The sequence below is a fragment of the Lacinutrix jangbogonensis genome, assembly GCF_000797445.1.
In the GTDB taxonomy this organism is placed as follows: domain Bacteria; phylum Bacteroidota; class Bacteroidia; order Flavobacteriales; family Flavobacteriaceae; genus Lacinutrix; species Lacinutrix jangbogonensis.
Genome location: NZ_JSWF01000028.1, coordinates 57672 through 115342 on the forward strand (window position 1 = coordinate 57672; position 57671 = coordinate 115342).

Consider the following 57671-nt stretch of genomic DNA (forward strand, 5'->3'; position numbering starts at 1 on the left):
TTTTTTGTAATAATTGGTGCGCAGCTACAGGGTTTGTAAAGCAAAACTCTTTTGCTTTATCAAAGTTTTTAGAACCTTGACCTTGCACACAATAACAAAGTATTGTCCAAGGAGAACCTGCGAAACCAATTAATGGAATAGCGTCGTTTAGTTTTTCCTTAGTCATTTTTATAGCTTCGTAAACGTAACTTAAGCTTTCTTTTACGTCTGGCACAATTACGTTGTCTACATCTTTTTGAGTACGAACAGGATTTGGTAGATAAGGTCCAAAATTTGGTTTCATTTGTACCTCGATATTCATAGCTTGTGGAATCACTAAAATATCGCAGAATAAAATAGCGGCATCCATTCCATATCTGCGGATAGGTTGCACAGTAATTTCACTTGCTAATTCTGGAGTTTGACAACGTGTAAAGAAATCGTATTTAGCCTTTATTTCCATAAATTCTGGAAGATAACGACCTGCTTGACGCATCATCCAAACTGGTGGACGCTCTACAGTTTCTCCTTTTAATGCTCTTAAAAATAAATCGTTTTTAATCATGTTTACTTTCCGTGAAAATGGAGATTTTTTTAATTCAACTTAATTTTGACCTAAACCGTTATTGCTAATCCCATTATTTGAGATGTTGCAATCTGCTTATTAATAGTTAAAATTATGAGATTACCACGTTTCTGTAAATAATAGTGCTCATAAACTATTTAGCAGAGAGTAAGGGATTCGAACCCTTGGTACCTTTGCAAGTACACTACCTTTCCAGGGTAGCACAATCGACCACTCTGTCAACTCTCTATTTGTATTTTAATTGTCATCGCGAATCCTTTTTTGGGATGTTGCAATCAACTTATGATCTGTTATAAATCATGAGATTTTCTAGTAAAGACCTTAAATATTATACATAATGCTCATTTACCAACTCAATAACACTCTCAACAGTTGGTACTTTTGCAATTCTAATATCTTTAAAATGTTTACTCGCTTCTTTTGCAGTGGTTTCACCAATACAAAAAGCAATTATATTGTTTTCTACAGTATTTTCTTGCTTGAAACTTTTTACTGTAGATGGACTATAAAACATAAGACCTTCTATAGAATCATCAACTTTAACGCTGTCTAACTTTGTTTGATAGGCTTCAATTTCTTTAACTTTAATATTGTTTTCTTTTAGAATTGTTGGCAATTCGTCTAATCTTAAATCGCTACAGAAATAAGTTACTTCGCTACCATCCATAAACTCAACCAAATACTCTGCTAATTTTTTAGCATTGTTTTCGCTATGTTTTACTTCGCCAATTCTTTTTTCTACCATACGTTTTGTGCGACGTCCTACACAGTAGATATTTTTAAATTGTAATTCTATCGCCGAAAAGTTTGTAAGTAAAGCTTCAACAGCATTTTTACTTGTAATTATTACGTTTTCGATTTCGTTTTTTAATAGTCTTGGAGCAATTCGGTTTAAACTAATTTTAACAAAATCACTACTTTTAGTATTCACTTTTTCGTGAAACAATAAACGTTGATCTTCTGTAAATGACTTGGTAGAGTAGATGTTAGTTGGTTTGCTAGATTGCTTCATAGCATCCATTAAACGTTTCCCACCTTTATCTATTACGTAGTTTGCACACCATTCTGCCATATCGCGATGCTCGCCAAGTGCTTTTACGCGTTCTACAGTTATTTTTTTAGTTCCATTTGGGCTTAATAAAATACCTTCGAAGTATATTTCTTCATCTTTTATATAACATAGAGCACCAATTGGAGCAGTACAGCCTCCTTCTAATCGGTTTAAAAATTCACGTTCTATTTGTGTACAAATTTCTGTTTCTTCGTCATTAATTTCTGCTAAAATAGCTATTAGTTCTTCATCTTCTTCAAGTGCAGTTGTCATAATAGCACCTTGTCCTGGAGCAGGAACCATCCATTCTAAATTATCTGAAGTTTCAGGACGTATATCTAAACGACCAAGACCAGCTGCAGCGAAAATTGCTCCATTCCAATGTTCTGTCTCGTCTAATTTTTCTAAACGCGTAATCACATTACCTCGAATATCTTCGATAGTATGCGTTGGATAACGGTTTAACCACTGTGCTTTTCTACGTAAACTACTTGTTGCAATTACCGCTTCACGACCACCAAAAAATTCCTCTGTTGTTTTGTAAACCAATGTATCACGTACATTTCCACGTTTCATAACTGCGGCTTGCACAATACCTTTTGGTAAAACTGTTGGTACATCTTTTAAAGAATGCACAGCAATATCAATGTCACCATTTAACATGGCAATATCCAAAGTTCTAGTAAAAATCCCAGTAATACCAAGTTCGTACAATGGTTTGTCTAAAACAATATCACCTGTAGACTTTAGAGGAACTAATACAGTTTTATGACCTAAATGTTCTAACTGTTGTTTTACAGCTTTGGCTTGATAAAGCGCTAACTCACTATCTCGAGTTCCAATTCTTATTATTCTAGACATTTGTTATTGGTTCTAACTGAAACACTTTTTGAATAAGTTCCAGGCTATCGTTGGTAGAAATTGCTTCGTCTTTTAAATGATGCGCGAAGTGATTGGTTATTTTTTGAATGAGCTTATTACTAATTAACTCGGCTTGTTCTTCGTTAAAATCTGTAATTTTTTTACGCTGTGTATCTAATTCAGACTTTTTAAAGTCTTGCAATTTACTTTTTAAAGCCTTGATTGTAGGTGCGAATTTTCTGGTTTCTAACCAGCTGTTAAATTCTGTATTTACTTCTTTAATAATAGTTTCGGCTAACGGAATTTGTAGTTTTCTTTTTTCTAATGTTTCATCGGTCATTTGCGATAAATCATCTAAATGTATTAGCTTAACATTGTTTAATTCTTGAACGTTTTCGTCTACATTCTTCGGGATTGATAAGTCTAGTATTAGTAATTCTTTTTTAGACTGGATAATGTGCTTATCAATTGTTGGATTTTGTGCACCTGTCGCAACAATTAAAATATCTGAAACATTTATTTCTTCCTGAAGATTGGCATAATCTTTTACAATTAAATTAAATTTCCCTGCAATTACTTCTGCTTTATCTTTAGTTCTATTAATTAATGTTATTTGTTCGTTTTTAGTATGTTTAACTAAATTTTCACAGGTGTTTCTTCCTATTTTTCCCGTTCCGAAAAGTAAAATATTTTTATCGGTAACACGCTCTACATGTTTCATTATGTATTGTACAGATGCAAATGATACAGAGGTTGCACCAGAAGAAATATCGGTTTCTGTTTTTATACGTTTACTTGCTTGAATTACTGCATTTACTAACCTTTCTATAAAATGATTAAGTAAATCATGTTTTTTTGAAATTCTTGCAGCTGTTTTTAATTGACTTATAATCTCGAAATCGCCTAAAATCTGACTATCTAAACCAGAACCAACGCGAAATAGATGTGAAATAGCATCTTTATTTTTATAAACGTAAGCCACTTTTTGAAACTCTTCAACAGTGCCTTTTGTATTATCACAAAGTAATTGAATGAGTTGAAAAGGATGTTCTGCAAAACCATAAATCTCGGTTCTGTTGCATGTAGAAGTCACTATTAAGCTTTCAACACCAGTGGTTTTAGCTTGGTTAAGCAAATTTAATTTGGCCTCATCGCTTAAACTGAAATGACCACGAATTTTGGCATCAGCTTTTTTATAGCTTAAGCCAATGGCGTAAAATGTTGAACCTTTTGAAATGTGATATTCTTTCATAATCTAGCGTTAGCAAAAATAATATCTCATTATGCTATAAAACAACGCTAAAAGAACTAATAGTATCGCTTGTGGTTTTTTGGCGTTGTTTTTTATTTTAAATATTCAAAAGGGTTATATTTGCTGTAACTACAAGAGTTATTCATGTTGTAGTTTAGAACAAATCTAAATAGAGTTATGCTGAATTCGGAAAATAATATAGATAAAAGTAACGCTAAAGGTTTTTTTGTAGAAACACGCGCAGACGATGGTGTTTTTATTTTAACGCATCAAAATGATACACAGGGAGTTAAGACTATCGAGCGAGAGATAGACAGTAGCTTTATTCAGTTTCATTTTTGCATAAAAGGCGAAAGTCAGTTTTTATTTAATAGTGGTAATTATACTTTAAATGTCGCTGAAGAAACCTCTCTTTTATTGTATAATCCGCAACGCGATTTACCAATACATTTAGAAGTAAAACCTAATTCTTGGTTAGTTTCGGTGTTAATTTCGATTAAAAAATTTCATGGTTTGTTTTCTCAAGAAGCAGATTATATTACATTTTTAAGTGAAGATAATCGCGATAAAAAATATTATAAAGACGGTAAAATTTCGCCTTCTATGGCAATTGCCTTAAACCAATTGGTGAATTACAACTTAAACGCTTCAATTAAAAACATCTATTTTAAAGCTAAAGCTTATGAGGTTTTGAGTTTGTATTTTAATAGAAATGAAGATGCAGATATAGAGCAATGTCCATTTTTAGTGGATGAATCTAATGTATTAAAGATTAGAAAGGCTAAGGATATTGTTATTTCTAGAATGGCAGAGCCACCAAGTTTACAAGAATTAGCAGACGAAATTGGATTGACGCTTAAGAAACTTAAGGAAGGTTTTAAGCAAATTTATGGAGACTCTGTTTTTAGCTTTTTGTTAGATTATAAATTGGAAGTTGCCAGAAAATTATTAGAATCTGGAACACATAACGTTAATGAAGTGGGTTTGAAAGTGGGTTATAGTACGTCGAGTCATTTTATAGCGGCTTTTAAAAAGAAGTATGGTACAACTCCTAAAAAGTACGTGCAGTCGATTGGTTAGAATTTTTGAGCTATAAACACGATTATAAATATCCAACCCAAATATAATATAGAATATCCTAAGCCGTAAAGTGCAGAAATTCGAATATCTCCTTGTGTAATCGCTGCTTTAGTAAATACTAATTTTAATGCTCTAAAAAACAACCAGTATAGCATCATAATTATTATAAATAGTGTAAACCAAAAAGCGATTTCTAATAGAATAAGTAATAAAAAAATCAATATTGTCATTCCTATCCAAACTAAGACTGACATTATAAACCCACCTATTCCATCTCCACCTTCAAAAATTGGGATAGCTGGTATTTCTCCAGAAGAAGGAATATGATTTCCGACTTCATAACTTTTAAAATTTGGAAAATTATCCTTAAGCCCTATTCCTTTATAGAGGCCATAAGTCATAAATAGAAATAAAACAGTTCCAATTATTGCTAACGAAATATAAAAATTAGATGTAATAGAACGCTCATGATTTTGACCGTTTATATAAACAGTGAGAATCGTGAGTAGAATAACAATTATCGAAATAATGAATACAGATTGCCCTTTTAGATATGTTTTTGCAGCTTTCAAATTATATGTTACCTCAAATTAATGCGCTTTCGCGCCTTATACCTAACAAATTCTAAAATGTCCTCGATAAGCTCATCTTCTTTTTTGTTTTCATCCATACTCTTTCCATTATAACCAGATTGGAAATAAATAGCTGTAACCAATTCGTTTTGTTTTTTTGGTTCTAAAAATGCAGCATAATATAGTTTTTTAGAATCTCCATAATCGTTTTTTGTATCCACTTTAAAAAAGTAGATTGTTCCTTTTTTACCACTGTCTGTTTTAAACTGTTTTTCGGCTAAAAAAGAAATAGAATCTCTACCTGTTTCAATTTTTACAGTGCTAAATAGATGCGATTTAGCATATTTTAGTTGGGTAATTTCCTTTGATAAATATGGATTTTTAATACCTAAAGCGTATAGTTTATCAACTAATAGGGCTTGGTTTTTATATTCGTCTAATGTTTTGTTTTTAAGTTTTATTGGGATTTGTTCTTTTGCTTTTTCTAAAAGCACATAATAGGTTGTTAATGCTTCAGCGTTTTCGCAATCGATAAGCTTATCGAAAAACCCTTCAGCTAGCGATTCTTTTCTAAAAGGAAAAATTAGTTTTACATAACTATACAGTGAGCTGTTTCTAGAGCTGTAACCAGATTTCTGACTTAAACTGCGTTTAATTTCAATTTTTCCATCGTTAATAATAGCTTTTTTGTGCTTTTTATAGTCTTTAGGTTTTATAATACTGCTGTCTTTTAATCGTGCTAATAAATTGTAAATGGGTTCTTTATATTCTTGAACACTAGTATATTCTAAAAGTTCAGGAAACAACTCTTTTTTAAGTTCTAAAGAGTCTTTGTAAGTATAGAAAAGAGACTTTAGAGCATATTGTTCTAGTGGCAAATCTTTTCGCATTAATGCCAAAACATCTTTGTAATATTTCTCTTCTTTTTTATTTAACAATGCTTTTAAAATGCTTGTTTGAATTTTTGGATCAGAATAAGAGTTAGCATATAAATCCTTTAAAAAAGGTAAGGCTTTAGTGGCGTTCAACAACATAAGTTCACTAATTAAATCTGTTTTAATGCTTTCTTTGTTTTCTGGAAAGTCGAAATTTTTAAGCAACTCCATAATGGTATTGGTATGCGATGTATTGAATTTTAATAAATCGTAAGTATCTATAACAATACTGTCGTCTTTTTTTAGTGCTTCAAAAAACTGTTGTGTTTTATCTTTTAAAACAGTTGCTCCCATCATAGTGTCTATAGGTTTAAATGTCTCATAAAAGTTTGTGATAAAAGGTGATGGTTTGGTTATAGAATCGTTTAAAGATTTAATTGTAAAGAGCACTCCTTTTTTAAGAATATGCTTCACTTTTATAGATTTTGCACTAAGCGAATCTGTAAGTGTGTACCTGTACGTGTAAATATTGTCTTTCTTTGTTTTTTTCTTATTACCAATTTTAAATGGTTTAGTAGCATCACTTTTATATTTTGGTAATCTCGAATCGTCTATTTCTTGCCACAAACTATCAATATTACTATACATCTGAAGGTCGTGAAACTTGGTTCGATTAACAAAAACCTGCTCATTTGCTTTAGAATAATAACTTGCGTGCTTGGTTGTTGCTTGGTAGTCTTTTTTCTTTTTTTGTTGTACCTATTATATCTAGAAATTACGGGTTTAGTGTTTGTTAATACAGTAAAATGAAGCGATGTATCGGTTTTAATTTCAAAGCCGTCGTATATTGTTTCATTAAATTTAAAAGAACTAAAGAAAGCGTCAGCTTTGTCTTTTTGATTTCCTGAATAACCCAACAAATAATAACTACCATCTTTTACAATGGTTTTTAAATGTATTTTCCTTTTTGAAACCGAATCGAATATTGCAATAGCCTCGTAGCTTTTATACTTTCCATTGTTAAATTTACCAGACATATTGTCTTTGATTTTTAAATCTTTAAAAAAACTTTCTGCAATGTATTTGGCTTCAAAGGCATCTTCTTCAATATAATAGGTGTCTTGATTTACAGATTCCTTTACAAAGTAATAATCGTTTCCAATAGTGCCTTGAATTAATTTGTTACCAGCGTTTTTAAGATTGTCCTGTGTGTTGAATTTAGGAAAACGCACTTCATATTTGCCATAAGGAGATTTAAACGTTTCTAGCGTTTTTGAAGGCGTTTTAAAACGAATAGATTCGAACACCTCTTTTTGGTAGTCTAAAACATAATTTTTAGGTCCTCCAAATTTTATTATGATTACCTCTAAAGGTGTTTTATAAATATGGTATTTCTGGTAATCCCCTTTTTTTGTTTTATTTAAAATACTTAAACCAGGGAAAGGTGTTGTTATTTTTTCTTTTGAAATAATATCTCCTGGAATATCTTCGAACAGAAAATTATCTAAGCGATCTAAAGTAATATCATCTTCAGATGGCAAATAATCGAAGAGATTAAAACGGCTAATGGTTAAAAAAGCACCATTGGTCATGTCTGGAGAAACAGAGAATTTTTGTCCGTTATAGAAAAATTCTTTTAAGTCGCTAAAACTATTCATAGTTAAAAAACCATCTGCAGTAGTATATTCTTTTAAAGCGGGAGGTGCAATAAAATCTTCTATAGATTGTTTTTTTGTTTGACCGTTTAGTGTTTGGTCACTTAGCAAAGCTTTTACGGTATAACCCTTATTTTTAAGCGATTTTAGCATGCCACGTTCACCAGGTAAATGCGCAGCCCCAACTCCAGCAAATACAGATTGGTTTTGGATAATACTATCTAAAACTTTTACCATATTATCATTACGAATGTAAAGCATATTTTCTCTAAAATAGGCTGTGTTCGATGCTTCGCCAATAGAATCTAAAAGTGCTAAATTACGTTCGCGATATGTGTTTTCTTGTAGCAAATACGGGCTTTTCTTTTCATAAATTTCCGTTAACCAAGGATCTATTTTTTTCTTGTAAGCGTTTGTGCTGGCTTTTGTAGTTAAATATTCTGCTTCTTCTATATCTTCGAGACTTACAATAGGTTTGTTTTTCTTTTTTCCAGCTTGGTAAATAAATAGATCAAGATAGGTTTCTTCTTCAAAATTGTCTGAACGCGAACTTTTTCTATATAAATAACCATTAAGCATACGATTGTCTTGGCGAATAGCGCCTCTAATTAACAATTCGTCTGGGTGTTTTAAGCTAAATTTAGACGAGTAGAATCCATCTTTATAGTTGCCGCTAAAGTTTTGAGGTGATAAAATCACGGTTTCATAACTATGGTCTAACCAGGTTGATGGATCACTTTCTAGTGCAATAACATCACTTTTTGCTAAGGCATCAAAAAAGACATCGTCTAACCTAAAAGCCACCTTTTTACTAACATGCATAGTGCCATAGATGTAAGATGATTTTTGTAAACCATTACCAGAAATCTCCCAAAGTAAACTTTGTTCTTGCTCTTGAGAAACACATGTAAACCCGATAAATAGAAAAAGTATTAGAAGTATTTTTTGCATTTATTTAATATTAAGGGAATAGTAAATATATTTAATTCGTTGAAACTTACAGTAAAATATAGAATTTTAACTTGCTTATAACATAAGCAACGTTTTTATCTTTGGTTTAATATGTTTTAGTATTGTATTTTTGTAAAAAAGAAAAATGAAGATTTTTCGCCTTAGCGGAAATGAAAAAAGAAAGTATTGATGAAAGGAACACTACTCGTAAATTTAGGATCACCAGAAAGCCCAGAACCTAAAGATGTAAAAAAATATTTAGGCGAATTTTTAATGGATGAGCGCGTTATAGACGTGCCACTTTGGGCCAGAACATTACTCGTTAAGGGTATTATTTTAAATACACGACCAAAAACATCTGCTAAAGCATATAAAAAGATTTGGTGGGAAAACGGTTCGCCATTAATAGTCTTGTCTGAACAATTACAAGAAAAAGTACAAGAACAACTAGAATTTCCAGTGGCACTAGCTATGCGTTATGGAAGTATGACCATTAAAAAAGGGTTGCAAGAATTGGTAGATAAAGGTTGTGACGAAGTATTCTTAATTCCATTATATCCACAATTTGCAATGGCTACAACCGAAACTATTTTAGTTTTAGCCGAAGAAATACGTTCAGAGTTCTTTCCGCAGTTAAAAATTGAGTCTTTAAAACCATTTTATAACAACCCAGATTACATTTCTGTTTTAGCAAATAGCATAAAAGAGGACTTAAAAGATAAAGAATACGAACACCTATTATTTTCTTATCATGGTATTCCAGAGCGACATATTCGTAAAAGTGACATCACAAAATCGCATTGTAAAATAGATGGTAGTTGCTGTGAAACAGCAAGTAAAGCTCATGAGTTTTGCTATAGACACCAATGTAAAGAGGTCACGCGTTTAGTTGGTGAGTATTTAAAATTAGAACCAGACACTTATTCTACATCTTTTCAATCGCGTTTAGGTTTCGATCCTTGGTTGCAGCCCTATACGGATAGAACTATCGAACGTTTGGGTAAAAAAGGTGTTAAAACAATGGCTATTGCAACGCCTGCATTCGTTAGCGATTGTTTAGAAACCTTAGAAGAAATTGCTATGGAAGGTGAGGAAATTTTTCATGAAGTAGGCGGAAAAGATTTTACAACAATACCCTGTTTAAATGCCAACGAAGCATGGGTCGCGTTATTAGCAAAATGGATTAAAGAATGGTCCAAAGCTACAGTTGAAGTTTAATTATGGAATACTATAATTACATAAAAGCACTGCATCTTATTTTTGTAATTACATGGTTTGCAGGCTTGTTTTACATTCCAAGACTCTTTGTATATCAAATTGAAGCCTCTTATAAACCATCACCTGAAAAAGAAATATTAGGTAAACAATTAAAATTAATGGCAAAACGTTTATGGTCAATTATCGCTTGGCCTTCTGCTATTTTAGCAGTGTTATTTGGTTTAATATTACTCTATTTAAATCCTTATATTTTACAAAACGATTGGATGCAAGTAAAACTTGGTTTCGTTGTTCTGCTTATTATTTATCATTTGCAAACTCACGTTTACTTTAATCAATTACAAAACAATGTTGTAAAAAAATCTTCTAATTTTATGCGTTTATGGAACGAAGGCGCGACGTTTATTCTTTTTGCCGTTATCTTTTTAGTGCTTTTAAAAAGTGCGTTTAATTGGATTTTTGGAGTTGCTGGCATTTTTGCTTTGGGACTACTTTTAATGTTGGGTTTTAAGGTTTATAAGACTATTAGAAATAAAAACCCAGAAGCTTAAAATGAAAAACCCAAATTTCAACATCTAAATCCCAAAAACTATTATTAGAATTTGGAATTTACGCTGAGTATTTTTGGTTTGATTATTGCTATATTTAAGAAAATTTGATTTATGAGGTTCTTGTTAATTACAGTAGTTATATTCTTCACGTTTAGTAGTGCAATATCCCAGAGTTTAGTTTCGCCAAACAATCTAAAACATGGAAAGTGTTATAGTCGTGCCTTTTATTATGAAAAGCCAATTGAGCTAAAAGAAATTGATTGCAATAATTCCAACGGAAAACAATCAAGCGGAATACAAGTTTACGACGTTAGAAAAACAGATATAGAAAAGGCTAAGTTTATAGCGTATCAAAAAGAATTATTAGACTTAGGTTACAAGTTAAAAGCAAATGGATTTATAGATAATCAGACTATAAAAGCACATCACAAATATTTAAAATTCAAAAAGAAGCAAGAAAGAAAAGCTAAACGTAAAAACAGAAAAGCATTATGAAATTAAAAAAGCTGTCTTTACGAACCAGAATATTCATAGCTATGATTTTGATGGTATTGCTATCGTCAATTTTAATTGCAGCAGTAGCTATTTATCAATATAACGAAGAAACCCAAGATTACCACAAACAGCGTTTAGATAGAAAAGAAACAGCAATTATAAGAAGTTTAGACTTCGTTATTCGTGAAACTACTTTTCCGGTGACCACACAAAATGTTCCATTGATCTTTAAAAAGAAAATTTACGAAGTTTCTGAAGTGCACAACATTCAAATTAACCTATACGACCTTGAAGGTGCGTTGCTCATTTCTTCGAAAGCAGATATAAAGCAAGAGGTTACCGAAAAGTGTTTGGAACCGGATGTTTTAAACACCTTATCTAATACTGCAGAACATCGCTACGAGGAAAGAAGAGAAGAAGGAGAAGAAACCTTTAGGTCTTCATACCGTTACATTACAGATCTAAAATATAAAGATTTAGCAATCATTAATTTGCCATATTTAGAGAATGACGATTTTCTTGCAAAGGAACTTAATGAGTTTTTAGCGCGCTTAACTTATACTTCTTTAGTTGTTATGCTAATGGCAGTTGCACTGGCCTTTTTCTTGTCGCGATACATTACAAAACCAATTAAAGCTATTAGTGAGAAGATGAGTGCCACACGTTTAGAAAAACGTAACGAAAAAATTGTAATTTCTGGAACTAGCGAAGAAATTGCTACGCTTGTAGATTCTTATAATGGAATGATAGATGATCTAGAGGAAAGTGCTGTCCAATTAGCAACAAGTGAGCGCGAGCAGGCTTGGCGAGAAATGGCAAAACAAGTCGCTCATGAAATTAAAAACCCGTTGACTCCAATGCGATTAACGGTTCAAAGTTTTCAACGAAAATTTAACCCTGAAGATGAGAATATTCATCAAAAAGTTGATGAATATTCTAAGACTTTAATTCAGCAAATAGATACGATGAGTTCTATTGCAGGCGCTTTTTCAAACTTTGCAAAAATGCCAGCTCAAAAAAACGAATTGCTTAATGTTGTTGAAGTTGTCGATTTAACACTTGACATTTTTAGCGAAGATTACATCACATTTCAATCTGATAAAAAAGAAATTATCGCAAAATTTGATAGAACACAACTTATTAGAGTAGTTACTAATTTGATTAAAAACGGTATTCAAGCCATTCCTGAAGGAAAACAGCCTAAGATAATTGTAAATGTATCCGAAGAAAATGAAATCATAAAAATTACTGTTTCAGATAATGGAATTGGTGTTTCCGAAGAAAATAAACCTAAAATTTTTGAACCTAAATTCACAACAAAATCTAGCGGAATGGGACTAGGCCTTCCAATGGTTAAAAATATTGTGGAAACTTACGATGGAACAATTACCTTTGTATCAGAAAAGGATAAGGGCACAATTTTTACAGTAGCTTTTCCAATACACTAAAATTATGAATTACGAAAACATACTCTCAGCAAGCCAGAATGGTATAACTACCATAACAATAAATAGACCTTCAAAATTGAACGCTTTAAATAAAGCGACTATAGAAGAGCTTCACGAAGCTTTTAAAGCTGCAAATAATGATAAAAAAGTTAAAGTAATAATCATTACAGGAAGTGGCGAAAAAGCATTTGTTGCTGGAGCAGATATTAGCGAATTTGCTAATTTCAACGTTAAAAACGGTGGAAAACTATCCGCAAAAGGACAAGAGTTATTATTCGATTTTGTAGAAAATTTAAGTACTCCAGTTATTGCAGCTGTAAATGGTTTTGCACTTGGCGGAGGATTAGAATTAGCAATGGCAGCACATTTTAGAATAGCTAGCGATAACGCTAAAATGGGATTACCAGAAGTGTCTTTAGGTGTTATTCCTGGTTATGGTGGAACACAACGTTTACCACAATTAGTTGGCAAAGGGCGCGCTATGGAATTAATAATGACCGCTGGAATGATAGATGCAAATACAGCTAAAGATTACGGCCTAGTAAACCACGTAGTTTCTCAAGACGAGTTAATACCATTAGCAATAAAAATAGCAAGTAAAATAATGCGAAATTCTTCTGTTGCTATTAGTAAAGCAATACAAGCAGTAAATGCAAATTATAAAGATGGCATTAATGGTTATGAAACAGAAATAGAACAGTTTGGAAATTGTTTTGGAACCGAAGATTTTACGGAAGGTACGACCGCTTTTTTAGAAAAACGTAAAGCTCAGTTTCCTGGGAAATAAGTCTCTAATTCTTTTCAACCAATTTAGATTCAATTAAAAACGTTTCAATTTTTTTATGTAAATCTTTAGATTTATTAATAGTATCTTTTAGTTTAATGTCAAATTTATAACTCATGTATGGTTCTGTTGGTTTATAACTGCAGATACTATCATTTTTATTCTTACTCCATTCAAGAGATTTCAATAAGAAAAGAGCTTCGCTACTTTTAGAAAATAGCACGTTTTTTTTACCTAAAGGATAAATATTAACTTTTGATGAAGATTTGCTGACTCTGCTCCATGTTACCTGTAAATCACCATTTTCAAAGTAATTGACTTCTGTATTAGGAAAAAACAAAGCATAACTTAATAAAATTAACGGAACAAAATTCCATAAAGCATGAAAAATCATAGATTTTATTATATTAAAATTAATACAGATCCAAACTAGAAATAAGCCCATTGCAAACCTTATAAAAAGAGGAGCAAATATAAATTCGATATTATTTAAATAATCGTTGTTTAAATGTACTAATGAAAAGACTAATGCATTTAATATTATTAAAATATTAAGACTAAATTTATTCTTTTTTGAATTGTTATATATTAAAAATATAATGTAAACTATTAGTAATATTTTTAAAGCTATGTTATTGCTTATTACAGACAAAGTCGTTATTACAATTATTGAGAACCATTTTATAATTTTATTTTTTATAAAATATCCACGAAACGTAATTTCTTCTAATATTGGAGCAACAATAACAGCAACTAATATGAGAATTGCGAAAGGAATGCTATAAAGTTGGCTAGTTGGTTTAACACTTTCTGAGATAGGAAAAGTTTGAGAAATGTATAAGGCTATTATGCCTAAGATTAAAGAAATTAATCCTAGACTTAATAGCCATTTTTTTTGTATGACTTATAAGTCATTAATTTGGAATACAATCTAAACTACAACTATCTCCACCAAGCCAACTTGATGATGCCTGCATGTTTGTTGGAGTACCACCAGATTGATAACAAGCAGTAATTTGCCCTAAGCAAATTTGAGTCATATCCATTCCACCTGATGTAATACCATCAATAACAACATCTACAAATATACCAACAACAATTTCAAGACAAGCCCAACAATACTGTTTAGAATTTATATCCTCTTCAGTTAAAATAGTTTCAGATTCATATGTTAAATTATGTAATTCATCACCATTGCTTGCTAACACACTAAAAACCATTGTATAATCATCAATTACTTGAATGTTAAAAAATGTTAATGTCTCTGTATTATCTAAATTATTATATAAGACAATTGTTCCATCTTCATTTTTATTTTGGTGTTTCAATTCTGATTTTATATTACTAATGATATCGTAATTAAATTTTTCATTGCTAAACTTCCTGCTTTTTTTATCTTTAAAGACTAAGTAAGTATTGTCTTCAATTGATAGTATTCCTTCTCTGTCTATTTTTAAGCTTTCTTCAAAAGATAAGTCTTTACGTGGGTTTTCGGTATCTGTTTCCTCATTTGAACAACCAGTAGTCAAAAAAGATATGCTAAACACAAGTAAAAAAACTTGTAAAAGATTTATTTTTTTCATTTTGTAAAATTTAATTATTCAGGTCTTGTTTTTTATAAAATCATCGCGCGATTTAGATTGAAAAATAATGCAGACTTTTTAACATTAATTTTTAAATCTAGACAATGCTAAAAAAAAAACGACTTAACAAAATTATTTTGCTGATTTTGTGCATTTCATCGAAAAGCGACTTTTTGCCCATTTTTCATTACGGTAAAAACCGTAATTCATTAAAATTTATGGAAAACCATTTTGAAAAAACTCACTTTTTACCATTAACTTCAGAAAAAAATTGCTCTAAAAAATCCTCCATATACAAATGCCTATCTGTAGCTATTCGCTTCCCAGACTTGGTGTTCAAGGTATCTTTTAAAATCAATAGTTTTTCGTAAAAGTGATTAATTGTTGGAGCAGTAGATTCTTTATATTCCGCTTTGGTCATATTTAGATTTGGCTTAATATCTGGATTGTAAATGGCTCTGTTTTTAAATCCTCCATAATTAAAAGCTCGCGCAATACCAATAGCCCCAATGGCATCTAGCCTATCTGCATCTTGGACAACTTGTAATTCTAAAGAGTTAAAAGCGTTTGTTTTTCCAATATTAGAACTAAAAGATATGTTTTTAATAATGGCTATTACATGGGCAATTACAGAAGAATCAACATCTTCGTTTTCAAGAAACGCTCTGGCCTTTCTTGGTCCAACAGTATCATCTCCATCGTGAAATTTACTATCTGCAATATCATGGAGCAAAGCACCTAAGGCAACTATTTCTGTATTTACAGCTTCACCTTTAGATAGAAGTAGGCAGTTATTGTAAACACGTTCAATATGAAACCAATCGTGTCCACCTTCAGCATCAGCAAGTTCTTTTTTTACAAATATTTTGGTAGCTTCTATTAAAGTATGGTTTAACATACTATAATTTTGCAGGTTCAACCCATTTAAATTGATAAGAATTTTCTGGAATCTTCATTCTGTCTGCTATACGTAACATTCTTGATGGTAATTTCATTAAGTAATCACGAGCTTTTTCAGCTTCATCTGTTAGGCCTGTGATTTTATCTATTTCCCAACGTTTAGTTAGTTTCTCAAGAATATCTATATAATCTAAAGAAGTATATACACCAATACGTTGTGCAGTATTAGAAAACTCTTCGAAAACAGAACCAATTTGACCTCCAGATTCTCTTAAAAAATGAGCCGGCATTGTAATTTTTTGTTTCATCATATAATGAAACGCTAACATCATCTGGCTTGGATCTACAGCAAAAATACGCTCTACAAATTCGCTATATGCATGATGGTGTCTCATTTCGTCCCCAGCAATAATTTTACACATTTTAGACAATTGTTTATTGCCTTTTTGTTTTGCAAGCTTAGCAACACGATTGTGAGAAACATAAGTTGCTAATTCTTGAAAACTAGTGTAAACAAAGTTTTTATAAGGATCATGAGCTGTTCCAATATCAAAACCATCAGAAATAAGATGTTGTGTGGTTTGCTCAATTTCATTCATATTTACACGACCAGAAAGGTATAAATATTTGTTTAGCACATCTCCATGTCTGTTTTCTTCGGCAGTCCAATGTCTAATCCATTTTGACCAACCGTTTCTATCACCTTGATCGACACCTTCAACATTCATTAACCAAGACTCGTAGTTTGGTAGGGCTTCTTCGGTAATCATATCTCCTACTAAAACCACCCATAAGTCGTATGACAACTCTTTTGAAAGTTCTCTTATTTCTTTTACCTCTTCTAAAAAGTTTGGTCCTTCAGAATTTGGTAAAAAATCCGACGGTTGCCAAATTTTTTCAACAGGAATTAAATATTTTTCTATTAACGATTCTACGTCTTTTTCTAAAAACGACATCACTTCTAATCTTATATTTTTTAATGACATATTTTTATAGTTTAATACTGTTTTTTATTGTTGATTCTAAATACGACATTAGTGCTTCAGTAGAACTAAAATCATTTGCTATAATTGGTTTGTGAGCATTAAAAGTGAGGTGGTTTCCTATTCCCATTGGAAATTTACCATAGCGTAAAGTTTTCCACGAATTATTAATGGTTAATGGCACAATTACAGCGCTAGGAATATATTTTATAAGGGTTTCTAAGCCTTTAGTTTGAAATGGTTTTGGTTTACCATCTCGACTTCTAGTGCCTTCTGGAAAAATAACAGCAGCGCGATTTGTAGATTCTATGTAATCTCCAAACTTTCTAATAGCGACCATGGCTTGTCTTGGATTTTTTCGTTCTATTAAAGCTGAACCTCCATGACGTAAACTATAAGAGACACTTGGAATACCTTTTCCTAATTCTTTCTTACTTACAAACTTTACATGATGCTTTCTAAAATACCACATAATTGGTGGTATATCTGCCATGCTTTGGTGGTTAGAAACAATTATTACAGGTTGAGAAGTGTCTAATTTATAAGGATTTATAAAGGTATGCCGATTACCTAAAAAATTTAGGCAACGCATTAAAAAAAATTGTAGGAGATCAACACTTTTTTTATGCGCTTTATAGCCCAAGACATTAAAACAAAACCATTGGATTGGATGAAAAACAAGTAGAGATAACCCAAAAAATAGGAAGTAAATACATGTTAAAGGGTATGCTACAAGTTTTCTCATTTTAAATATACGATCTTCCAAAAATATAAAAATCACGTTTAAAAAACGTGATTTTATACAATAATTAGCTTTGAAACTATTATTTTAATACTCTTGGAGTATAATTCTTACTAGCAATGTGCGTTATAAGCATCAACAAGGTTTTCTGCAATTAATTCTGCTGGACGACCTTCAATGTGATGGCGTTCTAGCATGTGTACTAATTCGCCATTTTTAAACAAAGCCATACATGGTGAACTTGGAGGAAAAGGTACCATATGACCTCTTGCTTGGTCAACAGCTTCTTTATCTACACCTGCAAAAACAGTTACAATATTTGTAGGTTTTTTATCATTTTTTAAACTCATTTTTGCACCTGGACGAGCATTTGCTGCTGCACAACCACAAACCGAATTTACAACTACCAATGTTGTTCCTTCTTTGTTAATAGCCTCGTCTACAGACGCTGCTGTATGTAATGCTTCAAAACCTGCGTTTGTTAAATCTTCGCTCATAGGTTTTACTAATTCTGCTGGATACATATCTTTTTAAAATTTTATATTAATATTTCTTTTGTGCAAAGTTAATCAAAAACTGTGCAAATATTATTATGGTGTTCCCTTATAACATTTATGATGTCATAAGGTCAGGCTATCATGATTCGTTTTTTGATAAAAAGAAAAGGAGTGAAACACAGAGCTTGAATTGGCCTATTTGAAATATTCTATTCTTAACGTGTTTGGTAGCTAATAGTCGTAACAAAATAAAGTTTTCGAGAACTAACAAAGTATTATATTTACATTTCTTAAAATTAAAGCGTAATACATGAGCGGATTAAAATGGATTGGTGCCACATTAGGTTGGTCTTTTGGAGGGCCAATAGGTGCAATAATAGGACTAGCATTAGGAAGTTTAGGAGATGCTTTTTCTTCTGGAAAAAGTGGTTCTCTTTTAGGTGGAGGCGCGTCGCAACAAACAAGAGGAGGACAGCAACGCAGGCCATCTAATCATAGAACACAACGGCAACGTAGAAGCGAAACGACATCGGGAGATTTTGAGGTGAGTTTACTGGTGTTAGCAACAGTAGTTATAAAAGCAGATGGTATACAAGACCAGCGCGAACTTGATTTTGTACGCAAACAATTTGTTAGTATGTATGGCAAAGACAGAGCCAACAAAGCTTTCGATTTGTTTAAAAGAGTGAGCCAACAAACCGTACCATTGCGTCAAGTTTGTATGCAAATACGTCAAATGATGGATCACTCCTCTCGGTTACAATTAATGCACTTTTTGTTTGGTATAGCTAAAGCAGATGGTATGGTAACCGAAGACGAAGAACGTCAAATATTTACCATTGCAGGTTACCTTGGTGTAAGTTCAAGCGATTATAGTAGTATAAAAGCGATGTTTTACAATAGTAGCGAAAATGCTTATAAAATTTTAGAAATCACTAAATCGGCAACTAACAGCGAGGTAAAGAAAGCCTATAGAAAAATGGCTAAAAAATACCATCCAGATAAAGTTGAACACTTAGGAGAAGAACATAAAAAAGGAGCAGAAGAAAAGTTTAAAGAAGTACAAAAAGCCTACGAGCAGTTGCAAAAGGAACGTAAATTCTAAACTACTTCCTTGCATTGACGAATTATTACTACATTTTTTAGGAGACCTTTCTGTAAAATGACCATTAATAAGTAAACTACTTTTATGAGCGATCAAAAAATAATGGTTTTGTTTAAAAATGGTCATAGGAGTAAAGCATTCAAAGAGTTATACAAACTCTATCCAAGAATAGAAAAACTCATTCTATCTAAAGGTGGAACAAAAGCAGATGCTAACGATGTATTTCAAGAAGCGTTAATTATCCTGAATAGAAACCTTGAGAAATCAGATTTTAAGTTAACGTCTTCCTTTTATACTTACCTCTATTCAGTATCTCGATTTGTTTGGAAAGACATGCAAAATCAGTTTTCAAAACAAGAATTACACAATTTAAATACAGAAGAGGTTTCCATATTTCATAATGTTTTAGAAGAACATAAATACCAGTTTGCCGAAAAAGCCTTTCGCGAATTAGGAGAACGATGTCAACAATTATTACAACGGTTTTACCTTAAAAAAATGTCTTTTAAAGACATTGCTGAGGCCATGCAATTTAAAAGCGAAAAAATTGCAAAAAACCAGAAGTACAAATGCTTGCAAAAAGCAAAAGACATCTACAGAACTACTATTAAAACCGTTCAATCTTAATTCGAAACACTCATGAAAAATTATATAGAAAATACGAACTTAATAAACGCTTATTTAAACAATACACTTTCAGGAAGTGAAAGACAAGCCTTTGAAAACAGACTAGAAACAGACACAGAATTTAAAACACTTTATAATGAACAATTAGCCATTTTAGAAGGCATTAATCGGATAGCTTTGAAAGCTGAAATTAATGCAGCTAAACAAAACTATGTTCGCTTAAAATGGATGAAATACATTGGTGTTTCGGTTATAGCTATTTTAGTTTCTGCTTTGATTTATAGTTTCATTTTTAAAAAGGAAACACCTCAAACTATTGAGCCTGCAAATAATAATGAAATTGAAGTTGTTTCAGATTCAGTGATTGTTGAAAAGCCTTCAGAAGAGAAAATAGAAGAAGAAATTGTTGCTGCTGAGCAATCTAAAAAAGAAATCAAAGAAAAAAAGGAAGCCATTGCTCCGTGGGAAAAAACGACTAGCGATGACACTACAATTGAAGAGATTGTTATAGAAAGACCCATTGTAAAAGAACTAGATCCAACAAGCCCAGAATTAATTTCATTTTATAAATCTGTAAAAAAAGCACCACAAATTATAGAAGTCAATACAGAAAAAGAGTTTATAATTACTTGTAAAGAAGGAACGGTTTTAACTATTCCAGCAAAGTCTTTTGTAGATGTTAAAACAGGGAAATTAGCAAGAGGCAAAATTAATTTAGAAGTCACAGAGTATTATCAACTATCTGATATGTTATTAGGAAACCTAACCACAAAATCTGATGACAAACAATTGGAAACTGGAGGTATGCTGTATCTCGATGCGAATAAAAAAGGTAAAAAACTAAAGCTAAAATCTGGTAAGAGAATAAAAATGGCTTTTAACAATAAAGGTAAGAAAAATATGCTATTGTTTAATGGAGAAGAGCGCAATGAAGGTGTGAATTGGAAGCTGGAAAGCCAAGAAGTTGATAAACCAATTAGTGTAAAAAAAATCTTTGATAATGAAATAATAGAAAAAGATGTTAAGGTCTCTTTTTCAGAAATTGATGAAGTTCCTCTTTTTCAAAAATGTAAAGAAAATAAAGATAACAGTACTAGAAGATACTGTATGGAAAATGAAATATTAAAATTTGTAGAAAGCAAGTTTAATGTCTCAATTGCAAAGGATTTAGGATTAACAGGAGCCCATGATATTACTACTTATTTTGTAATTGAAACCGATGGAACGATTGGTGAAATAAAAATTAGAGCTTCTAGAAAAGAGCTAGGATATGAAATGATTAGAGTAATAGAATCCTTGCCAAAACTTGTGCCTGGAAAGCAAAATGGAATAGCCGTAAAAACTGTTTATTATTTACCTTTTGAAGTTCTGTTTAAGGGAGAAACCGTTAAACAACTACCAATTACAGTAAGAAGTGATAAATCGTTTGACAAAGTTAGTACACGGCTAGATTCTGTTAGATTGGTAGAAGAACTTAATCGATCTAATAATAGAGATATTGAACGTTACGTATTTGAGTCAATGAGATTAGGCTGGATAAACTGTGACCGATTCGCTAAAACAACTAATAAGAAAGTAAAATATAAGCTTAAAATTAAAGATTCTGAAGGTACTAATGTAAAAATGATTTTTAAATCTATGAGTTCAATTTTGCCAAGTACAAAGAGAAATGGTAACTATGAATTTGGTTGGGTTCCAAAAGGTGAAGAAGTTATACTAATTGCTATAAAATATAAAGACAACAAAATTTATTTAGGAAAACAAGAGACTAATACTACAACAGTTTCAGATTTAGAATTTAAAGAAGTAACTATTCAAGAGTTGAAAGGAGAATTACAAAAACTAAATAATTCATTTAAATAAAACAAGAATATGAAAAACATACTCATACTATTTTCGGTTATTATTTCAATAACATTAAGTTGTTCATTATTTAAAAGTCACAACTCAATAATTGGTTTAGAATTTAAAAATCATAAAGAGGTTGAATCCTTGTCAATGTATTTAAAAGTAAGCGATACATCTTTAGTTGATGACGTTGATTTTGAACCAATATATAGTGTACTTCATTTGCGAGATGCTTCAAAAAGTTTGATTCTTTTTAGTGACATTACTAGTGATATTGATGAAAAAAGAACATATAAAATAATTGATACTTTAGTTATTCCTAAAGTTAAAAAACACGAATTTATTACAATTGGTTATTGTGAAATAGCTTCCAAAAAGGATGTAAATTTAATAGGTATAGTTCGCAAAACAGATAGCATGAAAATAAAAGATATTATAAAAGTATGGAAAGTAAATACAACATCAAATAAAATTGAAAAGCTTGAAAATTTAAGTAAAATCGAATGCTGGAATGAGTTTTATAAAGAATAAGTATATGTTGTAATTTCAAGAGATTGCCACGTCCTTCGTCCTCGCAATGACGTATTAACCTCTAAATAAAAAGAAATCATCTTTCATGTCTTCAATTTGTGCATCTTCATTGGTAATAATATAATCAATAGCTTTAGAAGTAAAAGTATCACCTTTTTCGGTTAGTGAAACGATATTATTATCAACCATAATCATATTGTTTTTAAGCGCTAATTCTAAAACTGTTTTAGCTCTTACTTTTTGCCAATTAATATGCTCGCGTAAATGATTAACATGTCTTTCTTCTAACTCATTATGGTTTTTTAAATGCAGTAGAAAAGTTAATAATGACACTTCTATACGTTGTTGTTTTTCGCGATACATTACAGCAATAACACCTTTGCTTGGCGCAAATAAATACACGATTAAAAACAATAAGCCCAACATGGTTGTAATAGAACCAGCGATAGAAGCATCTAGCCAATGGGCAAACCAGTAACCAGAAATAGCACTCAACACACCAAAAGTAATGGCAAGCGCTAACATTTTCTTTAAATCTGTCGTTAATAAATAGGCTGTTGCCGCAGGAGTAATCATTAAGGCCACCACTAAAATGGCACCGACAGCATCAAAAGCACCAACGGTTGTAACTGAAGCTACACTCATTAATCCATAGTGAATAATTGCAGGTGAAAAACCTAACGAAGCAGCTAAACCAGCATCAAACGTGCTTATTTTTAATTCCTTGAAAAAAGCAAATAGTAAGGAAATGGTAATTAATAAAATAACACCAATAATCCATAATGCTTTTGGTCCAACATCTATACCTGAAATTAGTAATCTATCGAAAGGCGCAAATGCTAATTCACCTAATAAAACGGCATCCACATCTAAATGGACATCATTGGCGTTTTTAGCAATTAAAATCACACCAATACTAAAGAGTGCAGGAAACACTAATCCGATAGCTGTATCTTCTTTAACGAGACCTGTTTTTTGAATATACTCTACTAAAACTACTGTAATAATACCTGTAAAAGCAGCAAATAGAATTAATATTGGCGAATTAAGGTCTTGCGTAATAAAGAAACCTATTACAATGCCAGGTAAAATAGAATGACTAATTGCATCGCTAATCATTGCCATTTTTCTAAGCACTAAAAAGGTGCCTGGAATGGCGCAAGCAATGGCGACTAAACTCGCAATAAGCTGTATTTCAATTTGAGCGCTATTCATCTTCTGTAGATTGTTTAGTGTATAAATTTGCAGCAGTTTCGAATCCTATTTCGGTTAAACTCCACATATTGCCTTGAAGCTCTACATAATCTTTTTTTACTAATTTTTGAAGTGTTTTACGTGTAAAACCTTGAAAATTGTTCAATAATTTAATTGCATGTGGATGCGAAATATCATCGTGTGTTTCGGCTATATGATGCATAAATGTTAACGTTTTATGTAACTCTAAATCACGTCTATTTTTAATAAATCTGATTTGTTTAAATAGTAAACCACGACTTGGAGAAAATACAAATGAAAAGAATACAAAAACAGAAGCCACCAATACAATAACTGGTCCTGTGGAAAGGTTGGTTTGGCTTGCGCTTATTGCAGTACCAAAAACACCAGAAAAAGCTCCAAATATTGCGGCCAAAAACACCATAGTAGATAAGCTATTTGTCCATTGTCTTGCTGCAGCTGCAGGAGCCAAAAGCATAGCGCTCATTAAAACAACGCCAACAGTTTGTAGGCCTAAAACTATTGCTAAGACAATAAAACTGGTGATTAATATGTCAATAAATTTTGTATTGAAACCTAAGGTCTTGGTATAATCTGCATCGAATAACAAGATTTTAAATTCTTTCCAAAACAATAATAAAACGAATAAACATAAACCGGTTACAATGGCCATTAACCAAACATCACTTTCTACTAAAGTTGCTGCCTGACCAAATAGATATTTATCTAATCCTGCTTGATTAGCGTTGGGTTGTTTTTGAATAAAGGTTAGTAATAACATTCCGAATCCAAAAAACAACGACAAGATTAAACCTAAAGCGGTATCACTTTTTAGATGTGTTTTCTTAACGATACTACGAATCCAAAACGTACCAATTAAGCCACTAACCAAAGCACCTAAAAGTAACGTATTAGAGTCTTTTGCTCCTGTAATTAAAAACGCAATTGCAATTCCTGGTAAAGCTGCATGAGAAATCGCATCACCAAGTAAACTTTGTTTTCTAAGTACAGCAAAGCTACCTAACATTCCTGTAACTGCTCCTAAAATGGCTGTTCCAAGTGTGATGGTTCTTAGCGTGTAGTCGCTAAATACTAATGAAAAATATTCTGATATATCGATAATGCTCTTTTGTTTGTTTTTGCGAGACTTTTTTAAGTCGTGGCAATCTGTTTGTTTTTAATTTGTGAAATTCTTTAAACTGTGTTTATGTATTTTCAATCAAAATTTATTTTGATCTTAATAATGCTTTGAATGACACTTTTATTCTCATCTGAGCAAGTACTGAAAACAATGACTGCCAACTGCTCAATGTCTCTTTTTTTATTTCTGAATACTTACTTTATAATTAATACCATAGGTCTTCGTTAAATTATCATCGTTAAAAATATCTTTAACTGGGCCGGTAGCAATTTTCTTTACATTTAAAAAGGTTACCCAATCAAAATATTCTGGAACGGTTTGTAAATCGTGATGTACAACAATAACCGTTTTACCTGCTTTTCTTAACTCTTTTAAAATATTAATGATTGCAATTTCGGTTGTAGCATCAACACCTTGAAAAGGTTCGTCCATAAAATAAATCGATGCATTTTGAACCAATGCGCGGGCTAGAAAAATGCGTTGTTGTTGTCCACCAGATAACTGGCTAATTTGTCGGTTTTTAAAAGCCAACATTCCTACTTTTTCTAAAGCCTCCAAAGCTGCTTTTTTTTCCTTTTGTCTTGGTCTTTTTATCCAACCTAAACTGCCATAAGTACCCATCATCACAACATCTAAAGCTGTCGTTGGGAAATCCCAATCTACACTTCCTTTTTGTGGTACGTAGGCAACAAGTTGACGTTGTTTTTCGTAAGGTTTTCCATAAATAGAAACACTTCCAGCAATAGGTTTTAAAATACCAAGAATGGATTTAATAAGTGTCGATTTCCCTGCACCATTTGGTCCAACAATAGCCATTAATACACCTTCTGGAATTTCTAAATCGATATCCCAAAGTACTGGTTTGTAGTTGTAGGCTACGGTTAGATCGTCTACTTTTACGGCTATTTTTGTCATTATTTGTATTTTTCGTCTGTTTGTGATTCTGGTTTTTTGTCAGAATAGTATAGAGAATTTTTTTAATAACTTCTCGATACAATTTTTTCGGGCCTCAAAAATTACTCGAAGTGACGTTTTTTTTGTTTACATTCGAGTAAACACTGCCTCCTGAAGGCTGTGTTCTTATTTTAAAGCATTCACAATCGTATTTACATTATACTCAAACATTCCTATGTAAGTTCCTTCAAGCGTACCTGCATTTCCAAGTGCATCAGAATACAGAGTTCCACCAATAATAACTTCATGACCTTTAGATAGCACTGCCGCCTGCAAGGCTTCAATAGTACGTTTTGGTACTGAGCTTTCTACAAAAACGGCTTTTACTTTATACTCTATTATAAAAGCAGCTAATTTTTGAACGTCTTTTACTCCAGCTTCAGTTGCTGTACTTAACCCTTGTAAACCCACGACATTAAAACCATAGTTTTTACCAAAGTAATTAAAGGCGTCATGTGCTGTGACGAGTATTCTTTTTTCCTTCGGAAGCGTTTCAATAGTAGCTAAAACTTTTTGCTCTAGAGCTTCTAATTTCTGAAGAAATAGTTTTTCGTTTTCAATAAAATTAACTGCATTTTTAGGATCCTTTTCAGATAGTACAGTAGTTACTTTTTTAGCGAATTGCTTAAAGAAAGCAATATTAAACCAAACATGAGGATCGTAATTTGAAGCGAAATATTCTGATCCTATTAATTGTGTTTTATCTAAAGCAGCACCAAGTTCTATGGTGTTTTTGGTTTTGCTTCCCATTTTTTCAAAAACCTCAACCAACTTTCCTTCTAGATGTAAACCGTTATAAAAAATAACATCTGCGTTTACTAATTTAGACACATCGCCTTCGCTAGCTTTAAATAAATGAGGATCGACACCACTTCCCATTAAACCTTGAATATTAACTAAATCACCACCAATATTTTTTGCTAAATCGGTAATCATAGTTGTCGTGGTCACTACGTTTAGTTTACCATCGTCTTGTTTTTTTTCATTTTTACAAGCAAAAAAAGTAACAATAAAGGTGAGTAAAAGCACTGTTTTTTTCATAAGTCTAAATATTTATTACGAAAGTACTAAAAATTGAAGGATAACTAATAATACAGTCTTCAAAATACCGTGCTAAGGTTTAATTTGATGATAGTTTAGTTATGCTTTAAATTAAAAGTATTTCAGTTTTAATATAATTTCTAATCGCTCCATTTATGATATAACTATCTGTAGAAAATAGAAAGTGTTTTGATGTAGCAAAATTAGTTTTGTTTTGGTGTTTGAGTTCTACATGTAAAACGTCGCTGTTTAGCAGTTTACTTTTATAGTATCTATTCAGCTTTGGATTCCGTTAAGGTGTTTTTCAGATTTAAATTAATCTTCTAAAAGCGAGTAGTCGCTAATGTTTCCTTTAAGATAGTTATGAAGTGTGTTATATTTTTCTGGTTGATTGCTTTGTTCAGAAAAGCTTTTATACAAAAGCATTTGTTTCATTAATTGCTTCGAGTAAATGAGTTTTACGCTCAAATCTGTAGGTTGACTCATCAGGTATTCGATATAGTAAATACTCCGTTTTAGAAATGTATCTGCTTTGTTCCAATTTTTTAAATGGCAATACGCTTCGGCTAAATTATTACAAGAAATAATAAAAATAGGACGCACTGGTATTTTAAGTTTCAAACACTTTATATGGTGTTCCATTAAGGCTTCAGCCTTTTGCAAGGCTGTTTCATAATCATGAACTGCGTTTATGGTTTCACTTTCCATAAGCGTGTTGCCTCTTTTGGTAATTTGTTTCCAAATGGTTTCAGTATGTAATAAATCGACTGTGCTCATGCTACTATGATTTTCAAAAATTTAATTCAAATGCAACCTAAATGTTACTTTAACAGTATCGCCTCCAATTGTTCAGTATTTAAAATAACGTGCTTTGGTTTTAAGATTTTTATCTGTAAAAACGGTCTTCTGCATTTTTATTCACGGTGCACACCAATTAGTATAAAAAGCTATAAATACTTTTTTAGGTTTTACCTCTATAGACGCGTTTAGTTGCTCGAAGCTTAGCCAATGAATTGTTTTGTCTGGTTGTGAGAAAACAACATTGACTAATACTACGAACAGAAAACTAACACTAATTTTAACTTTTTTTTCATATTTATAACGAACCAATTTTAAGCCAATATACGCTGTTCTTGGCGTTGAAGGATTATAAATGTAGTTGCTCTCACGGTTTTTTTTCCATTACTCAAAGCTGTTTGATAGCTGTTTGTAATATTTTTAACGCTCGTAAAATACTTACTTTGGGCATATCGAAAGTATAACCAATATGGAAACCTAATTCTGTTAACGATAGCACTATTTTCTCATAAGTCTAAATATTTATTATGAAACTATTATAACGGTAGCAATTACATTAATGTATAGCGTAAACCAAAGAATATACGTCGTCCTTGATTAGGTCCAAAAACATACGAAGGATCAAAAGTTAGTGCATAAGGATTGTCCGCTGTTACTTGTGCGTTGCCTTGAGTATCGAATAGAACATTCTCATCGAAAGGATCGTTTGCTCTTGCAATAATGAATGGGTTTCCTCTATTAGGAGTCCAATTTAATAAGTTTTTTACACCGCCATAAATTTCAAAATTATCCAAACCATCAAAAGTGACTTGAATGTTTTGAATACTCCAAGTTGGAGAAAATTCTTGTCTAGGATCTAATGGGCCTAATAATGGTAAGCGCATTGGACCATATAGATTTCCGGTATAATCGAAGTTTAAATTGGTTTTATGGTTTTTATAAGATAATGACCAAGTACCAGTAAATTGTTCGGTTAAAATTTGTCTTGTTTTTATATCGTTTTCTGTTTGGTTAACATCTTGAACTGTAGCGCCAATGCTTCCTTTTATGCCATTTGAAAAAACCGCATCTAAGTTTAAACTTAGACCTTTTGAAGTAGAAAAGCCATCTAAATTATCGTATATTATTTGATTAGGGTTTGTATCATAATCAGGAATAATAGCATTCGAAAAATAAGTGTACCAAGCCGAAGCATCTATTGTAAATTGCATGGCGCTTGTGGTGTATATTTTTTTGAGATAGTTTAGGTTTACATTAAATGATTTTTCTGGTTTTAACTCTTCTTCAATAACGACATCTCGAGCGCCAGTTAAGGCAGCATGCTCTTCTGTAAATAAGTTTACTACTCTAAATCCTGTTCCCGCGTTTATTCTAAAAATATCATCGTCTGTAGGTTTAAAACGGTATGCTAATCTTGGTGTTATTATTGAGCCATGTCTTTCATCAAAATCATATCTTAAGCCAAGTAGTAATTTTTGTTTTTGTGTAATTGTAATTTCGTCTTGAACAAACACTGAAGGAATAAAAATTTTATCTGCTTCAAGAGTTGCGGTCGTATTATCATTATAATAATTATATCGACCAGCAGCACCAAATAATAAATCGTGATTTTTTAATGGTTTATCCCATATAAATTGTCCAAACCCTATACGCTGTTGTGCTAAGTAAGGTATGTTTCCGTAGACAGAATTCTGGTCGTGATCTGAATAAGAAAACTGAAAATTTATATTTTCCTTTACAGGGAGTTGGTATTCACCAAGTAACTCGTAACGTGTTGTGTAAATGCTTTCGCCATAAATTTCATCTCCTCCTCTAAAACTTTTGTTCCATTGCAGCTCGCCTCCCCAGCGGTCTTCATAGAAAAAACGAGCAGCTATAGAGAATTTCTTTTTACTATCTCTTTTAAAACTCCATTTTTGAAATATCGAAATACGGTCTTGTAACGTTAAGTCTGTAAAATTATCGTTATTATTATCAATGATATTATCATATTTAAAGTAGTTAGCACCCAATAAAAGTGTCGCTTTTTTTCCAACTTTAGTTTTAAAACCAATATCGGTATTTACTTCTCCCCAACCACTAACAAAACTATCTGCAAAGAAAATAGGCGCATTTTCTGGAAGTTTAGTTATAATATTTATTAAACCTCCAACAGCCTCACTACCGTATAGAGAAGATGCAGGACCTTTAACGATTTCTATTTGTTCTATTAATGAATTAGGAATACCAGACAATCCATAAACAGTGGATAATCCACTTACAATGGGCATACCGTCAATTAGCACTAACGTATAAGGGCCTTCTAAACCGTTAATATGAATATCTCCTGTATTACAAACACTGCAATTAAGTTGTGGTCTAACACCATTTACATTTTGTAGTGCTTCAAAGATATTTGGCGTTGGATTTTTTTTGAAAAATGCAGGTGTGTAAACCTCTACTGGAACAGGACTTTCTAAACGACTTACTGGTTTTAAAGTTCCTGTTATTACCACTTCACTTAATGCTTGACTTTCAATTAAATCGAAGCTTAAAATCAAGTTTTTATTGGTAATTGTTACGTCTTGTTTTTTAGTTTTAAACCCAGTAAAAGATATCACTATGGTATATGTTCCAGGAGTGATGCCATTTATTTGAAAGGTACCATCTTCTTTAGTTGTTGTTCCAATTTTGGTGTTTTTTAAATAAACATTTGCAAAAGGTAATGTTTCATTTTTAGTGGTTATTACTCCTGAAATGGAATACGTGTTTTGGGCTTGGGCAGTAAGTGCAAAGCAAAATAACAATGTAAATATTAGTCTCATATAATTTTAATTTTAAGCAAATATAAATATAAATTTAGATTAATCTAAATTTATTGTTTAAATATATTCATATATTTGTTTTAATAGTTAATAAAAATTATGATTACACTTACAGAAGAGAACTATATAAAGGCTATCTATCACCTTGGAAAACAAGGCGAAGAAACCGTTAATACTAATGCTATTGCAGATTCTTTAAAGACTAAGGCGTCTTCTGTAACAGATATGCTAAAAAAATTATCCGAAAAGAAATATGCTCACTATATTAAATATCAAGGTGTAATTTTAACGGAAAATGGTAAGAAAATAGCAATTAGTATTATTAGAAAGCACAGGTTATGGGAAGTTTTCTTGGTTGAAAAATTAAATTTTACTTGGGATGAGGTCCATGAAGTTGCAGAAGACTTGGAGCATATTCAATCTGAAAAACTAATAAACGAACTGGATGCTTTTTTAGAACACCCAACTCATGACCCTCATGGAGATCCAATACCAGATAAAGACGGTAATTTTAAGCAAATTGAAAAAATTCTATTGTCTCAGGCAGTCGTTAATAATAAATACCAATGTGTTGGTGTTAAAGATACTTCTTCCAGTTTTTTAAAGTATTTAGATGCAAATAAAATAGCTTTAGGTACCGAAGTTACAATTTTGCATAAAGAACCGTTCGATCAATCTATTAAAATTGAACTAAATAATAATACTATTACGGTGTCTCAAAATGTTGCAAAAAACTTGTTTTTAAAAACTGTTTAATTATGAAATATATTCTGTCCATTTTAACTTTATTTGTTGTTATACATGTTCCTGCTCAAGATTCTACGAAAGTTAAAGCTGAAACACCAAAAATTGTTTCTAAATTAATGTACGGAAAAACGATTACAGTTGAAGATTTAGAATTCAAATTTGTCTCTGTAGAAAGCGATTCGCGTTGCCCAAAAGGAGTGCAATGTGTTTGGGCTGGAGAAGCTATTGTTTTAATAGATGTTTTTAAAGATGGAAAGAAGGTAGAGCGAAAGCGAATTTCATTTTCTCCAACAGCACAACTACAAAACTCACTTGGTAATTTATATGCTTCAGAAGCACTTAATATTTCAGGATTTAATATTGCTCCTTATCCAGAGTATAAAAACAAAATTAAGGCTGAAGATTATTATATTTTGTTAGATGTTAGAAATTAGTTTAAATTTATTTGGTTATTTGGTTATTTCTTTATTCTTGAATTTAAATTTTAATAATTATGAAAAAAGTAATTTTATTTTTAGCGGTTGTATAATTTACAACTAGTAGTTTCTCTACAAATGAAACAAGTAAAGAGTTAAATATTAGCGACGTTCAAAGATTTAATTGTGTATTAACATTGAATGTTACACACACTAATACAATGACTGGAGAAGCTTATACAACAACCCAAACAGTGCAGTTAGGCAAAGTAAACTCTTACAGTGAATGTCAAGGTCTAGCTAGTAATTATGTGAATTTTTTAAATCAAGTAATGGATATTTTTAACCCATAATTTATTTATGATTAAAAGAAGTTTGTTTTTTTTATTTTTTATTAATTTTTGTTTTGCACAAAGCCAGAGTAAAGAAAAAGTTAGTGTAACCTATTTGTTTCAAAACAACTCTGTTGCCAACAAAGTATTTGAGTTTGATGCTAGTTTTATAGCAGATAATACATCCTCAATTTATATAGTACTTTCTAATACTAAAAGCAAAATTGATGAAAACGCTAAAATATCTGAAGATGATGATGCAATTGTTGAAAAAACAATAGATATTTCTGATGGAACTAATGTTTTTGTGTATACTAATTTATTGACAAAAGACATTAAGCATAGATCTAGTATTGGTAATAAGAGTTATAAAATTTCTGAAAAAATCTCAAACTTTGATTGGGAACTAATTGAGGAGGAAAAAACGATTGGTAATATTGTTTGCTATAAAGCAAAAACTACTTATAGAGGTAGAGACTATATTGCTTGGTATGCACCATCCATACAATTAATGTTTGGGCCTTGGAAATTTTCTGGATTACCAGGATTGATTTTAGAAATTTATGATACACAAAAAACATTTTTATGGACAGCAAAGAGTATAAAGTATCCATACAAAGGTTCTCAAGAATTAAAAGAACCAGAAAGTAGTAATTTAATGAATATTACGTTAAAGGAGTTCATATCTAAAAGTAATAAGTCTAGAGAGAAGTTTTTTAAAATTAAAAAATCTAAAATGCCAAGAGGACATAAAATTTTAAAATCTGAGACCACTAGATCTGGTATTGAACTGAAATATGAATGGGAAACAGATAAATAAATATTTAAATAGTAAACTTAATAAAAAATATTGCCTGCTGCTTTTTATAGTAGCAGGCAATTTTTTATATGGACAAAACACAATTTTTGGAAAAGTCCAAGACAGTTTAAATAATCCCATCCTATTTGCAAATGTTATTGTTAAAACGTCTAATACTAAAAAAATTATTAATTATACAGCAACAGATGAAAAAGGTCATTATAAATTAAATAATCTAAAATCAGGAAATTATTTAGTAAGCTACAGTAGTCTATCTTATGAAACAAAAAACATTACAGTAATTATTGCTAAAGAAAGTTTAGAAAGAAATGTTGTACTTAATAATACAACTATGAAATTAGATGAAATTAATATTAAAACAGAGCGGGCAATTGTTAAAAAAGAGGACACTACAATTTTTAATGTGGGATCGTTTATCAAAGGAAACGAAACTGTTGTAGAAGATGTTTTAAATAATTTACCCGGAATAAATGTCGATGAAAATGGAACCATTAAAATCGGGAATAAAGAAATCGAAAAAGTTATGGTAGAAGGCGACGATTTTTTTAAAAAAGGATATAAAACTTTAACTAAAAATTTAGATGCTATGGTAATAGATAAAGTTGAAGTTTACGATAATTACTCTAATAACAAACTCTTAAAAGGTATAGAGAACAGCGAAAAAGTTGCAATAAATTTAATCTTAAAAAAAGACAGAAAATTAGATTGGTTTGGAAATGTAGATGTAAATTATGGGTTATTTAGTGCTAATCGCTATAAGTTTAAATCTAATATTATGCGCTTTGGAAATAATGTTAAACATTATTTTTTAACAAGTTTAAATAATATTGGAGAAGCTAATGGAGATAACTCAACTTATTATATTGGAGCAAATTTAAATAATGAAATTGGTGCTTTAGGAGACAATATTGAAGCAGCCTCTATAATAGACTTAAATAATTTTAACTTATTTATTAATGAAGAAAGATATAAGTTCAATAATGAAGAGCTGGTTTCACTTAATTCCATATTAAACATAGGAGAAAAAGAAAAATTACGTATAAATAGTAAACTAAATTTAGATAAAAATATTTATTCGCAAAACTCTAATGAAACCTTTTTTTTAGAAGATGGCTTTTTCAAAAATTCAGAATCAAACATTTTAGATAAAAAAATTAATAATTTAGATATATCATTTAATTATAAATATGATATTTCTAAAACAAAATTGTTTGAAATAGACTCAAAAATAGTAAGTAATACTTACAATATAGATAACCATTTGATTTTTAATAATAAATCGATTGATGAACAACTAAAAAATAATACAAAACGAATTGACAATAAATTTGTTTATACCAATAAGTCAAGTAACAATAGTGTTATTGCTTTAACATTAAGACAAATAAGTGAAAAAAAACCACAAAGATATTTTGTTAATAATTACCAGTATGAAGACTTATTTAATAATGAAGATATAATTTCTGTAAATCAAAATAGTGAAAACAAGTTGCATTATTATGGGTTTGAAGCTCATTATTTAAATAAAAAAAGGAAAAATTTATTGCAAATCACAAGTGGTGTTACTTATAAAAAAAGCAACTTGAATTCTAATTTTATATTAAATAGTTTGGAAAACAATTTAATTGATAATTTTCCAAATTATACCAATAATGGAATTTTTAAAGAGGTTGATTATTATATTAAATTAAAATATCTATTAAATTTTAATAATATAACCATAAGTTCTAGTTTAAATTCTCATTATTTGTTTAACAAATATGTTGAAGATTCAGCTGTTTCAAAGAATAATATTGTGATTATTAACCCAAAATTTAGTTTAATTTATAAGATAAATAAACAAAACATTTTATTTTTATCCTATGGGAAAAATATCTCAAACTTAAAACACGAAAATATATTTAACAATTATATTTTATCAGATTTTAGAACTTTTAATAGAGGTGTAGGTGAAATAAACCAAATTAAATCGAGCAATCTTTCTATAAGATACCAGTTAGGTAGTTGGTCCGATAGTTTTACGACTTCTGTAAATTTTAGTTATTTAAAAAGTCATGACTTTTTATCATCAAAAAGCTTAATTACACCTAATTACTCTCAAATAGATAGATTTATTGCCAAAAACGGAGATTTTTATAATGCAGATTTAAAAATTGATAAATTCTTTGAATTTATATCAAGTAATATTAAAATAAAATTTAAGTATTCTAAAATGAACTACAATAATATTCTGAATAATGGAGAATTAAGAAATATTGAAAATAATATTTACCAATATGGTTTTGAATTCAAATCGATTTTTGATGGTGTTTTTAATTATCATATAGGTACAAAATGGCAAAGCAGTAATATTAAAATTTCAAATTCTTTTTTCTTTAATTCAAATAATTTATTATTCTTGGATTTAAATTTAAATTTTAATAAAAACCTTAATGTAAGTATAGTAGGAGAAAGATATACTTTTGGTAATTTAGAAAAGGACGGTGTTTATAATTTTTTAGATTTAGATTTTAAGTATAGTTTACCCAAAAAGAATATTACTTTTACACTTTCCGGTAAAAATTTATTCGATAATAAAACTTTTAATCAGTATTTCATATCGGATAATAGTGAGTCGATAGATAGCTACAAATTATTACCAAGGTTTGTTTTATTAGGTGCTAATTTTAGATTTTAATGACAACCACAATCATCTTCACCACACGCCTTTTTCAATTTTTTTTTCAAAAAAAACTTCTTCATCAAAAACACAATAGCTAAGCCTAAAATTACAAAAACGATTATATTTTGAAGTATTGTATTCATTTATTTCAAAAATTGATAAGCTATTAAAGCTACAATATACGCAATTGCTGTCATAATTGTAAATTGATACACTGGCCATTTCCAGCTATTGGTTTCTTTTTTCACAATCGCTAAAGTACTCATGCATTGCATAGCAAAGGCATAGAATAGTAATAATGAAATTCCAGAAGCAAAATTAAATAATGGACCACCTAGAATTGGGTTTACTTCGCTTGCCATTCGGTTTTTTATGGTTTCTTCGTCATCACTTTCAACACTGTAAATTGTTGCTAATGTGCCTACAAAAACTTCTCGAGCTGCAAAAGAACTTATTAATGCTATACCTATTTTCCAATCGTAACCTAATGGTCTTATAGCAGGTTCTATAGCTCTTCCTGTAATACCAATAAAAGAATGTTCTAGTTTGTGCGAATCTATTTTACGTTGTAGTTCGTCGGCGCTTAAATTATCTTGTGCGTACTGTTCCGTCATTATACTTTCGGCATTATTAAATTGTTCTCCTGGACCATAAGACGCCAATACCCAAAGTACAATTGAAATAGCTAATATTATTTTACCAGCACCAAAAATAAAGGCCTTTGTTTTCTCTAAAACAGTAAGCGCAACATTTTTTAAAAGTGGTACTTTGTAATTTGGCATTTCGACAACAAAAAAGGATTTACTTTTAATTTTTAGAATCTTATTTAAGATCCATGCAGAACCAACTGCTGCGCCAAAGCCAATAAGATAAAGTAGCATTAACGTTAATGCTTGATAGCTTAAACCTAATATTCTACCTTCTGGAATAACTAATGAAATAATAATTAGATATACAGGTAAGCGCGCAGAACAGGTTGTAAAAGGTGTGACCAAAATGGTAATTAAACGCTCTTTCCAACTTTCTATATTTCGGGTTGCCATAATAGCTGGAATAGCACAAGCAGTTCCAGAAATTAAAGGCACAATACTCTTACCACTTAAACCAAAACGACGCATAACTCTGTCCATTAAAAACACCACACGACTCATGTAGCCACTTTCTTCAAGGATTGCAATAAACAAGAATAAGAAAGCAATTTGTGGTATAAAAATGACGATGCCTCCTAATCCTGAAATAATACCTTCTGCAACTAAATCTGTTACTTTTCCACCACCAGGAAACGTCGCTTTTACCCAATTGCTTAAAGAGGCAAATGAAGAATCTATCCAATCCATTGGCACACTAGACCAATCGTAAATGGCTTGAAAAATGGTTAGAAGAATGAGGAAGAAAATAACATAACCCCAAACTTTATGTGTAAGAACACGATCTAGTTTAGCACGAACATCGCTCGCTTGAGAGGCGTCTATGGTTTGCCCTTTTTTAAGAACATTGTTTATAAACTGATACCGTTTTATGGTTTCTTTTTGCTGAAGTCTTTTTAGATCGCCTTTAGATTTTGTTTTAAAACTTGCAATAGCATCAATTTCTTTTCTGTTTGTTTTACCAAAGTTTACGTCTTGAGTAATAACCAACCATAATTTATACAATAACTGATTTGGAAAGGCTTTTTGTAACCGGTCAAAGTATTCAATATCAATTTCTGATGCGCTTAAACACGGCTTTACAGATAATTCTTTATAATTGGTAATCTGTTGTTTTAAGTTATCTATTCCTTCATTTTTACGGGTACTAATAACAGCTATTTTAGTTTCTAATTGCTGCTCTAAATATTCAATATCCAGCGTAATCCCTTTTCTGCGCATTCTATCTGCCATGTTTACAACCAGTAAACAAGGGATTTCAAGATCTTTAATTTGCGTAAAAAGTAAGAGGTTTCGTTTTAGGTTTTCAACATCACTAACGACAACAGCAACATCTGGGAAATCTTTATCGTTTCGGTTTAAAAGTAATTCTATAACGACACTTTCATCTAGAGAGGATGCATTTAGACTATATGTTCCGGGTAAATCTATAATATGCGCTTTAACACCTCGAGGCAATTTGCAGATGCCTTCTTTTTTCTCGACCGTAATACCGGGATAATTACCAACTTGTTGGTTTAAACCTGTTAAAGCATTAAAAACAGAAGTTTTTCCAGTATTAGGATTTCCAATTAGGGCAACATTTATTTGCTTACTCATCTATTTTTTCGATTAAAATATGAATAGCTGTTTCTTTTCTAATCGCTAAATGGCTACCATTAATATTTAGATATAATGGATCTGAAAACGGAGCAACTTGCACCAGTTCTACAAAATTACCAGGAAGGCAACCCATTTCAAGGAGTTTTAAAGGGATCAATTCTGAAGAAACATCAGTAATTATTCCTTTTTCGCCACGTTTTAAATGTGCTATTGTGTGCTTCAAGCTTATTTAGATTGATTTTAAAGAAGCAAAAGTAAGAGAAAAAACTTAAGCTAAAAAATTGTAATTGAATAAAGGTCTATTTCTCCATACGTTTTAATTTTTTGATGTCTTTTAATAATTGAGAAATAGCTTCAGGATCTGTACCATCGTAAGTACCACGAATTCTTTGCTTTTTATCTATTAGGATGAAGTTCTCTGTATGAATCATGTCGAATTGGTCTCCATTTCCATCTGTCAAAACTGCAAAATAACTTTTCCTAGTCAATTCGTAAATATGCTTTTTATCTCCAGTTACTAAATTCCATTTCGTATCGTTTACACCCTTAAGTTTAGCATATTTTTTAAGTTGGGGCACACTATCAATAACTGGAGTTACAGAATGTGAGAGCAACATGACATCTTTATCGTTTATAAATTCTTTTTGTATGTCGTACATATGATCTGTCATTATTGGACAAATTGTTTGGCAAGTCGTAAAAAAGAAATCGGCTACATAGATTTTATCTTTGTAATCGTCTTGTGTGATGGTTTTTCCATTTTGATTAATAAGACTAAAATCGGCTATTCTATGGTATTTTTTCACATGCTGAATAGTGCTGTCTACTAATTTAGGTTCGAAGTTGGCAGGTTGGTAGATAGGTAAGGGTTTTTCAACATTTAAAACGTTATAAATTATTGAAATAATAAGTGCTGAAAGGATAAAAAAGCCAATAGCAAATTTTTTGTAGTCTTTAAAAAAAGAAAGCATAAACTAAATTTGAATTTTTCTTTTACAAAAATACGATGCAAACACTTGTTAAACCATTTTTGCAGCTCATAAATTGCTGTTAAATAGCAAAGCATTACAATAATAGCTTTTTAAACTAAGTCTAAATACTTACTTTTGGGCGTTATAAAAATGAATAGATAAATTACATGGGAATCATTATACAAATCTCTCAGTTTCTGCTGGGTCTTTCACTATTAATAATACTTCACGAGCTTGGACATTTTATACCAGCAAAACTATTTGGAGCTAGAGTAGAAAAATTCTACTTATTTTTTGATGTTAAATTTTCACTTTTTAAGAAAAAAATTGGTGATACCGTCTACGGAATAGGTTGGTTGCCTCTTGGAGGTTATGTAAAAATTTCTGGAATGATCGACGAAAGTATGGATACCGAGGCGATGGCCGAGGAGCCAAAACCTTGGGAATTTAGATCTAAACCAGCGTGGCAACGTTTAATTATTATGCTCGGTGGTGTGTTTGTAAACTTTCTATTGGCTTATGTAATCTATTTTTCTCTGTCTTTTGTTTACGGTGATAGATTTATTGACGCTTCCAGTATTCAAGACGGTTATTTAATAGAACATCCATTATTGAACAAAATAGGGTTTAAAACGGGTGATAATATTACTAAAGTAGGTGATTTTGATGTTGTTAACGTTGAAGATATTAGAGGTAATATAATTGGAGCGGAATCTGTTTCTTTCGAAAGAGATGGCTTAGAGCAAACTATTACTTTACCAGAAGACTTTTTAGGACAATTATCAAGTAGCAAAAGTAGAGGCGGCTTTTTTGAAATGCGTTTTCCTTTTGTTGTTGTAGCTATTCAAGACTCTTCTTTAAACAAAGGAGTTAATCTTAAAGAAGGTGATATTATAAAAACTGTTGGAGGTAAAAGCACTAAGTACAGGGATCAGTTAGCTCCAATATTAAATGATCTTAAAGGTCAAGAAGTTGAGGTTGTATTTTTAAGAGGTGATGAACAAATTACTGAAAGGTTAAAGGTTGACAATAATGCAAAGCTTGGTATTGTAAATGGAGTAAGCTCTAAAAAAATGCAGGATTTAGGCTTTTATACTATGCAGACTAAAGAATACTCTTTTGGAGAAAGTTTTGGAGTGGGTTATCACAAGTTTACGACACAAATGGGTAAATACTTTGGACAACTTAAAGTAATAGGAGATGTTAAAACAGGAGCCTATAAAGGAGTAGGAGGGTTTTATGCCATTTTAAATGTCTTTCCAGATTTTTGGAACTGGCAAAACTTCTGGACTATTACAGCATTCCTTTCTATTATGTTGGGTGTGCTTAACTTATTGCCAATCCCTGCTTTAGATGGTGGACATGTTATGTTTTTATTATATGAAATGATTTCAGGTCGTAAACCAAGTGATAAATTTATGGAGTATGCGCAAACGGTTGGGTTCTTTATTTTAATAGCTTTAGTGCTGTTTGCCAACGGAAACGATATTTTTAAAGCGATTTTTAATTAAAAAATTAAAAATAGTTTTGCGGTATCTAAAAAACAGATTATATTTGCGCTCGCAACAGCGAAAAACACTCCTCTTTAGCTCAGTTGGTTAGAGCATCTGACTGTTAATCAGAGGGTCCTAAGTTCGAGTCTTAGAAGAGGAGCAAGTTTACAGAAGCCACTAGAAATAGTGGCTTTTTTTATGGTAAAAATTTATGTTTTGTTGAGTTTAACTAGTGTTTTAGACGGTTTACACTCACTTCGAAATTTAGTAATATCACCAAAAAAGAGGAATAGTTCGATGCCCCAAAATAGTCTAGGGTTCCGAAATCAGAGATCAGAATATTGTGAATCAGTATTTAGTTGAAGAATTATTGATTTTTTTCTTTTAACTGAGTAAGCATTTCTTTAGTAATGGCATCTAAATCGAAACTATGTTTCCAATTCCAGTGCTCGCATGCTTCGCTATCATTTATACTCTTAGGCCAAGAATCTGCAATTTGTTGTCTAAAATCAGGTTTGTAAGTGATTTTAAAATCAGGAATGTGTTTTTGTATCGATGCAGCAATTTCTTTTGGCGTAAAGCTAATACCAGATAAGTTATAAGAAGACCTTATTGCAATAGCTTCTGGATTAGCGGTCATAATATCTACAGTTGCTTTAATAGCATCGTCCATAAATAACATTGGTAACGCAGTGTTTTCAGATAAAAAACACTCATACTTCTTTTCTTTTAGTGCTTTATGATAAATTTCTACAGCATAATCTGTTGTTCCACCTCCTGGTAACGTTTTCCAGCTAATAATTCCTGGATAACGAATACTTCTAACATCTACACCGTATTTATTATGGTAATATTCGCACCAACGCTCACCAACTTGTTTAGTAATTCCATACACTGTTGTTGGTTCCATTATAGTATATTGTGGAGTGTTTTCTTTTGGAGTTGTAGGTCCAAAAACAGCAATACTAGAAGGCCAAAATACATGATCAATCACTTTTTCTTTCGCAAGGTTTAACACATGAAATAGAGAATTCATATTTAAGTCCCAAGCTTCCATGGGATATTTTTCTCCTGTAGCGCTTAATAAAGCAGCCATTAAATATACGGTTTTAACATTATTGTTTTTACAACAATCTTTAATAGCATTAAAGTTTTTGGCATCAAGAATAGTAAAAGGGCCAGAATTTACGAGTTCTAGTTTTCTTGTATTAATATCGCTTGCAATTACATTATCAGTACCATAGATTTCTCTAAGTTTAGAAGTAAGTTCAGATCCTATTTGACCACAAGCGCCAATAATTAAAATTTTTGATGACATAATATAAGTATAAATTATAATTCAAAAATAATCAGATTTTATTCAATTTTCAGTTAAAAACAAAATATTAATAACTCGAGTCTATTTTTGTGATATTAGTAAGAACATAAATGCTTGAATATAATATATTTGTATTATACCAAGTGAATTTTAAAACGATTGCTAATAAATTTGAAGTTTATCTGGTCTTAACCAAGACACTTTAATTAATGAAACATTTAATAACACTAATATTACTAGTTGTACTTTCTGCATGTAAAAAAGATGTAAATACAACAACAGAAACTATTATAGCTACAAACGATTCGACAAAGGTTACAAAAGAAGACATTTCTAAAATTAATTATATAGATTTTGGGATAGATAATAAAGCCAAAATAACATTAGACTCTTGGGTAGCTTATAATATTATTTCAAGAGCAATTGTGGCCTCAAAACAAGGCGATTTTATTTTTTTTAAGTCAGACGATGAGGTTTTTAATACCACGCTTAAAGATATAGAGACCACAACACCAAAAACTATAGATAGCGAACCCATTAAAGCAAGGGTTTTAATTTTAAGGACTAAATTGTTAAAATTTCGAGAAATAGTAAATTTAAATACATCTAATAAAAATGAAAAGCTTTTTGCTTTAAAAGAGCTTTTCCAATCGTTTTCGTATGTTACACTTCAAATAAATAAGAAGTTTGAAAAAGAAGCGCAAAACATTATAAAACCAGATTCGTTATGAGATTAATTACACTACTTTTTTTGAGCATACTGTTTGTGTCTTGTAAAACAGAAATTAAAATAGATACCGAAGAGACTAAACGTGTTTCAACAGAAGAGATTAAAGAAAACATCAATGTAAATTTAAATCTTTGGCACAAGGCAGCTGCTGAAGCAAATTTCGATGACTACTTTAATTTAATGACAAAAGATGGCGTGTTTATAGGGACAGATGCATCAGAAAATTGGCAAATTGAAGCTTTTAAATCCTTTTCAAAACCTTATTTCGATAAAGGGAAAGCGTGGAGTTTTTCAGCTTTAGAACGAAATATTTATATTTACGAAGACCAAAAACTTGCTTGGTTTGATGAGTTGCTAGACACACAAATGAAGCTTTGTAGAGGATCTGGAATACTTAAACTAGAAGATAACCAATGGAAGGTTGCTCATTATGTATTATCTATAGCTATACCAAACGATGATGTTACAGAAGTGGTAAAACTGAAGGCAGGATTTGATAACTTATACACTAAAAAACTAATGCTTAAATAGGTTTAAAAATAGATGTTTAGAAAGCGCATTCATTAAGTTGAATGCGCTTTTTTTTGTTAAAACGTGTTTTTAGATTGAAATATCTCTGTAACTTAGAGCACTGAATAATCATAAAACCAATTAATAATGAAAACAAATTTAACTAAATAGTCTTTTTTAGGCGCTTTTGCAATACTTAGTATCGTTGCATGTAAAGAAGAGGAAAAGAAAGATATGGTGCAATTAGAAGAGGTACCAGGTATTAATTTAGACTTCATGGATAAAAAAGTGAAGCCTAACGATGATTTTTTCAAATACGTAAACGGAAAATGGCTTGAAACTAACGAAATCCCAGACGATAGAACGACTTGGGGAAGTTTCCAGGAGCTTAGAAAAAAAACAGATGAAGATGCATTAGCTATTTTAAAAGCGACAATGAATACTAATAAGGATCTAGAAACCATTACGGTTGTGCCAGGTTCAGACCAAGAAAAGGCAGTAAATTATTACCAAACCATAATGGATACCGTTGGTAGAGATTCACAAGGCTTAAAACCTTTAGAGCCCTACTTAGCTAAAATTGCAGCAATAAAAAACAGTGGAGATTTACAGGCTTACATGATCGAAATGGAGCCAAAAGGTGGTGGCGGATTATATGGTTTTGGTGTAGGTGCAGACCCAAAAGATAGTAACCGTAATGTTGCATATGTTGGTGGAGGAAGCACTGGATTACCAGATAGAGATTATTATGTAAAAGATGATGCAGACTCAAAAGAAAAGAGAGCGAAATATGTAACTCACATTACTAGAATGTTACAATATTTAGGAGATAGTGAAGAGGAAGCTGCTACAGATGCGAATATCATTCTGGCATTCGAAACACGTTTGGCTGAAGCTAAAATGGATAAAGTAGAACGTCGTAATCCAGACAATCGTTACAATCCTAGATCTATTAGCGATCTACAACTAATGGTGCCAGAAGTAAAATGGTCAAACTTTTTTAAGGGCATTGGGGTTAAAGAAATTGACACTGTTATTGTAGGTGATTTGGGCTATTTTAAAAGGTTAAATGAGGTTCTAGCAGAAAATAATGTAGACGATTGGAAAGCTTATTTACGTTGGAAAGCATTAAATAACGCTTCAGGAAGGTTAACTATGGAGTTAGATAAAGCAGATTGGGATTTTTATAGCAAAGAATTAAACGGAGCTAAAAAACAACGTGCAAGAGAAGAGCGAGCTTTGGGAAGTTTAAACAACACAGTAGGTGAAGCATTAGGTAAGTTGTATGTTGAGCGTAAGTTTCCACCTGAGGCAAAAGCGAAAGCAGAAAAAATGATTAAAAATGTGATTTTAGCTTTTGAAAATAGAATAAATAAGCTAGACTGGATGAGTGAAGAAACTAAGAAAAAAGCGATTGAGAAATTAAGAGCAACTAAAGTGAAAATAGCATATCCAGATCAATGGAAAGATTATTCAAGCCTAGAAATTAGTAGTGTTGAAGATGGAGGTTCTTACCTTCAAAACTCATTAAACGCACGTGCATGGAACTTTAAAAAAGATATTGATAAGTTAGGGAAGCCGGTAGATAAATCAGAATGGTTTATGGCGCCACAAGTAGTTAATCCAGCTTTTAACGAAATTGTATTTCCTGCAGCTATTTTACAACCACCTTTTTATAATTATACTGCAGACGATGCCGTAAATTATGGAGGAATAGGAGCTGTAATTGGTCATGAGATTTCGCATAGTTTTGACGATTCTGGCGCTAAGTACGATAAGGATGGAAACCTTAACAATTGGTGGACAGACGAAGACAAGAAACAATTTGAAAATTTAGGAGATGCATTAGCAAGTCAATATTCTGCAATAGAAGTATTGCCAGACGTTAACATTAATGGTAAATTTACTTTAGGTGAAAACATTGGTGATTTAGGTGGTGTTTTAGCAGCTTACGATGCTTTACAATTAAGTTATGGAGATGATGGTAAGCCAGAAGATATTGATGGTTTTACTGCAGAACAACGTTTCTTTATGAGTTGGGCAACGGTATGGAGAACCAAAATGCGTGACGATGCTTTAAAAACAAGAATTAAAACAGATTCGCATTCTCCAGGAATGAATAGAGCAGTACAACCACTTTTAAATATTGATGCTTTTTACGAAGCCTTTGGTATTAAAGAAGGAGATAAAATGTACATAGCACCAGAAGATCGTGTGAGAATTTGGTAATATAATACCTCTAACAAATAATTTAAGAGCCTCGTTTTTTCGAGGCTTTTTTTATTCAATAACTATTGTCTTTTTTACTACTATGGCATCATTTAAAACAAAAGGTTTTGGTATCATATTTAAGTCTCTTTCTGGAACCGTAAATTGATCATTTGTTAACAAATCGAATGAAGATTCATACAATTCGAAAGTTGTGTTTTTTTGATTAAATGGTATGGTAATTTGCATTTCTAAAGGTTCGTTATCTACTATAAAATAACTAAAAAGTCTGTTGTTTTTCCTTTCAGTAAAAACAAGCGAAGAGTCTTTAGTTTTTTCAACCAAAACACCATTTATGCTAAAGGTGTTAAAACTGTTTTTAGGGCTAGAAAATACATCTATACGTTGCACATTCCTTTGAGGCGTAATGGTGATTTTAAGTTGTCTTTCATCTCCTATTAAAGTATCGTTAGTAATTTCAATAATTGGTTGAGATATAAATTTTAAAGGGGCTTTTTTACTATACGTTAAGGCAGTACCATATTTGCTGCTAAAAACAGGGTTGTTAATAGTCGTTTTTTCTGGTGTTTTGCCTAAAAAGTTCTCTGTCCAAGAATCTAAGACATTATCGTAAGTTGCCCAATATGCTTGATTAGTATCTGCATTTAAACTATAAATTAAACTGTTTGGTTTTGCTGTGTCTATTGTGAAACCTGAATTTAAATGTGCTTTGCAGAACATCATTATTCCGAAGAACAAAAACAGATAACTCCATCTTTTTTTATGTTTAAAACAACCCAATACTGGTAATAGAAACCCAAAAATTAAAACCACGAGAAGAGCACTTACAAATAACATTTTTAACCCCAAACCAACCGGGAACATTTTTATAAAGGGCGTCATAATAAAAAGTACAGGCATGCATAAAACCGCTAGAGGTATAATATTTGGTTTTTGCTGTCTAATTAGAACAAATAAAGCAACTAAGGCAAAGTAAACAGGAATGATAAAGAAACTAGCACCTTGAAGTTTGAATGCAACAATACCACAAAATAGTATCCAAATAGTAAGTGGTGCAATAAGCAGGCTTGCTACATTGTGTTTTAAGTTTATTTTACTGTATAAATAAAAACAAATAGATAATGTAATACATACAAAAAACCAGATATAAGTATATCCATTATAGGTAAATCCGTGAAGTATTTCATTGTATTCTGGATAAAGTAATATTATAGATTTCCAAACTAAAAAGGTTATTAGACCGCTAGATAATAATGCTAAAATAAAAACAATAAAACCATATGCAATTGCTTCAGTTTTTAGAACTTTCTGTTTACTACCGTAAAACAAAAGACCAATAAACATAAGTAATGCTATAAGCAGCATAGGTAGAATCCATGAAAAAGGGTAAATAACTGTTTTTACAAAAGGCGCATTAAAATAAATGTAATCGTCTTGTGCTTTAATAGTATCTAAATTTGCATTACTAAAATGGTTTAATAATGGCATTAAGTAACTCCCTTGATGCTCCAAAGTGTTTCTGTCTAACCTCTCGAAATTGTCTTTTACGGTGTGGTAGTCGAAATGATCACCTATAAATGCAAAATTAAAACCGTCAATATTACCATCACGTCTAAATACAGTTAAATCGGTATCGTTTGGAAGCATTTTATAAATACTATAGGCAAGAGAATTCGCAACAGGATATTGCGGATTTGCAGCTACAAATGCCTTCATTAAATTAGCGTTACCGCCATTTGTTTCAATAAGCATATAACTAGGTCCACCGCTTCCTCGTGCTTCAAAATTTAGGACTAAACCAATATCTTTTGCCCATTTATGTTGTTTTACAAATAGATCTGCACCATTTAAGCCTAATTCTTCAGCATCAGAAATAAGAATAATAATATCATTTTTAGGTTGATTACCACTAGCTAAAAAAGCTCTTATGCCTTCTAAAATAGTTACAACACCAGAACCAGCATCACTTGCTCCAATGGCAGAATGCGGATTACTATCGTAATGCGTTAGCAGCATTAGTGCTTTCCCGCGCTCACTTCCTTTAATACGTGCTAAAATGTTTTTAGACTTGGTAAGGTTATTCCAATTGGTCATGGAGTAGCCTTCTTGAATTTCGGTTTTTAAACCTAAGTTATTTAATTCTGAAACAATGTAATCTCGAACTCTTCTATGTTCGTTAGTTCCTACATAATGTGGTTTTTTTGAAATTTCATCCAAATGAATGAGTGCGCGTTCTGTAGAGAATTCTCTCTTTTCCGTGGATAAATCTGATACTTTCGAAGGTAATAATACTTTAAAGCTAATATAAATTGAAGCTATAATTATTAGTAAAGCGATGCCTTTTTTTAACATTTCCATAGAGGTTAACAAGTTGTTATAAATGTAATAAATTATTAAGTAGGAAAACCATTTAGGTTAATTGTCTTAAAATGAGTAACTTTAGTTTATCTCAAAACGCAAAAACAAACAATATGGGTATTAAAAGTTTTCAAGGTGCACGAAAAGTGACAAAAAAAACAACAATAGCATTCAAGCAGATTTTAAAGTTAGTGATTTTATGACACGAGATTTAATTACATTTAAACCAACACAGTCGGTTGAAGATGTCGTAAATATACTAATCAAACATAGAATTTCTGGAGGCCCAGTTGTAAATGAAAAGAATGAGTTGATTGGTATTATCTCTGAAGGTGATTGTATTAAACAAATTAGCGATAGCCGTTACTATAATATGCCATTGGAAAACAACTCTATCGAGAAACACATGGCAATAAATGTTGAAACTATTGATGGGAACCTTAATGTGTTTGATGCTGCTAAGCAGTTTCTAGATTCTAAAAGACGTCGTTTCCCTATAGTTGAAGACGGAAAGCTGGTTGGGCAAATAAGCCAAAAAGACATTTTAAAAGCAGCTATGAAATTGAAACAACAGAATTGGAAACCTTAATGTTGCGTTCTAGTTCTTAAAGCGTCTAGATTGTCTTTTATCTTTAAGAAATAAAGCTATTATGCGATAGTAATTTTAATCTGAAAGTGGGTTTTCTAAAGTCGTCCATCTTATATATTCTTCAACGGTTATGCCTTTTTCTTCTTCTAATACAGGTTTATTATGACCAAAGGCCTTTTATAGCCAAAAAGCCTTTAGTTTTAATATTGTACTTATTAAAAAGTAAATTATCACCTCGTGTTATTCTTGATTATGTATTGATTTTTTATGTTTTTAACGTTTTTATTTATAATTAAATAAAAAAACTGTTAAAAATTAGTGGTTTTTTTAATAACTTATGACTCACTAACTTAAAATCAAAATTATAATGAGTAAAAGAACTAGTTATCTTCTAGGTATTTTGCTAACGATTATTTTCGGTACTATTTTGTATTACTTTTTTTGTTGCAAGCCATGTTTGGAAGCCGCTAATAAAGAGGCAGAAGGTGAAAATATAGTTGCAGAACCAGAAGCAAAAGCCGTTACAAAAAATGCTTTTTCGGCAATAGATTCAAAAAGCAGTTTGAAATTTGATGCTAGCGATAACTTTAATTTTAAAGGCTCTGCTTTTTCTGTTTTAGAGCCTGTATCTAAAGGATTAAAATCCGAAATAGAAAGTCTTTCAACATATATAAAAGACAACCCAGGTAAAAATATTGATATTACTGGATACTATAAGAGTGAAGAAAATAACACATCTGCATTTCCTAATCTTGGATTAGCAAGAGCAAATGCAGTAAAAAACTATTTTGTGTCTCATGGAATGTCTTCAAAAGTAATTAATACCTATGGAAAATTGGATAATGGTTTAGTTCCAGATACTTCGAATAGATATTATGGACCTTTATCTTATAATATAAAAACTATAGATGCGAATAATACTAGTGAATCTGATAGATTAAAAGCCCTTCACGATGCTATTATAACGAATCCACTAGTATTATATTTTGATACCGCTTCCGCATCCATTAACCTCAATGCCGAACAACGTGATAAAGTAGCTAGAATATTAAGGTTTATAGATAAAGCGGATAAGGCTTCAATAAAAACGATCGGGCATTCGGATAATTCTGGAAATAAAGACACAAATATTAGATTAGCTTTAGATAGGGCAGAATTTGCTAAAAATTACCTCGTTAGAAACGGCATATTATCTAGTAAAATTAATTCTTTCTCCAAAGGATCAAGTGAGCCAATTGCAGATAATAATACCGAAGAGGGTAAAGCAAAAAACAGAAGAGTAGTAGTAACATTAAATTAACAATTAAATATATATATAATTATGACTTTATTAATATCAAACATATCATGTTGGTTAATACCATTACTAGTAGGAGTAATTTGTGGAATTTTAGGCTACTTATTAGGACGCCTTTTAGGTGGTGAAAGCAATGATAACGCTAACGAAGTAGATGTTTATAAAAACAGAATTTCTAAGTTAGAAGCAGATTTAGAGGCTTGTAAGGCAAGTAAAAAATCTACATTTTCTGGAGGGAATTCTTCTGGAGGAGAAATAGCTACTAAGGCAACAAAATCAATAGCAGGAGAGGATTCAGTTAGTTCTAGTGTGTCAATTCCTGTCACTTTTGATGGAGCAGCAGCAAAAGTAGCATTCGGGAAAAAGATAAAAGAAGACGATTTAACGGTTGTTGAAGGTATTGGACCAAAAATTAAAGAGTTATTTCATAACCATGAGGTAACCACTTGGGCAGGTTTAGCAGATTGCTCTGTAGATAGGTGTAAAGAAGTTTTAAAAAGTGGTGGAAAGCGTTTCGAAATCCATAAGCCCGGAACGTGGCCAGATCAAGCTAAAATAGCAGCTTCTGGAGAATGGCAAAAATTAAAAGAATGGCAAAACTCCTTAGATGGAGGAAAATAATTTTTTTTCCAAAAAAATTTAAAAATCGTTTCTTCCATAATTTTTTGGAGAAACGGTTTTTTTATAGAACCTATTTTAGCCTAAAATGGTGATACTCCAAACTCTTCATGTAATAAAACCAATAGAATAATAGGTCTGTTAAGCCTTCATAAAAGCGTATTTACTTTTTATTGAGTTAGAGGTAGTCTAGTAAATTGAACATGGTTTTCTAAACAGAATTCAAGTCGCCTAAAAATATGTAATCCAAGCTGTTTTAGCTATACTAAATGGTTAAAAATAGAGTAACTTTGGCCTGTAACAAGTATCACTCACAAGTACGACCAAAACTCCAAAAACTGATGTCTTAAAAAAAGAGTAAAAAACAAATAGAATCATTTTTTGATCTACTTCTAGATTTTCAATTTAAAGCACTCAGTACCTAATAAAAAGGTTATAGACTAAGTAACATAATTGCTTTTTTTTTAACTTTACACTTAAAATATTTAATATGAAAATAACATATCCATTATACATTATAGCACTTAGTTCTTCGCTAATTACTTGTAAAGCACAAACGGCTGAAGCGCCTAAAAATGTTGAAAATACAACTGCAATTACCAATTATTCCTATTCAACGGAAGCCTTACTAAAAAACATTAAAACCTTATCCTCTGACGCTTTTGAAGGTAGAAGAACAGGAACAGAAGGAGCAAAAAAAGCAAAAGAATATATTATAGAACGTTTTGTAGAATTAGACGTAAAGCCTTTAGGATCTAATTATGGACAGCCTTTTACCTTTGGAAATTATCAAGCTGAAAATATTTTAGGATTAGTTAAAGGGACAGAAAACACTCGAAAATATATTGTCCTGTCGGCTCATTACGATCATGAAGGAATAAAAGGAGGTAAAATATATAATGGAGCAGATGATGATGCTTCTGGTATTAGTGCATTGTTTGCTTTTGCTGAATACTTTAAAACCAATCCACCAAAATACAATGTGATTTTAGCGGCTTTCGATGCCGAAGAATTAGGACTTAAAGGCGCTTATCATTTTGTAAAAGACAATACTATCCAGCAAAGAAATATTGTTTTAAACTTAAATATGGACATGATAAGCCGAAGCGAAAAAAACGAACTCTTTGCAGTTGGAACGCGATATTACCCGCAGTTAAAACCAACTATAGAAGGTTTTAAAGATGTAGGAAAGGTAGACTTACTAATGGGTCATGAAGGGTTAGGAGATGGAGATAACTGGACTAATTCTAGCGATCACGCTGCTTTTCATAAAGCAGAGATTCCTTTTATTTATTTTGGTGTTGCAGATCATGAAGATTACCATAAACCAACAGACGATTTCGAACGTATAGACAACCAATTTTATCAAGATGCAGTAGAAACTATTATTCAGGTTTTTACAAAATTTGATGCTTTAGAATTATAAAATTAATGCAAGATTCAATTTCATATTATCAAGAACAATTAGCAACTTATAAGGCTGAGGTTTCTAAAATTTATAAACAACTTACAGCTTTAAGTACGGCAAGATTAATTCTCTTTATTGGGACAGTTATTGGTGTGTATTTTACTTTTAACAATTGGCACATAGCACTTGGTTTTGGTTTAGTTGGTGTTATCGCATTTCTGTATTTATTATCAAAACATACAGCATTAAAATCTGAACACAGTTTAAAAAAGGCCTTAGTGTCTATTAACGAAGAAGAACTAAAAATTGGTTCCGGAGACTTTTTTCATAGAAAAGAAGGACAAGAATTCCAAGATCCACAGCACAATTATGCTTTGGATATCGATTTGTTTGGTCGTGGTTCTTTCTTTCAGTTTGTAGATAGAACTGCAACAAAAATTGGTGCTTTAGCATTGTCTAATGTCTTAAAAGCAAATGATATTTCAAATATAGAAAAGAGACAAGAAGCGATACAAGAACTCTCTTCAAAATCAGAATGGAGACAATATTTTCAAGCTACTGCAGACTTAATTAAAGTGGAAACCAAGCCAGATCAAATTGTGAAATGGTTACACAAACACCAATCGTTTTTACCTAAAGCATTAAAGCGATTACCATTAGTGTTTGCTATTGGCTCTTTATTACTTCTCGTTTTAGGGATAACCAAAGTGATATCTATAGAATTTTTTGGCTATTGGTTATTAGTAGGACTAGCATTAACAGGTAAATATTTAAAAAAGATAAATGATTTAGCGGCTAATACAGATAAAATTCGTGATACGTTTAGGCAGTATGCACATTTGTTACATGCCATAGAAACCGAAAGTTTCACTTCCGAATTACTTCAGGAAAAGCAAAAAAAATTCAGTTAAAAGATAAAAAAGCATCTACTATTTTAACCGATTTGTCCAAGGCGATGGATGCTTTAGATAATAGAAATAATCTTATTTCTGCCATTTTTGGGAATGGTTATTTCTTAACAGATATAAAAAACAGTTTGGTCATTGAACAATGGATTGAATCCTATCATGATAAAGTAGAAGATTGGTTTGAAGTTGTAACATTTTTCGATGCTTACAATAGTTTAGGAAACTATGCTTTTAATCACAAACAATATGTGTATCCTAAAATTTTGGAGATAGGCAAACAAACCACAGTAAGTGAATTAGGACATCCATTATTAAAAACCGAAAAGCGTATTGATAATGACTTCAAGATTGAAAACGAACAGTTTTTTATTATTACAGGTGCAAATATGGCTGGAAAAAGCACGTTTTTAAGAACGGTTTCCTTGCATATTGTTATGGCAAACGTTGGTTTGCCAGTGTGTGCAAAGTCTAGCGAATATGTTCCTGTAAAACTGATTACTAGCATGAGAACAAGCGACTCTTTAACCGATGACAGTTCCTACTTCTTTAGTGAGTTAACGCGCTTAAAGCACATTGTTGATGCTATTAAAACGGATAGCTATTTTATTATTCTAGACGAAATTCTAAAAGGCACTAACAGCACAGATAAAGCTATTGGTTCAAGAAAATTTGTGGAGAAATTGGTAGCTAGCAATGCCACAGGTATTATTGCAACGCACGATTTAAGTCTTTGCGAAATTGAAAAAGAACTTGAGGAAGTGAAAAACTACTATTTTGATGCCCAGATTATTGATGATGAGCTGTATTTCGATTACACTTTCAAGCAAGGCATTTGCCAGAATATGAATGCGAGTTTCTTATTGAAGAAGATGGAAATAGTTTAAAAAGCGGTTATTTTTTAATTATTTTTTTTATCACTTGATGATCTTCATTGTTAATTAGTTTCAAAAAATCATTTTGATTTTTATGTCAAACTCTCAGAATTTATTTCATCCATCTACCTCTCTTTAGTTAAAAAAGAGAGGAATGCATTCAGCAATGTTTAGATGTTAATTTATAATTTATTTTCCAATTTAATCTTTTCTAACATCTCCAAAGCATTCTTATCGTCTGGTTTTAAAACTAATACTTTATGGTAGTTTTTTAGTGCTTCTTTATAATTTTCTGTAACAAAATATGCTTCGGCTAAACTATCAAAAACATTTGCATCAAGTGGAAATAGTTTAGCGTTTAAATCTAAAACATACATGGCTTTTTCTGTTTGATCACTTCTTAAATAGACATAACCAAAAGAATTTAATTCACGACTTCCTTTAGTATATTGTGCCATTTTAGGTATAAAACTTGCTTCAACAGATTTAAGCGAATCTATAGAACTCCTTTCAATAACATTATAAAGATAACTTGTAATATAGTAGTTTGATCTATATTTATCAGTTGTAATAATTTTTAAAATATCGCGCTCAAAAGTTTCCTTTGGATGTTCTACAATTCTATTTACTTCTTTACCATCTTTATAAAAAATAAAGGTTGGGACTTTGTGAATATTTAATCCTTTTTCTTCTCCATTTGGACTTTGTTTGTAAGCCTCATCACTTCTATCTAAAGCTATAACTTCCAGTTGATTCATAGGGAAATTTGCAGTTTCCAAAACATTATAGAACCTAGGAACTTCTTGTTTACTATCTCCACACCAAGTGCCTAAAAATGCTTTAATAGTATAGTTTTTTACGTCTTTTTTAAGCGTTTTAACGAGGTCTTTGTTTACAATATAATCGTCGTAGTTTTTGTTAAACCATGCTTTAAAAGGTAAAGACTGTAGACCGCTTTTATTAATTTCTCCAAGAAGCATGTCTTTATTGTCTCCATATTTTACTAGCTTGTTTATGGTTTGCCCATTGCTAAAAGAAAGGCAAAGGCAAGTAATGATTGTAAAAATAACTGTTCGTGTCATGATGATTGATTTTAAATGTTTTTTAAAGGTCACATGTTGCATCCATTTTGCATTTTTTACTCAATTTCATAGTTGAGTTATGGATGGTTCATGATGCTTGATTTATTAGTTAAACCAAAAGTAAATCTAGAATCATTTATTTTCTAAAAATCTGTACCAACAGCAAACTTAAAGTAGCAAACGAAAACTATTGATGTCGTTTGCATTACCAAACACGGTTTTTATACTTCGTTTTTTGATGGTTAACTTAATTCTAAGTACTTTTCACTTGTGAAACAATCTTTTATAAAAAAACACGGCTCTCAAACATTAGTACATATCCTATTTTGGATGCTTTTTGTGTTTGTATCGCTTTCTGTATTTTCCCGGTATTACTGGAAGGAAAATCCATTTTTACAGTATTTGTCTATACTTGTCGTTATTGTTTATATCAACAATTTATTGTTGCTACCATTTTTCGTTAAGAAAAAGTGGTACATACCTTATGTGTTTGTATTTGCTATTATTTCCTTTTTAGCTACACAATTGTATTGTAATGTGTTTGCAGAATGTGGTTGTTCTATAATGAAATGCCTAAGTGATTACCTCTGGCAAACTTTAGTACCACTTATTTTCTTTTCGTTTGTTTGGGTTCTATACCGCTTTATTGAAAAGGAAGCTGAGGTGGAGCAAGTAAAAAAAGAACATGCAGAAATGGAACTAAAATTCTTGAAATCGCAAATAAATCCGCATGTGTTGTTTAATAATTTAAACACCATTTATTCTTATGCTATTGAAAAACCTTCGGAAACTCCAGAGCTTATTTTAATGCTTTCCGATAATTTAAAACATGTGTTATATGAAAGTAATGCTAAAACAATTTCACTAGAAAAAGAACTTCAATTTTTAGACAATTATATCAAGTTTCAGCGCATAAGAACCGAAGGTGTAAAACAGATTTTCTATAAAACCGAAGTCCATTCTAAAAACCAGAAAATAGCACCTTTGTTGTTAATTACAATAATAGAAAATGCTTTTAAACACAGCACTTTAAATAGTGATATTTCAATTTCTATTATAGAGAATGAAGGTGTATTAGAATGCATTTGTAGTAACGATTATAATAAAGAGAAAGTGAGTTCAACCGACTTTAAAATTGGTTTACAGAACTTAGAAAAACGATTGAAATTAATTTATAAAGACAATTATACTTTTAATATTACAAAAGCCGAACAGTTTGTTTTGACTTTAAAATTAGATTTAAAATAAATTACGATTCTGTCAGTTCGAGTGAAATTGTTTTTTACAATTTTTTATCGAGAACATTTAAAAGACTTCTAGATACAATTTCGTTAAAAATCGAAACCACTCGAAGTGATACAAATATTAAACAATGACCTGCATAATAATAGAAGACGAAATTCCAGCTCAAAACATCCTAAAAAATTTCTTAGGTAAGCTCCCAAACATGGAATTAAAAGGTGTATTTCAAGCAGCTATTGAAGCACATTCGTTTTTAAAAAACGAAACAGTAGATCTTGTTTTTTTAGACATTAATCTGCCAGACATTTCAGGAATAGATTTTATTAAAACGATTAAAAATCCACCAGCTATAATAATGACTACGGCTTATCCAGATTATGCAGCAGAGAGTTTTGCGCTTGAAACTATCGTAGATTATTTAGTAAAACCTTTTTCGTTTGATAGGTTCATAAAAGCAATCAATAAAGCTGAAAATTTTATACAAAAACCAGAAATCACTTCCGAAGAAAACACTACTGAAATTCTGTTTTTAAACGTCGATAAAACACATCACAAAATAATTATTAACGACATCTTATATATTGAAAGCGATAGGAATTATATTACTGTGGTTACAAAAACACAAAAACTATCGTATATCGATTCTCTTAAAAATTGGGTTGAGAAGTTGCCAGAAAGTAGCTTTATTCAAATTCATAAATCCTATGTTATTAATCGACGTTTTGTCGATAAAATCGCCGGGAATGAAATTTATGTTTCAGGAAATAGATTGCCTGTCGGTAGAACTTATAAGCAGGAATTGTTGAGTAAGTTGAAGATTGGGTAAATAAAAAAGATCTGTTAGGTGTTTAAAACCTTACAGATCTAATATTCTATAATTTGCGACTGCAAACTGAAGAATGCCTTATGCTTATTTCTTCTTAGGATGCACCAACGTCATCTCTTCAATCAATCGCGTTGCACCAGCAAACTTATCTACAATAAATAACACATAACGCGCATCTACCATAATGTTTCTACAAATTTCTGGGTCATAGTTCATGTCGCTCATTGTACCTTCCCAAACACGATCAAAATTCAATCCAACTAAATTTCCATGTGCATCGATCGCTGGGCTTCCAGAATTTCCACCAGTAGTGTGGTTTGTTCCTAAAAAGCAAACAGGTACTTTTCCATTTTTGTCTGCATATTGTCCATAATCTTTAGATTCATAAAGTTCAAGTAATTTTTTAGGCACATCAAACTCATAATCACCCGGGATAAATTTTTCTATAACACCGTCAAGGTAACTCACCGGTTGATAATACACAGCATCTCTTGGTGCATAACCACGAACTTGACCATAAGTAACACGAAGTGTACTGTTAGCATCTGGAAAATAGCGCGCGTCTGGTAAAGCCTCCATTAAAGCGGTCATGTACTTAGTTTGAAGCGCAGTGATTGCTTGATTTATTTGTTGAAATTCGGGATCAATGGTTTTTATGAAGTTTTCAATAATGGGTTTTGCATAATTATAAGCAGCATCTTTATTGAGTTTTTTCAATACGTCTTCAGGTTTTCCTTCTAAAAGAGCAAGTGCAGATTCTAAATTTGTAAAGGCAGATTTTTCGTAAATTGATGGATCAACACTAGCAGTGTACTTGTATAGCGGCATTACAGCTTTAAAGACACCTTTATCAACATCCACGTTGTAGTTCTTATGAATCCCTTTTAGTGTTCCTATTAAACGTTCTTTTGCTTTTTCAAAAGCTTCAGGGTTTGTGTTCACAGCAGCTTCCATTTGGTAGGCTCTAAATGTCATTTGCATGAGCTCGTTGGTTACAATAAATACTTCAATAAAGTTTCTACGTCTAATGTTTACTTCACTAAAATCATTATATAAAGTATCGAATTCAGGAAGAATACTACCATATTTTTCTTCTAGACCTTTAGCCTTTAATGCAGTTGTAAATTCATTTTCAAATTTGCGACGATTCGCAACAGCATTACTTTTTTCAATGCCTAAATTTTCACCTATCCATTTTTTCCATGCATTAGCAATACGTGCTTGTTTAGAGGCGTATTTAATACGTATATCGTCACTAGTTTTCATAGCAGCATCAATTACTTTTAGAGCCGCTTCACGAATAGCAATATTACTTGGATTAAATTCCTTTGTAATATGCTCGATTGCAGTAGCTGGTAAATATTCGTTTGTACGACCTGGAAAACCAAAAACCAATGTAAAATCACCTTCTTCAATACCATCTAAAGAAATTGGTAAAAAGTGTTTTGGCTTATAAGGCTTATTGTCTTTACTGTATTTTGCAGGCTTGTTATTTTCATCGGCATAAATACGAAACATAGAAAAATCGCCTGTATGTCTTGGGAAAACCCAATTGTCTGTATCACTGCCAAACTTACCAATACTTGTTGGCGGCGCACCAACCAAACGAATATCTTCAAAACGTTCGGTAACGAATAAAAAGTATTGATTCCCATTGTAAAAGGCCTTTACCTTAGTGTCTTGCCAGGCCTCTTTTGTAGTTGCTCCTTCGGCAACATTACTATTTTTACTAATTTGAGATTGTTTCTCTTTCGCTGTCATAGTATCTGTAACGCCAGATAATACTTGAGTCGTTATATCTTCAATACTTACAATAAATTCTATATAGAGCCCTTCATTAGGTAATTCATCTTCCAAATTCATAGCC

Annotated in this window: 51 protein-coding genes, 2 tRNA genes and 1 pseudogene (2 of these 54 cut by a window edge); 28 read left to right on the forward strand and 26 right to left on the reverse strand. The window is 31.4% G+C overall.

Annotated features, from left to right (window positions below):
- The 4 genes from hemE to hemA all read right to left on the reverse strand — a co-directional run.
- Positions 1-544 carry the 5' portion of a uroporphyrinogen decarboxylase gene (gene hemE, locus RH82_RS09270; protein WP_034060134.1) on the reverse strand. It extends 488 nt beyond the left edge of the window, so only the first 544 of its 1032 coding nucleotides appear in the window; it begins with the start codon at positions 542-544; its stop codon lies beyond the left edge, outside the window.
- A gap of 162 nt (positions 545-706) precedes the next feature.
- Positions 707-793, reverse strand: a tRNA-Ser gene (locus RH82_RS18390).
- Between the two features lie 100 nt (positions 794-893).
- Positions 894-2477 (reverse strand): hydroxymethylbilane synthase, encoded by a 1584-nt coding sequence (gene hemC / locus RH82_RS09275; RefSeq protein WP_034060137.1) that lies wholly within the window; start codon positions 2475-2477, stop codon positions 894-896.
- The gene (gene hemA / locus RH82_RS09280) at positions 2470-3729 is read right to left on the reverse strand and encodes a glutamyl-tRNA reductase (RefSeq protein ID WP_034060139.1); all 1260 of its coding nucleotides are present in this window, start codon (positions 3727-3729) and stop codon (positions 2470-2472) included. Before hemA ends, hemC begins: the two co-directional genes overlap by 8 nt.
- Positions 3730-3906: 177 nt before the next feature.
- Here hemA and RH82_RS09285 point away from each other — a divergent pair, with 177 nt between their 5' ends.
- A complete protein-coding gene (locus RH82_RS09285; RefSeq protein WP_052158285.1) occupies positions 3907-4809 on the forward strand; it encodes a helix-turn-helix transcriptional regulator in 903 nt (300 codons plus the stop codon).
- Here RH82_RS09285 and RH82_RS09290 read toward each other — a convergent pair.
- From RH82_RS09290 to RH82_RS18820, 3 genes are read right to left on the reverse strand one after another with little or no spacing between them, the layout of a single operon-like run.
- On the reverse strand, positions 4806-5381 hold the full coding sequence (locus RH82_RS09290; protein WP_034060142.1) for a hypothetical protein: 576 nt from the start codon (positions 5379-5381) through the stop codon (positions 4806-4808). The two genes, RH82_RS09285 and RH82_RS09290, sit on opposite strands and share 4 nt — an antisense overlap.
- An 8-nt stretch (positions 5382-5389) precedes the next feature.
- Positions 5390-6904, reverse strand: a complete 1515-nt coding sequence (locus tag RH82_RS18815; RefSeq protein WP_241148031.1) for a hypothetical protein — start codon at positions 6902-6904, stop codon at positions 5390-5392.
- Entirely contained in the window at positions 6868-8862 is a 1995-nt protein-coding gene (locus tag RH82_RS18820; RefSeq protein ID WP_241148032.1) for a TraB/GumN family protein, read from the reverse strand. The genes RH82_RS18815 and RH82_RS18820 overlap by 37 nt, the downstream gene beginning before the upstream one ends.
- Positions 8863-9048: 186 nt before the next feature.
- Between RH82_RS18820 and hemH the strand changes: the two genes are divergently transcribed.
- From hemH to RH82_RS09320, 5 genes are all read left to right on the forward strand, one after another.
- A complete protein-coding gene (gene hemH, locus RH82_RS09300; protein ID WP_034060144.1) occupies positions 9049-10080 on the forward strand; it encodes a ferrochelatase in 1032 nt (343 codons plus the stop codon).
- A gap of 2 nt (positions 10081-10082) precedes the next feature.
- The gene (locus tag RH82_RS09305) at positions 10083-10631 is read left to right on the forward strand and encodes a CopD family protein (protein WP_034060147.1); all 549 of its coding nucleotides are present in this window, start codon (positions 10083-10085) and stop codon (positions 10629-10631) included.
- Between the two features lie 111 nt (positions 10632-10742).
- Complete coding sequence (locus RH82_RS09310) at positions 10743-11126, forward strand: hypothetical protein (protein WP_034060149.1); 384 nt, start codon at positions 10743-10745, stop codon at positions 11124-11126.
- Entirely contained in the window at positions 11123-12574 is a 1452-nt protein-coding gene (locus RH82_RS09315; protein WP_034060150.1) for a sensor histidine kinase, read from the forward strand. Before RH82_RS09310 ends, RH82_RS09315 begins: the two co-directional genes overlap by 4 nt.
- A gap of 4 nt (positions 12575-12578) precedes the next feature.
- A complete protein-coding gene (locus tag RH82_RS09320) occupies positions 12579-13361 on the forward strand; it encodes an enoyl-CoA hydratase/isomerase family protein (RefSeq protein WP_034060153.1) in 783 nt (260 codons plus the stop codon).
- 4 nt (positions 13362-13365) lie between these two features.
- Here RH82_RS09320 and RH82_RS18180 read toward each other — a convergent pair whose 3' ends face one another.
- The 6 genes from RH82_RS18180 to RH82_RS09350 form a co-directional block, all read right to left on the reverse strand.
- On the reverse strand, positions 13366-14259 hold the full coding sequence (locus RH82_RS18180) for a CPBP family intramembrane glutamic endopeptidase (RefSeq protein ID WP_081979231.1): 894 nt from the start codon (positions 14257-14259) through the stop codon (positions 13366-13368).
- A gap of 13 nt (positions 14260-14272) precedes the next feature.
- Positions 14273-14941: a hypothetical protein gene (locus tag RH82_RS09330; RefSeq protein WP_034060159.1), complete on the reverse strand. Its 669-nt coding sequence runs from the start codon at positions 14939-14941 to the stop codon at positions 14273-14275.
- Between the two features lie 241 nt (positions 14942-15182).
- Positions 15183-15839 (reverse strand): HD domain-containing protein, encoded by a 657-nt coding sequence (locus RH82_RS09335; RefSeq protein WP_034060162.1) that lies wholly within the window; start codon positions 15837-15839, stop codon positions 15183-15185.
- 1 nt (position 15840) lies between these two features.
- Complete coding sequence (locus RH82_RS09340; protein WP_034060164.1) at positions 15841-16827, reverse strand: acyl-ACP desaturase; 987 nt, start codon at positions 16825-16827, stop codon at positions 15841-15843.
- 4 nt (positions 16828-16831) lie between these two features.
- Entirely contained in the window at positions 16832-17569 is a 738-nt protein-coding gene (locus RH82_RS09345; RefSeq protein WP_034060167.1) for a lysophospholipid acyltransferase family protein, read from the reverse strand.
- 110 nt (positions 17570-17679) lie between these two features.
- Positions 17680-18090 carry a BrxA/BrxB family bacilliredoxin gene (locus RH82_RS09350; protein ID WP_034060170.1) on the reverse strand — a complete coding sequence of 137 codons (411 nt, stop codon included), beginning with the start codon at positions 18088-18090 and terminating at the stop codon, positions 17680-17682.
- A 283-nt stretch (positions 18091-18373) separates the two neighbouring features.
- On the opposite strand from RH82_RS09350, the gene RH82_RS09355 reads away from it, so the two are divergent.
- The 4 genes from RH82_RS09355 (at position 18374) to RH82_RS09370 (ending at position 22174) form a co-directional block, all read left to right on the forward strand.
- On the forward strand, positions 18374-19168 hold the full coding sequence (locus tag RH82_RS09355; RefSeq protein WP_034060173.1) for a TerB family tellurite resistance protein: 795 nt from the start codon (positions 18374-18376) through the stop codon (positions 19166-19168).
- 84 nt (positions 19169-19252) lie between these two features.
- Positions 19253-19795 carry an RNA polymerase sigma factor gene (locus tag RH82_RS09360; RefSeq protein ID WP_034060176.1) on the forward strand — a complete coding sequence of 181 codons (543 nt, stop codon included), beginning with the start codon at positions 19253-19255 and terminating at the stop codon, positions 19793-19795.
- Positions 19796-19807: 12 nt separating this feature from the next.
- A complete protein-coding gene (locus tag RH82_RS17830; RefSeq protein ID WP_052158286.1) occupies positions 19808-21658 on the forward strand; it encodes an energy transducer TonB in 1851 nt (616 codons plus the stop codon).
- A gap of 9 nt (positions 21659-21667) precedes the next feature.
- Positions 21668-22174 (forward strand): hypothetical protein, encoded by a 507-nt coding sequence (locus RH82_RS09370; protein WP_156112446.1) that lies wholly within the window; start codon positions 21668-21670, stop codon positions 22172-22174.
- A gap of 54 nt (positions 22175-22228) precedes the next feature.
- On the opposite strand, the gene RH82_RS09375 is transcribed toward RH82_RS09370, so the two are convergent.
- From RH82_RS09375 to RH82_RS09400, 6 genes are all read right to left on the reverse strand, one after another.
- Positions 22229-23389: a metal ABC transporter permease gene (locus RH82_RS09375; RefSeq protein WP_034060181.1), complete on the reverse strand. Its 1161-nt coding sequence runs from the start codon at positions 23387-23389 to the stop codon at positions 22229-22231.
- Positions 23382-24509 (reverse strand): metal ABC transporter permease, encoded by a 1128-nt coding sequence (locus RH82_RS09380; RefSeq protein WP_034060183.1) that lies wholly within the window; start codon positions 24507-24509, stop codon positions 23382-23384. Before RH82_RS09380 ends, RH82_RS09375 begins: the two co-directional genes overlap by 8 nt.
- Positions 24510-24710: 201 nt before the next feature.
- Positions 24711-25445: a metal ABC transporter ATP-binding protein gene (locus RH82_RS09385; protein WP_034060184.1), complete on the reverse strand. Its 735-nt coding sequence runs from the start codon at positions 25443-25445 to the stop codon at positions 24711-24713.
- A 165-nt stretch (positions 25446-25610) separates the two neighbouring features.
- Positions 25611-26525, reverse strand: coding sequence for a metal ABC transporter solute-binding protein, Zn/Mn family (locus RH82_RS09390; protein ID WP_034060186.1), 915 nt, complete (start codon positions 26523-26525; stop codon positions 25611-25613).
- Between the two features lie 315 nt (positions 26526-26840).
- Positions 26841-27302 carry a hypothetical protein gene (locus RH82_RS09395; RefSeq protein WP_034060187.1) on the reverse strand — a complete coding sequence of 154 codons (462 nt, stop codon included), beginning with the start codon at positions 27300-27302 and terminating at the stop codon, positions 26841-26843.
- Between the two features lie 572 nt (positions 27303-27874).
- Positions 27875-30127 (reverse strand): TonB-dependent receptor, encoded by a 2253-nt coding sequence (locus RH82_RS09400; protein ID WP_034060189.1) that lies wholly within the window; start codon positions 30125-30127, stop codon positions 27875-27877.
- Positions 30128-30226: 99 nt separating this feature from the next.
- On the opposite strand from RH82_RS09400, the gene RH82_RS09405 reads away from it, so the two are divergent.
- The 5 genes from RH82_RS09405 (at position 30227) to RH82_RS09420 (ending at position 35119) form a co-directional block, all read left to right on the forward strand.
- Positions 30227-30883, forward strand: a complete 657-nt coding sequence (locus RH82_RS09405; RefSeq protein ID WP_034060192.1) for a metal-dependent transcriptional regulator — start codon at positions 30227-30229, stop codon at positions 30881-30883.
- A gap of 2 nt (positions 30884-30885) precedes the next feature.
- On the forward strand, positions 30886-31308 hold the full coding sequence (locus RH82_RS09410; protein WP_034060195.1) for a hypothetical protein: 423 nt from the start codon (positions 30886-30888) through the stop codon (positions 31306-31308).
- A 179-nt stretch (positions 31309-31487) separates the two neighbouring features.
- Complete coding sequence (locus RH82_RS18395; RefSeq protein WP_156112447.1) at positions 31488-31643, forward strand: hypothetical protein; 156 nt, start codon at positions 31488-31490, stop codon at positions 31641-31643.
- Between the two features lie 7 nt (positions 31644-31650).
- A complete protein-coding gene (locus RH82_RS17835; RefSeq protein WP_052158287.1) occupies positions 31651-32442 on the forward strand; it encodes a GLPGLI family protein in 792 nt (263 codons plus the stop codon).
- On the forward strand, positions 32420-35119 hold the full coding sequence (locus RH82_RS09420; protein WP_052158288.1) for a carboxypeptidase-like regulatory domain-containing protein: 2700 nt from the start codon (positions 32420-32422) through the stop codon (positions 35117-35119). The genes RH82_RS17835 and RH82_RS09420 overlap by 23 nt, the downstream gene beginning before the upstream one ends.
- Positions 35120-35247: 128 nt before the next feature.
- On the opposite strand, the gene feoB is transcribed toward RH82_RS09420, so the two are convergent.
- The 3 genes from feoB to RH82_RS09435 all read right to left on the reverse strand — a co-directional run bounded on the left by feoB (position 35248) and on the right by RH82_RS09435 (position 38324).
- Positions 35248-37350 carry a ferrous iron transport protein B gene (feoB, locus tag RH82_RS09425; RefSeq protein ID WP_034060198.1) on the reverse strand — a complete coding sequence of 701 codons (2103 nt, stop codon included), beginning with the start codon at positions 37348-37350 and terminating at the stop codon, positions 35248-35250.
- Positions 37343-37576 carry a FeoA family protein gene (locus tag RH82_RS09430; protein WP_034060200.1) on the reverse strand — a complete coding sequence of 78 codons (234 nt, stop codon included), beginning with the start codon at positions 37574-37576 and terminating at the stop codon, positions 37343-37345. Before RH82_RS09430 ends, feoB begins: the two co-directional genes overlap by 8 nt.
- Before the next feature lie 76 nt (positions 37577-37652).
- Complete coding sequence (locus RH82_RS09435; protein ID WP_034060202.1) at positions 37653-38324, reverse strand: SCO family protein; 672 nt, start codon at positions 38322-38324, stop codon at positions 37653-37655.
- Between the two features lie 167 nt (positions 38325-38491).
- Between RH82_RS09435 and rseP the strand changes: the two genes are divergently transcribed.
- Both rseP and RH82_RS09445 read left to right on the forward strand, forming a co-directional pair.
- Positions 38492-39835 carry an RIP metalloprotease RseP gene (rseP, locus tag RH82_RS09440; RefSeq protein WP_034060204.1) on the forward strand — a complete coding sequence of 448 codons (1344 nt, stop codon included), beginning with the start codon at positions 38492-38494 and terminating at the stop codon, positions 39833-39835.
- 68 nt (positions 39836-39903) lie between these two features.
- Positions 39904-39977, forward strand: a tRNA-Asn gene (locus RH82_RS09445).
- Positions 39978-40184: 207 nt separating this feature from the next.
- On the opposite strand, the gene RH82_RS09450 is transcribed toward RH82_RS09445, so the two are convergent.
- Positions 40185-41135, reverse strand: a complete 951-nt coding sequence (locus RH82_RS09450; RefSeq protein WP_034060206.1) for an NAD-dependent epimerase/dehydratase family protein — start codon at positions 41133-41135, stop codon at positions 40185-40187.
- Between the two features lie 209 nt (positions 41136-41344).
- Between RH82_RS09450 and RH82_RS09455 the strand changes: the two genes are divergently transcribed.
- The 3 genes from RH82_RS09455 to RH82_RS09465 all read left to right on the forward strand — a co-directional run bounded on the left by RH82_RS09455 (position 41345) and on the right by RH82_RS09465 (position 44604).
- A complete protein-coding gene (locus tag RH82_RS09455; RefSeq protein WP_034060207.1) occupies positions 41345-41866 on the forward strand; it encodes a hypothetical protein in 522 nt (173 codons plus the stop codon).
- Positions 41863-42396: a nuclear transport factor 2 family protein gene (locus tag RH82_RS09460; protein WP_034060208.1), complete on the forward strand. Its 534-nt coding sequence runs from the start codon at positions 41863-41865 to the stop codon at positions 42394-42396. The genes RH82_RS09455 and RH82_RS09460 overlap by 4 nt, the downstream gene beginning before the upstream one ends.
- Positions 42397-42609: 213 nt before the next feature.
- Complete coding sequence (locus tag RH82_RS09465; protein WP_156112448.1) at positions 42610-44604, forward strand: M13 family metallopeptidase; 1995 nt, start codon at positions 42610-42612, stop codon at positions 44602-44604.
- A gap of 51 nt (positions 44605-44655) precedes the next feature.
- Here the strand turns inward: RH82_RS09465 and RH82_RS09470 are convergent, their stop codons facing one another.
- Positions 44656-46962, reverse strand: coding sequence for a M20/M25/M40 family metallo-hydrolase (locus tag RH82_RS09470; RefSeq protein WP_034060212.1), 2307 nt, complete (start codon positions 46960-46962; stop codon positions 44656-44658).
- A 113-nt stretch (positions 46963-47075) separates the two neighbouring features.
- Between RH82_RS09470 and RH82_RS09475 the strand changes: the two are divergent.
- The 6 genes and pseudogenes from RH82_RS09475 to RH82_RS19110 all read left to right on the forward strand — a co-directional run bounded on the left by RH82_RS09475 (position 47076) and on the right by RH82_RS19110 (position 52666).
- A pseudogene (locus RH82_RS09475) lies at positions 47076-47551 on the forward strand (CBS domain-containing protein).
- Positions 47552-47918: 367 nt separating this feature from the next.
- Positions 47919-48851, forward strand: coding sequence for an OmpA family protein (locus tag RH82_RS09480; RefSeq protein ID WP_034060214.1), 933 nt, complete (start codon positions 47919-47921; stop codon positions 48849-48851).
- A 21-nt stretch (positions 48852-48872) separates the two neighbouring features.
- Entirely contained in the window at positions 48873-49469 is a 597-nt protein-coding gene (locus tag RH82_RS09485; RefSeq protein WP_034060216.1) for a hypothetical protein, read from the forward strand.
- A gap of 487 nt (positions 49470-49956) precedes the next feature.
- A complete protein-coding gene (locus RH82_RS09490) occupies positions 49957-50892 on the forward strand; it encodes a M28 family peptidase (RefSeq protein WP_052158289.1) in 936 nt (311 codons plus the stop codon).
- Positions 50893-50897: 5 nt separating this feature from the next.
- Positions 50898-51785 (forward strand): hypothetical protein, encoded by an 888-nt coding sequence (locus tag RH82_RS19105; protein ID WP_316930919.1) that lies wholly within the window; start codon positions 50898-50900, stop codon positions 51783-51785.
- A gap of 32 nt (positions 51786-51817) precedes the next feature.
- A complete protein-coding gene (locus RH82_RS19110) occupies positions 51818-52666 on the forward strand; it encodes a MutS-related protein (protein ID WP_316930920.1) in 849 nt (282 codons plus the stop codon).
- A gap of 170 nt (positions 52667-52836) precedes the next feature.
- Here the strand turns inward: RH82_RS19110 and RH82_RS09500 are convergent, their stop codons facing one another.
- Positions 52837-53736, reverse strand: coding sequence for a thioredoxin family protein (locus RH82_RS09500; protein ID WP_034060219.1), 900 nt, complete (start codon positions 53734-53736; stop codon positions 52837-52839).
- Positions 53737-54180: 444 nt separating this feature from the next.
- Between RH82_RS09500 and RH82_RS09505 the strand changes: the two genes are divergently transcribed.
- Together RH82_RS09505 and RH82_RS09510 are read left to right on the forward strand one after the other, a co-directional pair.
- Positions 54181-54984 (forward strand): sensor histidine kinase, encoded by an 804-nt coding sequence (locus RH82_RS09505; RefSeq protein ID WP_241148034.1) that lies wholly within the window; start codon positions 54181-54183, stop codon positions 54982-54984.
- Positions 54985-55108: 124 nt separating this feature from the next.
- The gene (locus RH82_RS09510; RefSeq protein WP_034060224.1) at positions 55109-55804 is read left to right on the forward strand and encodes a LytR/AlgR family response regulator transcription factor; all 696 of its coding nucleotides are present in this window, start codon (positions 55109-55111) and stop codon (positions 55802-55804) included.
- A gap of 84 nt (positions 55805-55888) precedes the next feature.
- Here the strand turns inward: RH82_RS09510 and RH82_RS09515 are convergent, their stop codons facing one another.
- Positions 55889-57671: the 3' portion of a S46 family peptidase gene (locus tag RH82_RS09515; RefSeq protein WP_034060225.1), read on the reverse strand. The gene runs 314 nt beyond the window's last position; the window shows 1783 of its 2097 coding nt (coding positions 315-2097); the start codon falls outside the window, past its right edge; it ends in the stop codon at positions 55889-55891.

Coding starts and splice junctions, on each gene's coding strand:
- RH82_RS09465 (WP_156112448.1), top strand. CDS start 42,610: ATGGTGCAATTAGAAGAGGTACCAGGTATTAATTTAGACTTCATGGAT.
- RH82_RS09420 (WP_052158288.1), top strand. CDS start 32,420: ATGAATGGGAAACAGATAAATAAATATTTAAATAGTAAACTTAATAAA.
- RH82_RS09350 (WP_034060170.1), bottom strand. CDS start 18,090: ATGTATCCAGCAGAATTAGTAAAACCTATGAGCGAAGATTTAACAAAC.
- RH82_RS09310 (WP_034060149.1), top strand. CDS start 10,743: ATGAGGTTCTTGTTAATTACAGTAGTTATATTCTTCACGTTTAGTAGT.
- RH82_RS09435 (WP_034060202.1), bottom strand. CDS start 38,324: ATGCTTTCTTTTTTTAAAGACTACAAAAAATTTGCTATTGGCTTTTTT.
- RH82_RS09340 (WP_034060164.1), bottom strand. CDS start 16,827: ATGTCATTAAAAAATATAAGATTAGAAGTGATGTCGTTTTTAGAAAAA.
- RH82_RS17830 (WP_052158286.1), top strand. CDS start 19,808: ATGAAAAATTATATAGAAAATACGAACTTAATAAACGCTTATTTAAAC.
- RH82_RS09450 (WP_034060206.1), bottom strand. CDS start 41,135: ATGTCATCAAAAATTTTAATTATTGGCGCTTGTGGTCAAATAGGATCT.
- RH82_RS09345 (WP_034060167.1), bottom strand. CDS start 17,569: ATGAGAAAACTTGTAGCATACCCTTTAACATGTATTTACTTCCTATTT.
- RH82_RS09355 (WP_034060173.1), top strand. CDS start 18,374: ATGAGCGGATTAAAATGGATTGGTGCCACATTAGGTTGGTCTTTTGGA.
- RH82_RS09285 (WP_052158285.1), top strand. CDS start 3,907: ATGCTGAATTCGGAAAATAATATAGATAAAAGTAACGCTAAAGGTTTT.
- RH82_RS09490 (WP_052158289.1), top strand. CDS start 49,957: ATGAAAATAACATATCCATTATACATTATAGCACTTAGTTCTTCGCTA.
- RH82_RS09385 (WP_034060184.1), bottom strand. CDS start 25,445: ATGACAAAAATAGCCGTAAAAGTAGACGATCTAACCGTAGCCTACAAC.
- RH82_RS18820 (WP_241148032.1), bottom strand. CDS start 8,862: ATGCAAAAAATACTTCTAATACTTTTTCTATTTATCGGGTTTACATGT.
- RH82_RS09460 (WP_034060208.1), top strand. CDS start 41,863: ATGAGATTAATTACACTACTTTTTTTGAGCATACTGTTTGTGTCTTGT.
- RH82_RS09500 (WP_034060219.1), bottom strand. CDS start 53,736: ATGACACGAACAGTTATTTTTACAATCATTACTTGCCTTTGCCTTTCT.
- RH82_RS09390 (WP_034060186.1), bottom strand. CDS start 26,525: ATGAAAAAAACAGTGCTTTTACTCACCTTTATTGTTACTTTTTTTGCT.
- RH82_RS09305 (WP_034060147.1), top strand. CDS start 10,083: ATGGAATACTATAATTACATAAAAGCACTGCATCTTATTTTTGTAATT.
- RH82_RS09455 (WP_034060207.1), top strand. CDS start 41,345: ATGAAACATTTAATAACACTAATATTACTAGTTGTACTTTCTGCATGT.
- RH82_RS09510 (WP_034060224.1), top strand. CDS start 55,109: ATGACCTGCATAATAATAGAAGACGAAATTCCAGCTCAAAACATCCTA.
- RH82_RS09400 (WP_034060189.1), bottom strand. CDS start 30,127: ATGAGACTAATATTTACATTGTTATTTTGCTTTGCACTTACTGCCCAA.
- RH82_RS09470 (WP_034060212.1), bottom strand. CDS start 46,962: ATGGAAATGTTAAAAAAAGGCATCGCTTTACTAATAATTATAGCTTCA.
- RH82_RS19105 (WP_316930919.1), top strand. CDS start 50,898: ATGCAAGATTCAATTTCATATTATCAAGAACAATTAGCAACTTATAAG.
- hemA (WP_034060139.1), bottom strand. CDS start 3,729: ATGAAAGAATATCACATTTCAAAAGGTTCAACATTTTACGCCATTGGC.
- RH82_RS09480 (WP_034060214.1), top strand. CDS start 47,919: ATGAGTAAAAGAACTAGTTATCTTCTAGGTATTTTGCTAACGATTATT.
- rseP (WP_034060204.1), top strand. CDS start 38,492: ATGGGAATCATTATACAAATCTCTCAGTTTCTGCTGGGTCTTTCACTA.
- RH82_RS09370 (WP_156112446.1), top strand. CDS start 21,668: ATGAAAAACATACTCATACTATTTTCGGTTATTATTTCAATAACATTA.
- RH82_RS09405 (WP_034060192.1), top strand. CDS start 30,227: ATGATTACACTTACAGAAGAGAACTATATAAAGGCTATCTATCACCTT.
- RH82_RS09330 (WP_034060159.1), bottom strand. CDS start 14,941: ATGAAAAAAATAAATCTTTTACAAGTTTTTTTACTTGTGTTTAGCATA.
- RH82_RS09395 (WP_034060187.1), bottom strand. CDS start 27,302: ATGAGCACAGTCGATTTATTACATACTGAAACCATTTGGAAACAAATT.
- RH82_RS09485 (WP_034060216.1), top strand. CDS start 48,873: ATGACTTTATTAATATCAAACATATCATGTTGGTTAATACCATTACTA.
- RH82_RS09360 (WP_034060176.1), top strand. CDS start 19,253: ATGAGCGATCAAAAAATAATGGTTTTGTTTAAAAATGGTCATAGGAGT.
- RH82_RS17835 (WP_052158287.1), top strand. CDS start 31,651: ATGATTAAAAGAAGTTTGTTTTTTTTATTTTTTATTAATTTTTGTTTT.
- RH82_RS09315 (WP_034060150.1), top strand. CDS start 11,123: ATGAAATTAAAAAAGCTGTCTTTACGAACCAGAATATTCATAGCTATG.
- RH82_RS09375 (WP_034060181.1), bottom strand. CDS start 23,389: ATGAATAGCGCTCAAATTGAAATACAGCTTATTGCGAGTTTAGTCGCC.
- RH82_RS09320 (WP_034060153.1), top strand. CDS start 12,579: ATGAATTACGAAAACATACTCTCAGCAAGCCAGAATGGTATAACTACC.
- hemC (WP_034060137.1), bottom strand. CDS start 2,477: ATGTCTAGAATAATAAGAATTGGAACTCGAGATAGTGAGTTAGCGCTT.
- feoB (WP_034060198.1), bottom strand. CDS start 37,350: ATGAGTAAGCAAATAAATGTTGCCCTAATTGGAAATCCTAATACTGGA.
- RH82_RS18815 (WP_241148031.1), bottom strand. CDS start 6,904: ATGTATAGTAATATTGATAGTTTGTGGCAAGAAATAGACGATTCGAGA.
- RH82_RS09335 (WP_034060162.1), bottom strand. CDS start 15,839: ATGTTAAACCATACTTTAATAGAAGCTACCAAAATATTTGTAAAAAAA.
- RH82_RS09410 (WP_034060195.1), top strand. CDS start 30,886: ATGAAATATATTCTGTCCATTTTAACTTTATTTGTTGTTATACATGTT.